This is a genomic window from Erysipelatoclostridium sp. An15, assembly GCF_002160675.1.
Lineage (GTDB): Bacteria > Bacillota_I > Bacilli_A > Erysipelotrichales > Coprobacillaceae > Thomasclavelia > Thomasclavelia merdavium.
On the sequence record NZ_NFLA01000025.1, the window covers coordinates 1 to 42,205 of the forward strand.

Sequence of the window (42,205 nt, forward strand, 5' to 3'; positions counted from 1 at the left end):
ATAATTTAAATATAATAGTTAAAATAATTTGACTATCATAATTAATTTATAAAAATCTTCTTCAAAAATAACTAATTTAATTTGAAAATAATTAGCTAATATAATTCGCTAATCAACATCGAACGTATCGCATGGAAGAAAATAAGACAGAGAGAACAATTACGTTAGGAGGAAAATCAGATGAAAGAAATGAAGTACCAACAAGTAGGAGATTATGAATTTCCAGTTCTAAAACAAGAAGAATCATTGCCTAATTTAACACGATTTGGCCGAATGTATTTGAAATATTTAAAAGAAAATTATAAAGCACATTATCTGACTTTACTTGCGGAAAATAAGTTAAATGATGAACTATTATCAATGGATCAGCAGATGAATAATCGATATGATGTGTTAGTAAAGCAACTTATGGAAGAAAGAAATGTCAATGAAGAACTAAAAGAAAAAGATCAAATGAGATGGGTTCAAGAAATGAATAACATAGAATTTTCTGTGATAGAATTCATAAAAGCAGACTCTCATTTATAATAAATAATTAAATCTTTATTTGCACAGTGAGCCTGTAAATAGTATAATAAATGCGCGATAAAAGCACTAGCAATTATGCTTAAGCGAGCAGCTGTGCAATTGTGATGTGGAAGTCCTCTGCACAACTGTTCGCTTAAGCAGAGAGGACTTCCACATATGACAACTCAATACAAGAATCATTCTAGAAAGAGAACTCCATGGGACTGCAATACTAGCTTATCTCCTATGGAGACTTTTATCAAATCCAAATATCTAAATTCCTATGATTATAAGCACCCTTTTATCAAAGAAACAATGGAGGCTGACTTGCTTAATTCCTATGAAGTGACATGTTGCAAAAGATGCGCCTCCACTGATTTTAAGAAAAAAGGCTTTACCAAAAATGGTATTCAAAGATATTATTGCAACACCTGCAAGAGATATTTTAATGTCCTTACGGGAACTATGTTTGATAATCACAAGATTGCAATATCCGAATGGATTGAATTCTGTTTGGGTATTTTCAGATACGAAAGTATCAATTTAACTTCCAAGAACAACAAAAATAGCTTTACAACATCAAAATATTGCTATATAAACTCTTTTATATTATTGAAGACATGCAAGATGATGTCGTACTTGAAGGAACTGTGTATATTGATGAAACATTCTATCCTGTTGTCGAATCTGATAAAACTGTTAAAGATGGCAAAAAACTAAGAGGATTATCAAAAGACCAAATATGCATCGGCATCGCATATGATGGCAATCATGTTTATGCTCATGTTGAGGGATTTGGAAAAACATGCCAAAAGAAAACAAAGAACACATTCATAAATCATATTAAGCCTGGATCGCATCTTATACATGACAAAGAAAAAAGTCATAAGATTCTGATAAAAGAATTGAAACTAAGTGATGAATCATATGATGCGAATAAGCTAAAAAAATGCAAAGATAAAAACAATCCATTAAACCCCATAAACAGGCAGTGTTACTTACTAAAACGATTTCTAAGATCTCATCCTGGATTTTCTAGAGATGATATACAGCATTATATTAATCTATATTGTTTTATATCCAATCCGCCATTTGATAATCTAGAAAAGGTCGAAATGGTGCTTAATAGCGCCATACACCTTACCAAATCATTAAGATACAGAGATTTCTATGCTTCAAAATCCTGATAAAATAAGGATTTTGAGGTTTTTAGTAGGCTCATTGTGCAAATAATGATTTATAAATAATATAACAAAAAGGCTATGAGCAATAGATTATCTATTTCTTATAGCTTTTTTATGAAAATTTTAGAATATAAGCTATACTTTTTGATTATCTATTGTAGTTAACTTGGATACATGCGATAATAAAATTATATTATGAAATATTTATTTGAAATGGAGATGGAATCATGGATTTAGACATCAATAGAATACACTTTACATCTTATTGTTGGGCTTTAGGAACAACGAGTTTTCGTATGAAAAAATTTAATTATATGATTGAAAAGCAACTAGAATTAATAGACGATTTTTTTAAGTTGCCTGAAAATAAAGATAAAAAGTGGGAAGGTAATACTGAATTACAAATTCGTTATTATGATTATTTGAAGGACAAGAAATTTATAACAGGAGATGCTGCTAGAAAGGATAAAGATGCTAGACAAAAGACTTCTGGTCTTGTTGATTTGGGCTTGATTACATCTAACAGAAGATTGACTGATGTTGGGCAAAAACTGGTGGAAATTTCTAAAAGTGGTATATATAAAATAAAGAATGATAATTTTTTTGGCATTGATAGAGATAGCTATATATACATGCTTCAATTATTAAAATATACTACAGAGAATAATATAAAACCATTTGTTGTTTTGATAAAAATATTAAATGATCTTGATTATATTACTAATGAGGAATTTATATTTATTTTACCATTAGTTACAAGTAAAGAAGTGGCTTCTGATGTTGTAGATAACATAAAAAAACTTAGAGCTGGATTCTTTAATATCAATGATATTATTATCGATTTAATTTGGAAAATGGATAATTATCAAGCTGGATTTGAGTATTTTCTTCATCATGAACCAACAGAAGAAACATTTATGTTAATTAATATGAATAGAAAAAGCCCTGAAAAATATGAAGTACAGTATGCTGATTTATATAAAAGATTAGTTGAGGTCTATGTGGAAGAAAATAATGAATCAATTATTAAATTATATAGGGCTATTCAAAATTTAAGTGGAAAACCAAGAATATATTGGAAAAATTTAATTTTTGGGCGTGCAACAGAAAGGCAAATCACTAACAAGCCTTTATGTTACTTAAAAGAAAATAAATTATCTACACTAAAAGATGAGTATGGAATTAAAAAATATATTTATGAAATGATCCATCTGTATAAGTGGAAATCTACTTTAAAGGATTACTTTGATTTAAATAGAAGATATTTTAAATTATCGGATATTATCATTTTTCAAGATGGAAAAGTAACATTGAGTTTGTTAGCAAAAGAATATTTTAAGTATTGTATAGATGATTACTTTAAACAATCCTTTAATCAAAGTGAAAATTTTGATAAGATGGTTTCAATTGAAAAGATTTTAGGATCTTCTACGCCAGATATGGATTATGTTTATACTGATGTTGCTGCATATTTTGATGAAGAGTATATTGAACCGAATGAAATTCAAAATTATGTTGAAAATGAGAGACTAAAAAAATTCAATCATATAATTGATGAAAAATTCGATAATGAACATTTATTAAAAATTCTGCAATGGTTTGAAAATAGGACAGATTCTTCATTAAATTCTTATATAACAGATAATGCTGATGTTCCAACTATGTTTGAATATATTTTAGGTATAATTTGGTATAAGCTAAGTGGTAGAAGAGGAAATATATTGGATTTTATGAATCTTTCATTAGACGCAGATTTATTGCCAAAAACTCATGCAGGAGGTGGAGAAGCTGATATTGTCTATAAATATGAAGAAACAAGTGCCTATCCAGCTCATGAATTGCTATTGGAAGCCACATTAGCTGATGATAGTAATCAAAGAAGAATGGAATTCGAACCAGTAAGTAGGCATTTAATGCGAAATTTAATGCAGACTAATAATTTAAACAATTATGCGGTATTAGTTTCAACTAATATACATCCATCAGTAATTTCGGATTTTAGAAGTAGGGCCAATTCGGAACAAACTTTAGATAACGTTTCTTACTTTGATGGAATAAAAATTTTGCCAATAGATACAAGGGTTTTGAAAAATTTTATTACAAGTTCAAAAAAATATAAAGATATTTATAAATTATTTAATGAGGCATATTTATCGAATATCACATTAAGAAATGGTTGGTATGAAAAAGAAATTATAGAAAAATCAAGAAAATAGCAAGTATTCATTTACTTGCTATTTTTATAATGTTATAATATGCAAGAGATGCGTACGATGCATAAAATGGAAATGAAGGATGGCTATGATGGATAAATTTGAGTTGAGCAACAGAAGATATTTAGGAAGTAAAACAAAGTTAATCAGTTTTATTCATGAAGTAGTGAATAAAAATTGTTCAAATATTAACTCAGTATTAGATTTGTTTGGTGGAACTGGTGTTGTAGGTTATAGTTTCAATGATGAATGCTCTGTATTGATAAACGATATTTTAAAAACTAATATTGTTGCTTATGATACCTTCTTTTCTAATGAAACAATTGATAAAAACAAAATTGAAGGAATGTTAGTAAAATATAATAAGGTTAATGTGACAGAGGATAACTATTATTCAAAGAATTTTGCTGATACATATTTAAGCAAAGATAATATGAGAAAAGTAGGCTTTATACGTGATGATATTGATAAACAGTTTAAGAATAAAAAAATCAACAAAAGAGAAAAATCTATTTTGATATGTAGTTTGATATATGGTATTGATAAAATTGCTAATACAGTTGGACATTATGACGCATATAGAAAAAATGGTAACTTAGATCAAAAGTTAATCATGCTTATGCCTAATATTAACGATAATAACAATAACAATAATCGAATTTATTGTGAAAATTCTAATCAATTAGTAAAAAACATTTCAGCTGATTTAGTTTATATTGATCCTCCATATAATTCTAGACAGTATTGTGACGCATATCATTTTTTAGAAAATGTTGCATTAAATAAAAAACCAGAAGTTTTTGGAACGGCGCGTAAAATGGATCGTTCAAATCTTAAAAGTAAATATTGTACTGCAAAAGCAGCGATTGAATTTGCTGATTTAATAGAAAATATTAAAGCAAAATATATTCTTGTTTCATATAACAATACAGGAGAAAAAGGGAATGCTCGTTCAAATGCTAAAATTTCTGATTCTCAGATAATGGAAATTTTAGGAAAAAAGGGGGAAGTAAAAGTATTTGAACAAGAATATGCTCTATTCAATACGGGAAAAACAAAATTAGATGATCATAAAGAAAGATTATTTTTATGTATTGTTGGACAGAAGAAAAATGAATATATCGTAAATAGTATTAGTGGGTTAGTGAAATCACCATTGAATTACACTGGAGGGAAATATAAAATTTTAACTCAATTAATAGATAAATTTCCAAAAGATATAGATATGTTCTTCGATATTTTTTCAGGTGGTGGAAATGTTGGAGTAAACATAGAGGCTAATAAAATAATTTGTGTTGATATTAACGATAGATTAATTTCTTTGTTTAAATATCTACAAAATGAAGAATACTATCATTTAGTTAATCATTTAGATTCATTAATAGATAAATTTTCATTAAGCAATACATATAAAAATGGGTATGAATTTTATGGTTGTAATAGTGGTAATGGTGTAGGAAAATATAATAAAGATAAATTTTTAAATTTGAGAAGTAAATATAATAAATCAAATGGAAAAAGAGATGATTTATTTTTATTATTGATTATATATAGCTTTAATAATCAAATTAGATTTAATAACAAGGGAGATTTTAATCTACCCGTTGGTAAAAGAGATTTTAATGGTAGCTTAAGAAAAAAGCTACAATTATTTATGGATAAATTGCATAGTAAAGAAATTAGTTTTGAAAATATAGATTTTAGAAGGCTAGATGTGGATAGAATAAGTAAGGTTAATTCATTTTTGTATTTAGACCCACCTTATTATTTAGGAGATGCTTCATATAATGAAAATGGTGGTTGGACAGCAAAAGATGAAGATGACTTATTAAATTTTCTAAAATTATGTGATGGAAAACAAATTCGATTTGCATTATCTAATGTTATTGAACATAAAGGAAAAATTCATGATAAATTACTAAATTGGTGTCTATCTAATGGGTTTAATATAAATTATATTAATTGTTCTTATAGTAACTCTAATTATCATATCAAAGATAAGTCATTGGTAACAAGAGAAGTGTTGATTACAAATTACTAGAAAGGGGTAGAACAATGAGAATAGATTTACATTGCCATACAAAAAAATGTAAGAAAGGTGATGGTAATAAAAGAAATGTGACAAAAGACAAATTTATAAAAAAAATTTGTGAAGCAGATGTAGGCGTTGTAGCAATTACTAATCACAACTGTTTTGATAAAGATCAGTATTTGGATTTTCAAAATGAAAAATTCTTAATTTGGCCTGGTATTGAATTGGATATTTATGGAGATGAATCAAAAGGTCATTGTATTTTAATTGGAAATCCAAAAGATGTAGAAGATTTTGATAAAAAAATGAAACAAATTATTAATGGAACACATCCTGATGACTTTAATATAGAAATTTGTGATTTGGCTACAAAAATTAAAGATTTAGATGTAATAGTAATATGCCATTATGGAAGAAAAAATCCTTCATTGAGTCAAAGTGATATTGATAAATTTAAAAATGAACTAAGTGAAGAAATTCCATTCTATTGTGAGCCTAGAAATTTAATTAGTGCTGGTATTTATTATGCTAAAAATATTAATACAATGATTGGTTCTGATGTGAAGGATTGGGATAATTATTCTTCAGATAGAGTTCCAGAATTAAAATTGCCTATAGATTCATTCGAAAATTTTAAATTATTAATAAAAAAGGATCGCCAAGTAATTGAAACTTTTGTAAACAAAAAGGATTCACGTATTTTGAATATTACACCTTTTGAAAACAAGAAAGAAAGTATGCAACTAAAAATATTCAATGATATTAATATCTTATTTGGTGGAAAAGGGACAGGAAAAACAAAAATTTTAGAAGCATTAGAAAAAGAATTATTAAATACATATCCTAATGAAATTTCAAGTTATTATGCAAGTGGAAAAACTCAGTCATATAATGATTTAATTGACAAGCAGATATATGATTCTGATTTTGATAAATTAGGTATAGATGACTGTTCAGAAGAAATAAAATTTTTCTCCGATTGGAAAGAGATAAACATATGTACTTTAAAAGATTATAAAGATTGGAAGGTTTCTCAAAAGAATAAAAAAATAAAATTCGGTTTTATTAATGCTACTTTTATAGATGAAATTTCATATGATACTTTACATCAAAAAGGAAATAACTATAAGAAGGTTAAAAATGCTATTAAAACTATTAAAGAAAATGATAATACTAAATATTTAAATGAGGTGGAACTAAGATCATTGAATATCCTTCTTGATAAATTAGATTATTCAATGTATATAGATGAGAAAACAGAATATTGTAAAGTGAAATCACTTGAATTAGAAAAATTTACAATAAATAAAATGAAAATGTTATATACAAATAAAAAGGGAACTTTTACTAAACCATCTTCTACGGGATTATTGGATATCTATAATCATAGCAGCAACGCAAAAAAGAAAGCAAAAAAGATAATATCTAACCTGAATGTTGATTCCTACTTTGAAAATAAATTTTTAGGTGAAATATCAGATAAAGATTTTATTTATGTAAGAAAAGAGATATTCATAGATAGTAAACACTATACTAAAGATTGCTTGAAAATTTTACATGCTAATAAATGCAAAGAATTTGAAAAGAATGTTAAACTAATCTTAGATAACTGTTTTGGTCTAAATCTAAATAGTTACATCACTCAATTTGTTGGATTTAATAAAGAAAATGAAATTACTTCATTAAGAAAATTATATTTTGAAAAAGTGACAACAATTAAAACTAATAGCAGAATAGAAATGAATAATAGTGAAGCACAAATAGAATATACACCTTCTAGTGGTGAACAAGCAATGTTGATAATAAGCCATGCAATTGAAGTAAAGAAAAAGGTATATATTTTGGATGAACCAGAAATGAGTGTTGGACATGACTATATTAACAATAAAATTTTACCTAGATTAAAGGAGCTGAGTAGAAATAATTCCATTGTAATTATTGCAACTCATGACGCTAATATAGCAGTTAGAAGTTTACCATTTCAATCAATTTATAGAGAAAAGACTGGTGCAAGGGGTATAACATATGTTGGTAATCCTTTCATTGAAGAGATGAGAGATATTGAAAACGAAAAAAACGTGTTGTCTTGGACAGAACTGAGTCTTAATACTTTGGAAGGTGGAAAAATTGCTTTTAATGAAAGAGGAGAAACATATGGAGAAAAATTATAAGGTAGATGTAATTTATAAAGATGAGAAAATTTATTTAAAATTTGATTTTGAAACTGATGAAGAATATATGATTGATTTTGCTTCCGAAGATCAAACAACAATTCGAAACATCTTTTATAAATTGGTAGAATTATGCTATAAACATAAACCAATTTTAGTGTTAAGTGAGAAAACTGATGATTTTCCTGGATGTGATTTACATAGAGAAATTGCAGAGGATTATATTGTTGACTTGAATAAAGAAATTGAATTGATTTACTTTGATATAAAAGAAAATGACTAATAAAATGGAATAAGTATTGATACAAAACTATTGAAAATATGATACGTATTTGATACACTTATTTTGTCAAAAGTGTAAAAATTAAAGAAAACTGAACTGTTTTTGTGTTAATTATAAATACTATTGACCGATATATAGGTCAATAAAGAATTCGTGGTATAGAATTCGAATAACACAAATTTTGAAAAAACGTTGGATTTACCAACGTTTTTTTGTTTTTGTGGAACGAAAATGGAACGAAAGCAAAAAATGGAACGAATCTCTTCTCAAAGAAGTTTTCAAGTTTCTTACACGAATCCTATAGATATAGATAACAATTCATACAATCATATTTGACAATTTCATCATATTGCTGAATTGACAATGTATTTGCCACAGCACGAAAGGAGAAGAGAAGTATGGACAATGTCATTAAGTTAAGGACTGAATGACATTGGTTTATAGACTCCTTAAATTTTAATTCTATTAATCATGATTACTGTTTAATAGGTGATATTTGGAATAATTATGATGATTTTATTCAACTAAAAGAAATATTCAGAAATTATTTAGAACTCAACAAAAGTTCTGAATTAAAAGTTCTTCTATCAAGAATTGCACGCAAAATAAAAGAAAGTGAAATAATTTTCGATTCATCTAATCCAAATCAAAATGTGAAATGTGTGATTAATTATATGCTTCAATTAATATTTTTTGATGCATATATTGCAGTAAATTGTTATAAGGTAATGTATGAATTGCTATCTTATTATCAAAATAAATCTATAGATACAACAGATATTATTAATTGTATTGATAATAAGACAAAACAATTAAATGAAAGATATTCCAATACATTAATTCAAATTTGGCATTATTATTTATTGAATAAATTTGAAAAGAGAAAAAATATTGCAACATATTATTTTGATTTGTTAAAACAAACACAAGATCAAAATGAATCAATTAATCCATTGGTGTTACTATCATTTATTGAAAAAGGAGATAACAAAAATAAAGATATTTTTAAATATATTGTTGAGGAGCATAAAAAAAGTTGTAAAAATGACAAAAATTGGAAACAAACCATAATGTTATCTAAATGGTGGTTACCTTTATTGCATATTAGATCTGTTGATAATCATAATTATCAGGACTTTTATAATAGTCCTAATTTTCTTTCGATTTGGAAAGATTTAAGCAATGTTACTAAAAATTAATGTGATATATAATGAACAAGTAATTAAAACTTTTAGTATAATTTGATTGTGCATAAGAATTGTATATTAAAGAATAACGATTATTGGTAGTCTGTAGCCTTGGCTTGAGAGATTTTTTCTAGATGCATGGAATGAAGTTTTGTGTCGTGGATGATACCATGTTGATACCAGAATGTTTTATTCAATAATTAGAAAGATAATAAAAAATGAAAATAGAGTCAATTTTTCCAATATACGTTAACAAATATGTTCACTATAATCGTTTCATTTCGGAGTTCGAATTATTAAAGTGTTTTCTGATGGATTATAAGTAAAAGAATATTTATAATAATCAAAAAAACTCTCTTTACTGTAATTCAGTTAAAGAGAGTTTTAATCTCTATCTGATGTGAAAAAGTATTATCGATTTTATAAAAACAATTGCCTAAACTTTCAGCAATCCATATTGCTTATCTAATTTCGATCAATATTCCAGGGAAATTGAACTTCTTACCAAAATCAGGATAGATGATATTGATTGATTAAATAATCATCAATAACAAAAACAAGATGAACTCAATGACTTATTAAAGTAAATGTAATTGTTATTGCACAATAAATAACTAACATTATCAACACTTTAGAAATGTTATTCTAATTATTGGGCAAATGTATGTGAATTTAGAAAAACGGAAGAACTCGCAAATGATTAAGTATGTGGTTATACTGAACAATATCATTTGTGTTTGATTTTTATAATTTATTTTCATTGGTTCTATTTGGGAGTGTATCCAAGGTTTCCAGTAATGCATATGCATATTTTTCGCATAAAACAGAATGTATTTTTCCATTAACTCCAAATTTCCAAAATAATATCATTCCTATATCAACAAAAATTAAAATTATGTTTGTTTTCGATTGAATGAAAGAGAGAGGTGTTGTAGGAACAGAAGTGATAATCAGAATGAAAAATGCTACAATTGTAAATGCGATTCCCACGGATTTAAGACTAATTAAATTTTTATAAAATCCACACATTATATTTTCTTCTTGTACAAGCTTACTATTACGTGTATTACTTCGTAGCCATTGTACGGCACTGTAACAAGTTTGTTTGAATTCTTCAGAATCCATGGGGTGGTTCATAACTTCAAAACTTTTATCAATTTTACTTAATTTTCTGTAATAACGTTGCTTAGTTTTTTTGTCAATATGTGGATCATCTATATATAAAAATTCTGCGGCAGTGTTTTTGTGGTTTTTCTCTCTTTGTTTATATCTTTGCAAAGCGAAAAGGTAATTCGAAAATGAGGTTATAATAGCTATTAATACAACTGAAAAAGTGAAACTTCGGATAGGTTCATAAAGAACATATAGCGTTAAAATGATAGGAGCTATTATAATGATATAAACAGATAGCCTTGCACGAATGTTATAGGAATCAAAAATTTTTATATTCATTTGAATCTCCTCACAATACTTTAAAATTCTCTTTAATCCGTTTGAAAATGTCCGTTTCTCTTGAATTATAGAAATTCAACTCAGATTCTGTTATGGCAAAACCAAAACCGTACTTATCTCCTGCATAACAATATGATATTTCGTCTTTAGAAAAAGATGTAAACCATGTTGTTTTATTTTTCTTGTATGTTTTTAAGTGATTGGCGTAACATGTAATGAAAACGATTGTTTTCTCATTTATCTGGTCATTGTTTTGATCCAAATATTTTGCAATTTGATCATAATGCCCCACCACAAATAAAATGGAAGGTTCCGCTACGCCTAATGGCGTAAGCGGAATGAATCCATTTATTGAATTTTGAGGAATAAAGTAAAGATGGAATATATCATAAAGATATTCCAGTCGTCCAGGAATTTCATATGCTTGAGTTTCTGCGACCAAGTATTTCAAATCAGAACCCCCTAAAATATGAACGAACTGGGATATTTGCTAAGGCTGAATCCCATCCTGTGCAAATCTGATCTCCATCCATTGTATTTTTGATAACATAACCTCGTTTTGGTAAATCTTTAGACCCTCCATTAGTGTTACCTGTATTGTCGGATACATAATATGTAATTCCGAGAGCACCTTTTTGTTCGAAAATACTATCTGCTTGTTCTTTTTTTCCATGATGAGGCAACTGTATCAATGAGTATTCATCTAATTTCTCTTTGATGGCTTCATAACTGCTGTCACCACATAACAATAGATTATTAGTGCCTACCTTGATTTTAACTTGAGTGCTGACGGCATTTACAATTGTTTCTTTATCAATGGTATCGCCTAGTCTATTGTCGATACGTTTTGCAACAGCATCTAATGCATATTCCTGGTCTGGCCCTACGATTGTAACTCCTGGGCATACTTGTGTATCAGTAAAAATGTCTCTTAATTTAAGCAAACCGGAGAGCGAATAGATGTTTTCAAAAATTTCAGAAATTCTTCTCGTTAGAGAATCTCTGGTTATTCTTTTGTCATTTATTTTATCCAACAATTCATCTTTATATTTGAACAATAGAAGCGTATGTATATCTGAAATTTTATCTTGCTCTATTAAATAAGGGATTCCATTAAAATGATCACTATCATTGTGCGAAAGCACCAATTTAGCTTTAGAGTAACCTCTTTTCTTCATATAATCAATTACTCGGTTGGCGTGTTCTTCACAACCACAATCAAAAATGACAAGTTCACTTCCAGTGTCAATAAGTATACAATCTCCATTATTTACTTCTGGATCTGTATATTCTTTTGATGATAAAAATATTACTTTCAATTAATAATCTCCTTTCAAAATATACTTGTTAACTGTTTGTTATAGGTAGTAAAACCTTTTTTGTTTTAAAGTAGCACTCAATGCGCATGTTTGCTAAAAATAAAATATCATCATTTTTTTCAAAAGTCAAATATAAATTCAAAGATTAAACGATTTTATCGTTTTTGTGTCTAATAATTTATAAAAAAAATATAAAATTATAAACTTTGTATTGATAAATTCGTTTTTTACTTGTTATAATGAAATGGCAACGTGAGGTGTTAAATATGCTAATTAAGTTTTCAGTGACAAATTTTCTTTCGTTTAATAACGAACAATGCTTTTCTATGGAAGCTGGAAAGGCACGTAAAAACTCCAAAAGGGTTTATCGGGACAAAAACATAAAGTTGACTAAATGTGAAGTTATTTTCGGAGCTAATGCTTCTGGAAAATCCAACTTGATAGAAGCATTTCAATTTGTTCAAAACATGGTCATTGATGGACTTCCACGAGGTTTCACAAATAAATATTTTCGGCAAATTCCTGCTAATCAATCTATTCCTTCTTCCTTCAAAATAGAACTTTTATTGGATAATAACCATATCATTTATGAGTTTTCTATTTTGTTAAAGACAGGTTCAATTGAGGAAGAACAACTGTATGAGTTAACTGCTTCAAGTCAGAAAAAAAGTATTTTTTACCGTAATTTAAAAAGCAGTATTTTTGAAGCTGGAGATTATTTTAAAAATAAAAATACTGTTGAAAAGTTAAATATGTATGGTGAAGATAGTGTTGAAGATAGAGAATTACTTTTCCTTTCCATGATTAATCATGGAAAGGAAAAAATGTACGAAGACAATCCAGAGTTAAAGATTCTTCGTAAATTATATATTTGGTTTAATAGCTTGCTGACTGTCAGCAATCCTGACAGTATATTAACAGGATACCCTTATTTTTCGAGTTCTAACTTGAATGAAATTGCCAATCTCTTGAATGCATTAGGTACAGGGATAAGTGATTTAAAAATTGTTGAAGTTCCTATAGATATTATAAAGAACAAAATTCCTGAAGAACTTTTTAATAAAGTGGTATCTGATCTTGAAAAAAAATCGGTCAATAGAGGAAAACGCCATTGTCCTTCCGTCATGCTTCGTTCGTATAAAGAATTCTATACTTTTGAATTAAATGAAAATGATGATTTAATTATAAAGACTATAGAATTTAGTCATGAGAGTAAATCTGTTTACTTTAATTTGAAGGAGGAATCGGATGGTACTGCTCGCCTTCTGGATTTAATAGAAATTCTTTTAAAAGTTTCTGATAATCGAGTGTTTGTTATTGATGAAATAGATCGTTGCTTACATCCTGTAATGACTACAAGAATGATGGAACTATTTCTTAAAATGGCAGAGCAACGAAATACTCAACTTATTATTACTAGCCATGAATCACGCTTATTAGCGGCAGAAATTCTCCGAAACGATGAGATTTGTTTTGTGATAAAAAATGGAAAAGGTGAATCTATACTCAATCCTTTAGAAAAATATCAACTTCGTGCAGATAAAAAAGTTTATTCCGCAATGTTCGATGGTACTTTAAGTGACGTACTTCCTAATTATAATGAAGAAAAAATGAATTTTATTCTAAAAAAAGATAGAAGTTAAATTATTCTATTTTGGATAAGATGAAAGATAAGATATGTAATAATTCGATTACTATTTTTTATATCATTTGGCATGATATTACAAAGCAGGAAGTTATTGACTATAGTCATTCACTAACCGATAAGGTAGCAAGAAATACAGTTCAAGAAACAGTAGAGGAAATAGCAGATGAGATAGCAGAAATGATTCTGCAATAATTTAGCTATAGAGTTGAGTGGCAATATTTTAGTAATAGAAAATAATGCTAGTATGAAATGAAACCAATGGCAGTTAAACAGGATATTGACTCTGAAGATATTGCAAATGAAATGGTAGCATATATGCTTCGATTTGTTGGTTTTAGAGGCTTTAATTGATCATTTAGATGGCAAAGAAATTATATGATAGGAAAAAGATTAGATAATTAATAATAGAGGTGAAGTACATATGGGTATAGTTCATTTTTTAAATGTAAAAGAAGGCGATTGTATTTGGATAGAGCATCCATCTAGGCATAATACTATAATTGATATATCTAATGGGCATGAAGTGACAAATATATTTGAAAGTGCATCGTTGTCTGGAAACCATAATCAAAAAAACTATCCTGTAAATCCAATTGAGTATTTGAAGGATAGAAATATAAATACAATTTTTAGATTTATTCTGACACATCCCGATATGGACCATATGGATGGGATTAAAGAACTGTTTGATGCATTTGAAGTTTTAAATTTTTGGGATACCGAAAATACTAAAGTGATGGATGAAAATTCTGATTGGGGAAGATATGATAAAGCAGATTGGGATTTTTATCAAGAAGTTAGAACCTTCTCCTCATCTCCTAAGGTTTTGCATTTATATGCAGGGCAAAAAGGAAAATATTATAATCAAACAGAAGATGGTAAATCAGGTGCGGATGGTTTATATTTACTTGCGCCTACAATGGATTTAATAGAAGAAGCAAATAAATCAAAAGATTATAATGATTGTTCGTATGTCATTTTATATAGGACGGGGAATAATAAAAAGATTGTATTTGCTGGAGATTCATCGAAAAAGACATGGGATTTTATTTTAGAGAATTATGAAGAAGAAGTAAAAGATGTTGATGTTTTGGTAGCTCCCCATCATGGTCGAAAAACTGGTGGGAATGACGAGTATTTAGATGTATTAAATCCTAGATTAACATTATTTGGAAATGCCAAAAGTGAATATTTAGATTATTCATCTTGGAATAATAGAGGGTTAGATCATATTACAAACAATCAGGCAAACTGTATTGTTATTAATACTAATGGAAAAAACGGGATGGATGTATATGTAACATATGAAGTATTTGCTAAAAAACGTAATCCTGACACTTTTTATGATGAAACATATGCAGGTTGGTACATCATGACTATATAGAGGAGATAATATTATGGAAGAGATATTAAAACAGATAGTTGAAAAAATTTCGTCATATAATATTTTTAATAATTTATATCCGGGAATATTGTTTATTTACCTGTTAAAGTTTCTGTTTGAAATAAATTTATTATCGGATAATTTGCTCGAAAATTTAATATTATTCTATTTTGCTGGTATGGTATTGAGTAGGATAGGTTCAATCATAATTAAGCCTATGATGAAAGAAATTAAATTAATAATAGATGCGCCTTATTCGGACTATGTAAAAGCAAGTAGTATTGAACCTTTAGTTGATACTTTGTCAGAAGTAAACAATACTTACAGAACATTGTTATCGACTTTTATTTGTGCATTTTTATGTAAATTAGGTATTATCATTAATGAAATATGCCTCAAAAATAAGATTACTTTTTTACAAGATAATAAGGATTGGATTTTATTAATTTTGTTGATTCTATTGTTTGCGTTATCGTATGTTAAACAAACAAATTATGTGCGAAAAAGAGTAGAATATATATTGAAAAGAGAAAACGCTGAAAATTAGTGAAAAAATGTATTATTCACAGTTATAGAGATTCTTTTATTAAGGAAAATAAAGGAAAAACTTACAATTTATAATTAAGATGATAAAAGAGAATAAACTGTTCATGGTATCACTTATCAATCGATTGTTCTCAATCTAGCAAAAGTATGGCGATTTATTAATTACAATAAGTATCAAATATGATTAAAAAGGTTCAGATATTAACCTCAACATTATTCGTTGTAATTCACTTGTGCATAGACTGTTAATTTATATGGAAGGTACATATTTATTGGATTTATGCCAAGAAACAAAAGACTTTAAAGAAAATGAAATTTGAATATAAAGACAACAGCAATCAATGAATTGTATTAATGAACTGTATTATATATTTAATAATTGATGATATCATTCTACTACTAACAGATAATAAATTTTCTATATTAGAAGTAGTTAATACACAAAACAACAACATTTGCTACTAAATGTTAGCGAATATGTTCGTGATAATCGTTTTATTTAGAAGTTAGAATAGGATTAGATGAGCTATGATAGCTAATCTAGTTGTTGCATAAATCGAAACAACTGATTTTTACATTAATATAATTATTAGGATATTGTATATGAATTGTGTAGTCCATTTGAGTTCATTTTTAGTATGTGATAATAGATAAAAGGTTAAGAGTTAAAATAATCTGATAATCTTGGGAAAGATAATTAGTTAAATGCAATATGATATAAATGTAGATAATACGTAGGAGTCGAATTTTGAATAGTGAAAAGACTTTTAACGTAAAAACCAACTCTTGCAAATTATGCAACAGTTGGTTTTATCTTAGAAAAAAATGATTTAATTCGAGTCCATTTTGAGTACATTATAAAATTTATTGTATTTAAAACTAAAATAATCTGTAAATATTAGATAAAAGAATCGATAAAACACAATGTGCTATAAATGAAAATGAGAAGTAGGAGTCGAGTTCGAATAACCTAAAAAAAGTTCGATTTTATCGAACATTTTTTAAGTTTGAATGATATGTTTTTATAGCGTTAAATTATTTTTCTTTTCCTTATGCTTTACTCATAATATAACTAGTATGGTTATAGTTAAAAGAATTTTTTACTCTTTTGTTTTTTGTTATATTGAAAGGAATAGAAAATAATGTTACTATTTTCATATTCCCCTAAGGGGGATATGAAAGGAACGAATAAAATGCAACATAAACATGATGAACAATCTAAAAAAGCAGTTGTGAATCGACTTTCAAGGGCAATTGGACATTTGGAATCAGTCAAACAAATGGTTATTGATGATGAAGATTGTTCAAAGGTCCTTGTACAACTTTCTGCTGTACAATCTGCCTTGAAAAATACAAGTAAAGTTATTTTAAAAGATCATATTGACCATTGTATTATAGAAGCTGTAAAAGAGAATGATGATGAAACAATTGAAGAACTAAAAAAAGCGATAGATAAAATGATTTGATCGGAGATTTATTAATGAAACGTATAAGAAAAACAGAAATCATTACTATTTTATCTCTAGCATTTCCGATCATCATAGAAAATATTTTACAAACGTTTTTAGGAACAACGGACACATATTTTGCTGGAAAACTGACAGACAATGCGATTGCCGGTATCAGTGTGACAAATATTATAATGAATATATTCATCTCATTTTTTACAGCGATTAGCATTGGTACGACTGCTGTTGTCTCAAGAAACTATGGAAAAAAGGACTATTCAAAAACAAATCATGCAATCGTCCAGTCTATTATTGTTGGAACAGCACTCGGGTTAATTGTAGGTGTAATCTGTCTGATTTTTCATAATCAAATTTTACATCTTTCGGGTGCTGATGAAACTGTAATGGAGTACGCAATTCCATATTACTTGGTAGTTGCTGTTCCATCTGTATTTCTTTGTCTGCAACAGGTTTTATCGAGTTGTTTAAGAGCCATAAAAGATACAAAGACACCTATGTATGCAACAGGCTTCGCAAATATATTGAATATCATCTTAGATATGCTTTTTATTCAGATTGGACTAGGTGTTGTAGGTCTTGCATTGGCAACAACAATTTCAAGAGTTGTTGGTATGTTTATATTACTTTATAAACTACAACATCATGATAGTGAAATTAAATTTAGTAAATCTGATTTCAAGGCAGATAAAGAAATTATACACTCATTGTTAACTGTTGGAATTCCTGCTGGAACAGAAAAGGTAATTATGCGTATCGGGCAATTAGTATATAATGGTATGATCATATCTATAGGAGTCAATGCCTATGTTGCCCATAATATTGCAGGAACGATTGAAAGTTATTCTTATATCCCTGCTATGGGATTTGGATTGGCAATTTCAACTTTAGTGGGAATATCTTTAGGTAAAAATGATTATAAACAAGCTGTTCATGATACATGGATAGGATATGGCCTTTCCTGTGTTTGTATGATGATCATAGGCATGATATTTTATGTTTTTGCTATGCCACTGGCTTCTTTGTTTACTTCTACAAAAGAAGTACAGGTGCTTGTTGCTGATGTTTTAAGAATCATTGCATTTTTTCAGCCTTTTTCTGCTTTAGTTCAAGTGATCACTAATGCACTACAGGGAGCTGGTGATACTAGATTTCCAATGTATTCTACTTTTTTAGGTATTTGGGGAATACGTCTAGGAATAGGTTATATTCTTGCTATTCCTTTCGAACTAGGACTTAAAGGTGTATGGTATGCCTATGCACTGGATTTAACAATCAGAGGTATTCTTTTATTGATAAGATTTTGTAGAGGAAAATGGAAAACTATAGCATTATAAGTAGAAGTATCGCCATATTCTTTCATAGTAAGATAATTTAATAAGCTCATATTAGTTTAATTAAATTGTTATTGATACGAAACTATTGAAAATATGATACGTTTTTGATACACTTATTTTGTCAAAAGTGTAAGAAATGAAGAAGATTGAACTATTTTTGTGTTAATTAAATATATTATTGACTGATATATCGGTTAATAAAGAATTTGAGATGTAGAGTTCGAATAGTATCGAGATTTAAAAAAAACGCCCTATCTAAGGGCGTTTTTTCTATGGTTTTTTCTTCCGGGAAAACGTTTTGAAAACAATAATTTCTGTAAAATGTTTTTCAGGGGCTAAATCCATTGGTTTTATAATGATTTTAGCCCATTTTTGCCTTTTTTATGGATTTTTGTGTGAAAACTCAAGAATAGTTCCCGGTGGTTTGGACGTTGCCTTTTTTGCCATGCGGCTTGGAGGTGTTGGGTACTATTCATATAATTTTAACCTGTTTTGTGTGGTTTAAAATCAAAATTGCACTCATTTTTAAGAATTCTGCTAGATAATCGTGCAAAAAGATGACTGATTTTTACGTTTTGGAACATACATAAAGAATAGTATCAAAAAACTCCACAAGACTCTGTTTATCAGCTTTTTTGGAGTTTTTCTGTAAAAAATGAAAACAATTTATAGATTAATTTTTACTTTTTCCTTTGATTTCACCGCTAAAATCGTTTGAAGTATCTAAATCATCATTTCTTCATCGTCTTCAGATGCTCTTGTTCCATAGATTTGTTCATAGTATTGAGAATGGAATAATCGAAGTACAGTTTGGGTATCAAATAAAGAAGTTCAGATTTCCAAGTGCTTTCATACAAAGATTTTTAAGTGTAGATTAAAAAAAGTTTATAAATTATGTAAAGCTATGTAAAATGTAAAGTTGTTTACATTTTACATAGCTCATGCTATAATGAAGTTGGAATGATGGAGGATTTAGTAATGGATGTAAGAAAAACACTTCAAAAAAATGGACTAACATTATTTGGCTTTGCTGAAATGTTAAATATATCAAGACCAACATTAAATTCTTATATAAGAATTTTTGAGGCTGGTTCAAATATACCGAATGCGAAATATCAAATAATTTTTGAAGAATTATTTAATTATAGTTTACCGAAAAAAGAATTTGAAAAAAAATTAAATAAATATCGCAATTTAGTACAAAGAGATAAGTCTATGGGAGTTTTAGAACTTGAAGCAGATGCAACAGATTTATTTACATCTGTTATACGAAATATTAAAAAAGATTTCTCTTCTGGAAATTATGATGAAAATATTTATATATTTATTAATATGTTGATTTCTAGTTATAAAAGTGAAGAAAGGTTCTCGCATTTGGTGAAATATTTCTTGGTTCTTAATGATATTATATCGTATCAAAAGATTGATTTTCAAAATGAAGCATACTTATTGCATTATTTTGCTATGTTTGAAAATGATAAGAAAAATAACTTGCAATACGATATAAGATTAGAAAAAAAATTTATCAACCGAATAGAAGAAATTAGAAGTACCAAAAGAGAGTCAGAAAATCATTCAAAGCAAAATTTGATTAATTTATTAAATGAAGAAATTAATAAATATAGGGATATGGGAATTGAATTATCTGAAGAAGAAATTCTGAAAATTCTATTAACCAAGATAAAAAAAGATTAAGACAAAGAGGTATAAAAAAGATGTATGATTTATCTTCAAAATTTAATACATTCTATAATTCTTATGTTGTTTTGCCTCAGGTAGAACAAACTAATTTGCATAATAAAAAAAATTTGAACATTCAGCGACTTAAAGATGGTTTAAAAGAGTATAACGAAGAAAACAAGACTTCTTATTCAATAAAAGAAACCTGTGTGCAGGGTAGCATGGCAATGTCGACTGTTGTACAGAATGAAGATGAAGATTATGATATTGATGTTGCAGTTGTATTTGATAAGTCTGATCTTGGGGATAAAGGAGCTAAAGCTACTAGAAATATGGTTGCAAATGCACTTAAAAGAAAAACAAAACAGTTTAATGCAAAGCCCGAAGTCAAAACAAGCTGTGTGCGAGTAAATTATGCAGAAGGTTATCATATCGATTTTGCAATCTATAGACGGACATATGATGAGTGGAATGATTGTTATGTTTATGAACACGCCGGATCTGATTGGACAGCACGAGAGCTAAAAGGGTTATCTGAATGGTTTACAATGCAAAATGAAAATTCAGACGGAAAACTGAGAAAAGTAGTACGCTTATCGAAAATGTTTTGTAAATCAAGAAAATCTTGGAAGAATATGCCTAGTGGACTTTTACAAACAGTTTTGTGTGATGAAAAGCTACAACAAGATTATGAACGCATTGATGAACTATTTTATTATACTATAAAAGCAATTGTGGATCGTTTGGAAACAAACACTTCTGTAACGGCACCAGTAGATGATGGGAGAGATTTAACTCCAAGAAATAGTGACATTCAGCGAATGACCAACTGGAAAAATCGTCTCAGAAGTAAACTGGAAGATCTTGAAATTTTGTTCGAAGATGATTGCTCTAAAGCAGATGCACTTCAAGCATGGTATGGTTTCTTCAATCACGATTATTGGAATGAACAAATAACCGAAACGGTAAGTTATTCATCCCATCCAATATTCAAATCTGTTAATACTTTTGTTGATACAGAGCAATATATCGAAGAGTTGTATCCAGTAAAAATATCATATTATTGTAAGGTATCTTGCAATGTTAGTGGAAATGGTTGGAGATCTAAGCCGATAGCTGAATTTCTATCCATATTACAGCATTATTTGCCTCATGATTTTGAAATTTGTTGTACAATGGACTTTACAAATTGTCCAAAACCATACAAAATATTTTGGAAAGTTAAAAATGTAGGACCAGAAGCGGAAAGAAGAAATCAGATACGAGGGCAAATCGTCGAGAAAGGGAATACTATAGTTGAACATAGCAATTTTTACGGCAATCATTACATTGAATGTTATATCGTTAAAGATGGTGTATGTGTTGCAAAAAAAAGAATAAATGTTCCTATCGGTAGAGGATAATACTATGAAAATTTTTAAAAGCATTATTTTATTTATTCTATCACTATCTTTTATTGGAATAATTGTTGTTTTTGAGATTAAATTATTGCCAGTAGGAAGTAGTATTGCAGGTTTATTGCTTTGTTATTCTCTACCTGCGTTTTGTAAATCAGTTCAAGATATTTCCGATACTACAAATTGGAAAATGTCTCAAAGGAAGCTTAAACGAGGCGGCTTTATTACAGATAATACTATTGTTCGAGTTTCTTTTGCTTATCTTTACAGAATTAAAATGGGAGATAAGTATCTACTAGTTAAAAATGAGAGAGGAACAGGAAAATACCAACCTGTTGGAGGAGTTTATAAATTTGATGAAAATGAAAAATTAGAACTTAAGAATCGATTTCAAGTGAAAGATGACGATAAGATTTCTATAGATGAATCTTCTCGTAATGATTATCGTCTCAGAATGGAAAATAAATATTTAAGGAAGTTTATTGCTCGTTTTGATAGAAAAGCAAAAAGAGAAAAAATTGATGACTTGAGTCGAGAATTTAAAGAAGAGCTAATAGAGAAAGGTATTGTTGATTGGCGTCAAATCAAATATCGTTTTTGTGGCAGACATATGACAAGTCTTCAATTTGGAGAGCATTTTCAAATTTACGAAATTCTTTTGGCAGATGTTGTAGAACTATTACCTACTTTGGAACAAGAGAATGATTTGAAGTTATTGGTAATGCAACAATCCGACAAATATCGTTGGGTTACTGCTGAAGAAATTATTTCATTGGGAGTAAATACTGCAACAGGACAACTTAGAGAAGATATTGCTGATCACACAAAAAAGATACTCCAAGAAAATGAAGGAGAGTTAATGAAGATTTCAGACGTCGGTAAAACATTTACTGTGAACATCTAATTTTTATACAATTATTTAACTTAGATCATATTTTGAATATTATTACTAGTGACTATAAATCTATATTATCAATGCTTATAACTAAATGATAATATTAGCTCATTTAGGTAGAATAATATAGATACATCAAATTATCAAAAGAACAGTAAACACGAGGAAAAACAATCACTTAACAAAATTGATTAGAATATGGTGAGTTTGAATAAGAAATATAAAGAAAATATAGATATAGAACAATAGTTTCTTAAAAATTATCTGTTTATTATGTTACAAACAGCTTGATAAACTTCAGTTTATTGAGATGAACAAAATGAAAATTCAACAAGACTAGCTTAAATCAAGATCCGAATTATTAATTTCATAAATCTAAAGTATGTACTCATTTTGTACTCATAGCGAGTACAAAATGAGTACAAATAATTAGGATTTGTGGAATAATAGAGATATATGATATAAATTCGAGAAAAAAATACATGAAAAGCTATAAAAAAGACAGGGAATCAATTCAGAGGAAGCGAGTTCGAATAACATGTGCCCTTAAAAAGACCTCTATTTAAGGGTTTTTTGATGTTTGAATACTAAATGATGCTAATGTAAATTACTCGGTACTATTCTCTTTATATATTATTTTTATAATTATTCTTTGCTTTTGAGTAGCGTTTGCTAAAAAATGCTAGGTGATTATTTTCAAGTTATTGTTACTACCCATCTAAATACTGATAATATTCATAATCATTTTTTATTAAATTCTACTTCATTTGTTGATGGAAAACGATATTGTAATACATATAACGATATCCAAAGAATGCGTAATATTTTAGATGAAATTTGTAAAGAAAATATTTTTTCTGTTATTAACAATAAACAAAATACAGGTGTTTCTAAAGCAAGTTATTTTTAGAAAAGTATATAAAAAAGATATAGACAAAGCAATTTCAATAAGTTTTATAATGCAACAGTTTTATAATAAATTAATTTTATTAGGTTACGAAATAAAAAAGAAACTCAAAATAATATTGCTGTAAAACATCCTTTTGCAAAGAAATTTATTCGTTTAAAATCACTAGGAAATCGATACATAAATAAAAAAGTTAATAGTTTAGGTTTTAGAATTAAACAAGTAGCAATAGTATCTTGATTAAACGTAGAGAATATTATCAAGGAAATAAAAGAACAAAATCAAATTAAACAGATTGAAGTGGGAAGAGTCGAGTTTTTGATTTAATTATTATTAATTAAGTCTTTTATTAAAAATGACTTAATTAAGATTAAAATTATTGAAAAAGAAAAAATTGTAAAAGTTCAAGAAAACTATACAAATGACTAGAAATAATATATATAATTATAGATAGTATGCTAGGAATAATCTATAAAAGTATGTTACAACATTTTTTTAAATTATTAATTGATAGAGGAATTAGAAAAATGAAATACGCTAAGATGACGCTATTAGTCAAAATATGATAAGATTCTCTCGTAATCAATTTTTTATTAAATGCATTGAGAAAAATATGTTGAACTTTAGATTGTAAAATAGATGATACTCTAGAATTTACATTAAGAGATAAGGAGAAATGGTAATGGTAAAAGACAACACAAAAATTGGGTTTGAAAAACAAATATGGGATGCAGCTTGTGTTCTCTGGGGTCATATTCCAGCTGCTGATTATCGTAAAGTGATAGTTGGCTTGATATTTTTAAGATACATTTCTAGTGCTTTTGAAAAACGATACAATGAACTAGTAGAAGAAGGTTATGGTTTTGAAAATGATAAAGATGCATATATAGAAGAAAATATATTTTATGTACCAGAAAAAGCGCGTTGGAATGTAATTGCTTCTGCAGCACATACACCTGAAATCGGAACTGTATTAGATGATGCAATGAGAGCAATCGAAGATGAAAATAAAAGTCTTAAAAATGTATTACCAAAGATATATGGCAGCCCTGATTTAGATAAAAGAGTGCTAGGAGAAGTCGTTGATTTATTTACAAACGAAGTGAAGATGGAAGATATTAATGGAGATCGTGATATATTAGGACGTACATATGAATATTGTATTGCACAGTTTGCTGCATACGAAGGAACAAAAGGTGGCGAATTCTATACACCTTCTAGTATTGTTAAAACGATTGTAGAAATATTGAAACCTTTTGAAGATTGTCGAGTGTATGATCCATGTTGTGGATCAGGAGGAATGTTTGTACAAAGTGTAAAATTCTTGCAGGCACATTCAGGTAATAGAAATAGAATTTCTGTTTACGGTCAAGAATCAAATGCCGATACGTGGAAAATGGCGAAAATGAATATGGCAATTCGAGGTATTGATGCAGACTTTGGACCGTATCAAGCAGATACATTCTTTAATGATTTACATAAAACGTTAAAAGCAGACTTTATCATGGCAAATCCACCATTCAATTTGAAAAACTGGGGACAAGATAAACTAAAAGATGATGTTCGTTGGAAATATGGGTTGCCACCTGAAGGAAATGCAAACTTTGCGTGGATTCAACATATGATTCATCATTTAGCGCCAAATGGAAAAATCGGTTTAGTATTAGCTAATGGAGCCTTATCATCTCAAACATCAGGAGAAGGGAAAATTCGAAAAAATATTATAGAGGCCGATTTAATTGAAGGGATCGTGGCTTTGCCAACACAATTATTTTATAGCGTTACAATTCCTGTAACATTATGGTTTATTAGTAAAAATAAAAAACAAAAAGGAAAGACTCTTTTCATTGATGCACGTAAGATGGGGTATATGGTAGATCGTAAACATAGAGACTTTACTGCTGAAGATATTAAAAAGTTAGCTGATACGTTTGATTCATTCCAAAATGGTACTTTAGAAGAAGTGAAGGGATTTTGTGCAATTACTACTACAGAGGATATAGCAAAACAGGATTATATTTTAACTCCAGGAAGATATGTAGGTATTGAGGAACAAGAAGATGATGGTGAACCATTTGATGATAAGATGAAACGTCTTGCTTCTGAATTGTCTGATATGTTTAAAAAGTCTCAAGAATTAGAGAATGATATACGTAAGAAGTTGGAGGCAATTGGATATGAAGTATAAAAGATATACTCTTGCCGAACTAGCTATTATAAAATATGGAAAAAATCAAAAAAAAGTTCAATCTGATACAGGAAAGATACCTGTTTTGGGAACAGGAGGATTAATGGGATACGCTACAACATTTCTTTATGATAAACCATCTGTTTTGATAGGAAGAAAAGGAACAATAGGAAAAGTTAAATATGTTGAACAACCTTTTTGGACTGTGGATACTCTTTTTTATACTATTGTAAACACTAAGCTTGTCATACCTAAGTATTTGTATTATGTTATGTCGCTTATTGATTTAAATAATTACAACGAGGGAACAACAATTCCAAGTTTAAGAACAGAAACGCTTAATAGATTAGAATTTGATATCCCATCTTTAGAAGATCAAGAAAAAATATTGTCTTTTCTTATTCCAATTGATGAAAAAATAGATATAAATAATAAAATAAACAATAATTTAGAGCAGCAAGCTCAGGCTATCTTTTCAAATGAGTTTTTAACTCTTGAAACGCTACCTGATGGTTGGAAGCAAGCCAGTTTGATAGATATTGCAGACTATCTAAACGGTCTTGCTATGCAAAAATATCGTCCAACTGTTGACGAAACAGGCATTCCGGTTCTTAAAATCAAAGAACTTCGTCAAGGCTGTTGTGATGATAACAGCGAACTGTGTTCTCCAAACATTAAAAGTGAGTACATCATTCACGATGGCGATGTTATCTTCTCTTGGTCAGGCAGTCTGTTAGTTGATTTTTGGTGTGGTGGTATCTGCGGCTTAAATCAGCATTTGTTCAAAGTTACATCAAACAAGTTTGATAAGTGGTTCTACTATGTTTGGACAAAACACCATCTTGACCGCTTTATTGCCGTTGCTGCCGATAAAGCTACAACAATGGGACACATCAAGCGTGATGAACTTTCAAAAGCAGCGGTTCTCATACCCACCGAAGCAGACTACAAGCGAATTGAAGCTTTGCTTCAGCCAATTTACGATTTGATTATCGCAAACCGAATAGAGAACAAAAAGCTTGCTGAAACAAGAGACACGCTTCTTCCAAAACTTATGAGCGGAGAAATTGATATATCGGAGGTAGATTATGAATAGGAAAGACCTCTCAATACCTTTTAATGCACCGCTACATTCACAAGACACAGAACTGCAAACATACGGTTGCATAGCTAATAATCCGGATATATGCGCAAATAACGGATTACCGAATATCTGCGCCTTTTTCTCGGAAGATTGTATTTGTAAAAAAACGTCACGAGCTTGGAAAAAGCAATATGCCAAACTTAAAGGCTAAGCCGCTAAATTATTGTTTATATATGTAAAACTCTTGTGAGTGGCAAGAGTTAATAGAAGAACAGCCACTCTCTATGTGTTCTCAAAAAAGGAGAATATATATGAATGAAATTATAAAAAATATGATATTACATGATATGGTTACATGTTTAGATGATAACCAATATGAAAGATTAAATTGTATACTTATAAAAGTATTGTCTAATTACCAAATTGAAGAGATTCAAAGTGCAACAAATGACAAAACGAATCAACACTATATAGATTCATTTTTATCAGCCAAAAGATTAGAAGGATGCTCTGAAAAATCACTTAAATATTATAAATCAACTATTGAAATAGTACTTAATGCAATAAATAAATCTATTAAAAATGTTACAACTAATGATTTAAGAAATTATTTAACACAATATCAGGAAGAACGTGGATCAAGTAGAGTGACAATAGATAACATACGACGAATATTATCTAGTTTCTTTTCTTGGTTAGAGGATGAAGATTTTATTATAAAAAGTCCTGTTAGAAGAATACATAAGGTTAAATCAGCTTCTGTTATTAAAGAAACGTATAGTGATGAATCATTAGAATTAATGAGAGATAATTGTGATAATTTGCGTGATTTAGCTTTAATTGATATCTTGGCCTCAACTGGGATGCGTGTTGGAGAATTAGTATTGTTAAATAAGGATGATATTAACTTTAGTGAAAGAGAATGTGTAGTGTTTGGTAAAGGTGATAAAGAACGTATCGTTTATTTTGATGCTAGAACAAAAATACATTTACAAAATTATTTAAATAGTCGAAATGATGATAATAAAGCATTATTTGTTACTTTAAGAAAGCCATTTAATCGTATTACCATTAGTGGAATAGAAACAAGAATTAGAGAGATGGGGAGAAAATTAGATATTCATAAAGCTCATCCTCACAAATTTAGAAGGACGTTAGCAACAAAGGCAATTGATAAAGGAATGCCCATTGAACAATTACAAAAATTGTTAGGACATCAAAAGATTGATACAACATTGCAATATGCAATGGTTAAACAAAGTAATGTAAAAATTGCACATAAAAAATATATAGGATAGGAGTTTACATAATGAATTACGAAATAAAAACATTAAATGAGCTATCTTTAGACGGAAGAGGATCATACGGTATTGCAGCTTCGGCAGTTCCTTATTCTGATGAGTTATATACTTATTTAAGAATTACCGATATTAAAGATGACGGGAATTTGGATAAATCAAATTTAATGTCAGTGGCTGATAAAAAAGCGTATAACTATACTTTAAAAAAGAATGATATTGTATTTGCAAGAACAGGAGCAAGCACAGGAAGGAATTATTTTTATGATGAAACGGATGGAGAATTGGTTTATGCTGGTTTTTTGATTAAATTTAGTTTAGACGTTAAAAAAATCAATCCAAAATTTGTTAAGTATTATTGTCAATCTAAAGCCTATAAAGACTGGATTCATTCTTTTAATACTGGTAGCACACGTGGCAATATTAATGCAAAAACATACGGTACTTTGCCTATCCCGGTATTTCCGAGAAATTATCAAAATAAAGTTGTTAGTATATTAGATTCTATTGATTTGAAAATAAAAAATAATATAGACATAAACAATAATTTAGCGGCTTAGAGGTCAATATTTGAGACATCAAGCTCGCCAGACATAAGTTTATATAAAAGGGTATCTCTAAGCATTGCAAGATGTTCGTTCTGCCTGCTATTGGCAAAAATTTGATTGAAAATTGATTTGCAATAATCATCAAATGCTCTAACTTTATCTACTGGCGGAATTAAAATAGTTTTTGTTTCAATAAAACCTGTAAAGTCAAGATTTTTAATTCCTGTTGTACCGTTTTCGTAAGAGAAAAAGACACCTTTATCATACAGATATTGCCAATAATAGTAGATAAACAGACTGTATCCTTCTTTGGGCTTCATTGCCTTGCAGAAATTTGTACAAACCATACCGCTATCATAACGGTCGAGTAATGATTGAGTTATAGCAGTACACCTTCCAGTTGATTGAGAAGGACTTCCTCCTGATATTTCAATAACAATATCACCAGCCGTAAGTTGTTTTGTAGCAAAGTTTTTCGGAAGAATATATCTTGTAGGCATTTTACCTTTATTGCCAGCTTTAACATCAGGAATATCAGCACCTCTAATACAGTAAACTTTTTCAGTATTATTACCTGTCGATGCTTCTTTTCCCCAGTCACCATTTAAGGTTGACTTAATAAGTTCAGAGAATGTTCCTACTGACCATTTGTTGTTTTCAGGATTGTCTATAAACCATTCTTTGAATATTGCCTGAGCTTGTTGCTCTAAATTATTGTTTATATTATTAGAAATTGAGGTAGGTAATTAATATGGCTAAAATTACAGTTGATATTGAGAAAATAAAAGAAAATTTACAAAATATTGGATATGAAATAACGGATTGTATAGAACGCAATAATAATGGAAAAAATTGGCAATTTAAATTTAGTAATAGCGGAGCTATTGTTACAATATATGATTCAAACGTTGTAAAAAATAGTGTTGTTAATGGTAAATGCGACTCAGAGGAAAGAGAAAAATTAAAAATGATCGTAGATGGGTTTAAAAGTAATGAAATTCTGCTAAAAGATATTAATAAAACTATAGTTAATATTATTAGATCTAAAAAAGAAGATTATTTCTACGATTTTAAAGAAATACTTCATAAAGATAATGAACAATTACTTCATGATATATTGTGCCTTAGTAATAACTTAGAAAATAAAGATGCTTATTTAATTATAGGGGTAAGAGATGATTATGAGGTAATAGGTATTAATGATGAGTGGAAATCAAATAATATATATGATTTTATAAAATCATTAAAATTTGCAGGTGATAGAAGACCAAACATTCAAATAGATGAAATATATTTTAAGTATAAAAAGATTATGGTTATTAAATGTGTAGCATCATCTGATGTACCATTTTATCTAGAAAAACGGTATAAGGGGATTAATGACCATCAAATTTATACTCGTGTTGGAGATACGAACACGCCTCGAAATCAGCATGCCAGCTATAATGATATAGAGAGATTGTGGAGCTTTCATTTCAATAAAAAATAAAGGAGTGAGAAACATGTATCAAGGATATAATGAAGAAAGTTATGAAAATTCAATAGTAGATTTATTTGAAAATGGCTTACAATATCAGCATGTTTATGGTCCTAATATTGGAAGAGATTTTTATAGTCCTTTATATGAAGATGTCTTAGTAGAATCAATTGAAAGAATTAACAGTGGATTACCTCATAGTGCAATAGATGATGCATTGTATAAGTTAAAAAACTTTGAAAATGGGGAATTAGTTCAAAAGAACATGGTATTTATGGATTATCTTCAAAATGGTGTGCCAGTTCGTTATTTTGATGGTAGTGAAGAAAAATCATCAATAGTTTATCTAATTGACTACAGTAATGTAGATAGTAATTCATTTATTGTTGCTAATCAATGGACATATATTGAAAATAGTAATAAAAGACCAGACATTATATTATTTATAAATGGATTGCCTTTGGTGATTATGGAATTAAAATCTCCTTCTAGAGAAGAAACTGATGCTTCAGAGGCTTATCGTCAATTACGCAATTATATGCATGAGATTCCTTCAATGTTTATTTATAATGCTATTTGTGTTATGAGTGATCACCTTGTCTCAAAAGCAGGAACGATTACTTCGGGTGAAGATCGATTTATGGAGTGGAAGAGTAAAGATGGAAATCGAGTAAATGATAAGTTTGCTCAATTTGATACTTTTTTTGAAGGCGTTTTTGAAAAAGAAAGATTGTTAGATATTATTAAAAATTTTATTTGTTTTTCAAATGAAGGAATTAAAACTTTTAAAATATTAGCTGGATATCATCAATATTTCGCAGTAAAAAAAGCCATCGTTTCGACACAAAATGCAACACAAACCGATGGAAAAGCAGGAGTATTTTGGCATACACAAGGAAGTGGAAAATCATTATCCATGGTGTTCTATGCTCACTTATTACAAAAAGCATTAAATAGTCCAACTATTGTCGTTATTACTGATAGAAATGATTTGGATGATCAGTTATATGGGCAATTTAGTAAATGTAAAGATTTTTTAAGACAGACACCTATTCAAGCAGAAAGCAGAGATCATTTAAAGAAATTATTAGAAGGTAGACAAGCTAATGGAATCATCTTTACAACAATGCAAAAGTTTGAAGAATATGGTGTTGCACTTTCTGATAGAAGAAATATTGTTGTAATGGCAGATGAAGCACATCGTGGACAATACGGATTAACTGAAAAAATAAAAATGACTAAAAATGAACAAGGTGAAGAAATAGCAAAACGTACAGTGGGAATTGCCAGAATTATTCGTGACAGTTTGCCTAATGCGACTTTTATTGGATTTACTGGAACACCTATTTCTTCAGCAGACCGTAATACTACGGAGGTTTTTGGTAAATATATAGATATATATGACATGACACAAGCGGTAGAAGACGGTGCAACAAGACCAGTGTATTATGAAAGTCGTGTTGTAAAATTAAATTTGGATGAAGATACTTTAAAAATCATAGATGATGAATATGATTTAATGGCTAGTAATGCTGATGAAGTGGTTATTGAAAAGAGTAAGAAGAAGTTAGGGCAAATGGAGGCTATTCTTGGTAATGATAGTACGATAGATTCTTTGGTAAATGATATAATCTATCATTATGAAGAAAATCGTGAACACTTATTAACAGGTAAAGCCATGATTGTCGCTTACTCTAGATCGATTGCGCTGAAGATTTATGAAAAAATACTTGAATTAAGACCTCAGTGGAAACAAGAAGAAAAGGTTGCTGTAGTAATGACTTCAGGAAATAAAGATCCTGAAGAATGGCATGCAATTATTGGAAATAAAGCACATAAAGAAGAACTAGCTAAGAAGTTTAAAGATAATAGTAGCTCTTTAAAAATTGCAATTGTTGTGGATATGTGGTTAACAGGATTTGATGTACCATCATTAGCAACAATGTATGTTTATAAACCAATGCGTGGACATAATTTGATGCAGGCCATTGCTCGAGTTAATCGTGTCTTTAGAGATAAAGAAGGTGGGCTTGTTGTTGATTATATTGGTATTGCAGGAGCTTTAAAACAAGCAATGAATGATTATACAACAAGAGATAAAAAGAATTATGGAGATATGAATATCGTAGATATGGCTTATCCTAAATTCTTGGAGAAATTATCAGTTTGCCAGGATTTGTTCTATGGTTATGATTATAGTTTATTTAAAACTGGAACAGAATTACAAAGAGCAAAAGTGATTTCTGGTGCAGTAAACTTCATCATTGATCCAGTAAGAGAGGAAGATAAAGATATTTTTGTTAAGGAAGCATTATTAATGCATCAAGCATTATCGTTATGTTCATCTATTGTCGATGAAGAAAAGCGATTTGAGGCAGCCTTTTTTGAAACAATTCGTGTCATGGTAAATAGATTAATGAATAATGGTAATGGTCAGAAGCTATCCTTGCCAGATATTAATGAAAGAATAAATGAATTGTTAAAGCAAAGCATTAAAAGTGATGGAGTAATCAATCTTTTTTCATCAATTAAGGAAGAATTTTCATTGTTTGATCCTAAATTTCTTGAAGATGTTGCAAAAATGAAAGAAAAAAACTTAGCCATTGAATTGTTAAAACGATTAATAGCAGATCAAGTAGCTGTATATAAGAGAACTAACGTTGTAAAATCTGCAAAATTTAGCGAGATTATAAAAGCAACACTTAATCGCTATATTAATGGAATGATCACAAATGAGGAAGTAATACAAGAACTTTTAATATTAGCAAAACAAATTACTGATGCACAAAATGAAGGTAATAAGTTAGGTCTTACAGCTGATGAATTAGCTTTTTACGACGCATTAACAAAGCCACAAGCAATTAAAGATTTTTATGAGAATGAAGAGTTAATTGCAATAACTAAGGAACTAGCAGATACACTTCGTAAAAACAGTACTATTGATTGGCAGAAGAGAGAATCAGCAAGAGCAAATATGAGGATGAAGATTAAGAGATTATTAAAGATACATAGATATCCACCTGATGGAATGGATGATGCAGTTCAAACTGTCATGATGCAATGTGAGATGTGGGCTGATAACCAATGATTGATAGGAGTGTAATATTATGGTTTATGGAAAAGCAATAGAGTTATTTCTAGTAAATGGGACCGCAGAGAGTTTAGTAACTGCTGAATTATCAAATTGGAATGGTAAAGCAATTAAAATCCCTAGAACAGAAGTTCAACAATGTAATCGGGATGATATAAGAAATGCAGGAGTATATTTCTTATTTTGTAAGGAAGATTCTGATGTGGATTCTGTTTACATAGGAGAAGCAGAAAATGTGTTGGATAGACTTAATCAACATTTAAGAGATTATAATTCTGATAAAGAAAAATACTATTGGAATTCAGCTGTTATTTTTACTGGATGGGATTTAAATAAAGCTTTGATACGTTATTTAGAAAATAGGTTTGTCGAGATAGCAAGGGAATGTGGCCGTTATCAAATATTAACTAAAAATACATATAAAAACACGGTAATGAAAGAATCACAAATTGCTTCTATGGAAGAATTTATAGATAATGTTAAGATAATTATTAATACATTAGGATATAAAGTTCTAGAACCAGTTCCACATGCAGATGAAAAAACAGTGTATTTGTACTGCAAAGGAAGTGGAGCAAATGCTAAAGGGTTTGTTAGTTCTGGTGGATTTACAGTTTTAAAAGGCTCAAAAGTTTCAGATCATATGGTTTCTTCTTTTGAGTTAAGGGGTAGATCTTATTTTAATTTAAGAAATAAATTAGTAAATGATGGAATTATTGTAAATGATATTTTTGAAAAAGATTATGAATTCAATGCACCATCAGCAGCGTCTGCAGTAATTCTTGGGCGAACAAGTAATGGAAATGTCGATTGGAAAAATTGCGATGGGAAATCTTTGAAAGATATAATTTTTTGATAAATTAATAGCAAAGAGAATACTAAAATTTTATTTCTTATTAATGATAATTTAAAAAACAAATTTGAACTTAGGGGGGGAAATGTATGCGATTGTCAAAAATTATAATTCGAAATTATAGACTTCTTATTGATGCAGAATTAGAGGTTGATTCTCAGACGACATTAATTGTAGGACGTAATAATACTGCAAAAACATCATGCTTTGAATGTATAGGAAAAATTTTGACTGGAGATGCCTTTTCTTTTAATGATTATCCATTGAAAAAAAGAGATAATTTATATAAAAATATCGATTTATTTATGGAGAAAAAAATTAAGTTTGAAGATCTTTGTAATCGTGTAGAGCCAATAAGTGTAGATTTTCTAGTAGATTATTCCTTGGATAATTCAGATGATAATTTAGGTGCGTTATCGCCATTTATTATTGATTTGGACATGGACATTACTACAGCATTAATTCGAGTTGAATATAAACTAAGAGTCGACGAAAATAAATTTTGGAAAATACTAGAGAAAAGCTACTATAGTGAAGAAGTTTTTAAGGTTTCTAATGATGCTCATGATGCAATTGCAAGTAATTTTCATAAATTGTTTGAAATTGTAGTTTATGCAGTAAATCCCAAAAATGAAGAAATAATACAAAGAAAAAGACAATCTGAATTAGCCGAATTATTTCCTTTTCAGATTATTAGGGCAGAACGAAGGCTTGGGGAAGATGGAACAAGTGATGATACTCTCTCTTCACTCATTTCCAGTTATTTTGATATGAATGAAGATGAACTTGATCCAAGTGTTTCAAAGAAAATAATGGAACTTCGTAGTGTCGTCGAAAATGCAAATAAAAAGGTTCAGAATCAAAGCGATAGTATTTTAAGTGAACTTGTGGATAAAGCGATAGGTTTTGGATATCCAAATAGAGAAGAACTTCAATTAGGGGTTACAACTCATTTGAGTATTGATGATCAAATAAAAAATCAAACTATGCTTTCCTATACTTTCGGCAATAGTAATGAAAGTCTTCCAAGTAGTTATAATGGTTTAGGATATAAAAATTTAATTAAAATGGAATTTCTTCTTTCGGCGTATGCTAAAAGGGTTGAGAAATGTGGCAATGCAGTTATACCTTTACTTTTTATTGAGGAGCCAGAGTCTCATATGCATCCACAAATGCAACATGCTTTTGCTCAATACTTGGAAGAATTCATTACTAAAATAACTGCGGCTAAAGTACAAGTTCTTTTGACTTCTCACTCAGCTCATATAGCTAACACTATGATTTTTCAAAAGATTAGATATACACAGAAAACAAAAAACGGTGTGATTTATAAAAATCTGAATACATTTGCTAAGGAAAATTCTGATAATGTTGAGTTCATCAGAAAATATCTTACATTAACTAAATGTGATTTATTTTTTGCTGATAAAGCAATATTTATTGAAGGAGCATCAGAGCGCTTACTTTTACCAGATATGATTGATAAATGTAAAAGATTAGGCGATTTTGATTCTCAAAAGTATCAACTTCCTGATCAGTATTATACCCTAATAGAGATTGGTGGTGCGTACGCATATAAATTTATACCTTTTATTAAATTTTTAGGAATACCTTGTCTCATTCTTACTGATTTAGATTCTGTGGCTGGTAAATCTGGCAAAAACGAAAGAATTTATTACCGATCTGTTCCAGTTTCACAAGGAGAAACAACATCTAATGAAACCATAAAATGGTGGATTCGAAAAAATAAAGAATTATCTGAAGAAGACAAAACCAAAATCCCTTTATCTGAAATTATGACGATGTCACCTGACGATAAAACAATAGATAAATGCCACATTGAATTTCAAACAGAAGAGAATGGATTCTGCTGTCATTCGCTAGAAGAAGCAATCCGAAATGTTAATCGAGAGTATTTTGGCCTAGATGAATCTTCAACAGAAGATGATCTAGAGTTTACTGGGAAAAGTAAGACTGACTTTGCGCTCAAACTCATTGATGAATGCTCCGATTATATAATACCTAGATATATTAGATTAGGACTGAAATGGCTTAATGAGCAACAGGTGCTTGAATAAGGAGGTGTTAAAACTTGAGAGAAGTAAATAAAAATTCTAACTATGTCTTTGCAAAAGCTGAAGCTGATAAAGTAGATGATCAGATTATAGAGGTACTTCGAAGCGGAAGCAGTTTTCGCGTAGAGGCTGGCGCAGGCTCAGGAAAGACATATTCATTGAACAAAGTAATTGATTGGATTCAAAAAAATAAATGGCTAGATTATCAACGAAAAAAGCAGAATGTTATTTGTATTACATATACCAATGCTGCTGTAGATGTGATCGCTGGACGTTTATCAAAAGATACATTTATTCTTCCGTCTACCATCCATTCTTTTGCATGGAATGCAATAAAACAGTATCAAAACTATCTTATTGATATTGTTACAAGTGATTCTGATTTTTTAGTAAGTGAAGATGATTTTTTTAAAGTTACAGAGGTTACGTACACACTTGGACATCGCTACAAAGAAAATGGAATTCAATATTTGTATCACGATGATGTTCTAAAATTATTTTGTCATCTCTTAGATAATGCAAAATTTCGACGTATTTTTGCTGATAATTATCCATTGATTTTGATAGATGAGTATCAAGATTCTTACAAGCCTATTATTGATCGTTTTGTTGATTTTTTTATTGCAAAGAAAGAGGGACCTCAGTTTGGATTTTTTGGTGATTCCTGGCAAACTATTTATCAATCTAATAATGCTTGTGGTCTAATTGAGAATGAGAATCTTGAGGTTGTAAGGAAAGGTTCAAACTTCAGATCTGCACCAAAAATTGTCCAACTCCTAAATGATTTACGTCCAGATTTACCTCAAACATCGGCGATTGATGATTTTGAAGGTGAAATAGTTGTAATTACCTGTGATGATTACAGTGGTCCTCGTCGGATAGAACGTAATTTTAGAGATGATTTACCAGCCGAAGAATTAAAAAAACGTCTAAGCAATGTTTGTCAGAGAATCAAACAAACGACATCTAAAGATGATACGTTAAAAGTATTGATGATAACTCACAAAGTTCTTGCTATACAACAAGGATATGATCAACTTTTAGATGTTTTAGCTGATGGGTTGAGAGACAAAGAAGATCCGTTCCTTTTGTTTTTTATGGATATCATCGAACCGGTTTATAGAGCACTTGATGACTCAAATATGCAATTGCTTTTTGATACTTTGAGCATAAGACGTTTTCCTATTTTAAACAAATCCGAAAAAATTAAATGGAATGAATTTAAAAAGAAACTAGCTTTAGCTAGAACTAGGAGAGCAATTGATGTATTTGAGTTAGTTAGACAAAGTCAATTAATACCTATTCCACCAAAATTGATAGAATGGTATTATTTATATCAAAATGCGCCTGAAACAATGTATGTTTCTAATGTTTCCATACAATCGTTTTTAGAGTTGGGGTATATGCAATTTAAGTCAGCAATCGATTTTTTGTTTCCTAATGCAATCTTTTCGACAGATCATGGTGTCAAGGGAGAAGAGTATGATAATGTTGTTTTTGTTATTAGCAAAGGGTGGAATTTATATCAATTTGATACATATGCTCCCATGATAACTGGGCATTCTGAAGTACCAAAAAATAAACTATCTTCATATGAGAGAAACAGGAATCTGTTTTATGTTTGCTGTTCTAGAGCAAAAAAAAGGCTAGTTTTTTTTGTTTCCATTCCGATAGATTCAACATTTAAATCTTTTCTTAATGAAGTAGTTGGATCAGAAAACATTTATACGTATAATCAATACCTTGATTTAGAGATATCATAATAAAAATAAATTTTTCATTTTAGTTTAATATAATAATTGAAGAACTTTTTAATATTTATGTAATTGTTTATTTACTTATAAACAGATATTTAGAGAATTATGTATGCAACTTGGATATATTTTGAATACTTAATATAATTTAAGATGTTTAGAATTGATATTATCTGTGCAATCTTATTCGACGGAAATAAAAGAAATATCCTTGAATTGGGAATCGTAGGAATTTAATCAGCAATCAATAGAAATCTCAGTTATGCTAAAATCAGTTATTGTGATTGAAAGTCAAGAAGAAAAAAATTTATGTTATAATATTTGTACATTGTATTTTTGATAGATAAATTTTGCAATAAGAATTTTAGAGTTAATGTCGTCGTAAAAAACAGTAAATATCTATATAAATTGTAGTGAATTAGAATTTGATAATAAAAAATCTTTTACAGAACTTAAAGCAAAATTTAAGCTTTTAGATGGTTTTTCTTTGTATAAATCATCAATTAAAATAGGCAGTTTCATCAGATTTTTTGCGGTAGAAGAATCGATTGAACAATTAATAGACTCGATTTTACATATGGAATATACACATGATCATGAGGAAGATAAGTATAATATACATGTATTTTTAAAAGTAAAAGACTCTGAGTGATTAAATCAATTAAATCTAATTGTTATTAGTCAGTACAATGGATTTCCTTTAGAAAACGGTGAGTAAACGATTTAATTGATTTCACTAATGATCAGGAGCGTTGCTTGCTATCTAAAGGACGGTGTATCGATATAATATGGAATATTTATTTTACTTGTATAATTCAATAGCTGAGATTGCTGTAGAATATCATCCGGAATTTGATTTTTTCAGTATGATTCATGATCAATTTATTGATAATAAATATCAGAAATAGAAGGATAATCTTAAATATATAGGTAATAGTGCTAAAGAAAAAATACTATGCAGAAAGAGCTCTTAATCTTTTGAGAGAGGAATTAAATAGATTTGTAAACTACAATCGTGATGAAGTTAAGGTTGGTGGTTCCAAAGTTGAAGTGATGAATTTATACAGAGAAAGTATGGTGTGTGCTGTAAAAATTAGGAATGTATTCTCAAGGCTTTGCTATGCGGTTGCTTAGTTTCTAACAGCCTTAAAACTCTATAAAAAACATTAACTTTCTCAAATGCCAGAAAATACAACGATTATACTTTGACTTGTTTTGGAAAGATTATATAGAGAATTGAAATAGATGCCTTCAATTAGAATAATTAGAAATACTAATGCTAAAAATAGATTAATAAAAAAAGTAATTCGTTTGCAAAGCTTAAAACCGTTAATATATACTAATTATCGTAAAAATTAAGAGTGATTAATTTAGTAACTAATAGCTGAAAAGAACTCATATAGAATGCTGATATTGTGTATATGGTAAGTTATGGGAGATTTATATTATCTAACGAAGATTTAGAGTTAGGATTGATTAGATGATTTAAAGGAATGTAATCAACAAGAGTTTATTTTAGGTATTTTTATTAGAAAAATAGAACTTGATTTAGAAGAGATAAATACGATTTTTAAAGCATAGAAGAACAGAATACTAGAATAATATGTTTATTTTAGATGATGTCATGGTGTTATTATATAGAAATATACAATAAAAATAATAGGAAAATTTATAAAATATTGATATTTTTAGATTTATATTTTGAAAAATTGGAATGTTATAAATATTTTTAGTGTAAGCATTCTATTACAGATAAGTATGAAAGGAGTGCATAGAAATAATGATTGATTTCAAAAAAAATTAAATTCTACTAAAGTGGCAAGAAAGACAGAACCTTGTGAGTTGTATTCAACTTTGGACAGAAAAAGTGTGGCTGGTCCGTTGCGTCCTGCACAGGAATACATTTTAAAGAAATGGTACGAAAGACATCATGATGATAAAGACTTGATTATAAAGTTACATACGGGAGAAGGGAAAACATTAATTGGATTGTTATTGTTACAATCGATGATTAACTCAAAAAATGGTCCATGTTTGTATATTTGTCCTAATCTATATTTGACTACACAGGTATGTTCTGAAGCAGAAAAATTTGGTATACCATATTGTGTAATAGAGAGTGATAATCAAATACCAGATGAATTTGTTGGTGGTAAAAAAATTCTTATAACAAATGCACATAAAGTATTCAATGGAAAATCTATTTTTGGAATAGATAATAACCATATCAATGTTGGTACCGTAATACTAGATGATTCACATGCATGTATAGATGTAATAAAAGAAGCTCAGACGATTACTATAAAAAGATCAGAAAACGAAGATGTATATTTAAAAATAGTATCACTGTTTTCAGACGAATTGATAGGACAAGGAGAAGGAAGTTTCTTGGATATAAATAATGGTGATTTTGATACTTTTATGCCAGTTCCTTATTGGAGTTGGTACGATAAAAAAACGGAGATGTTAAAGATACTAGCAGATGCAGGTGGGGTAATATCAGTTCAGTTTGTATGGCCATTAATGAGAGATAGAATTAAAGACTACAGCTGCTATATTTCGGGAAGTGAAATAGAGATTGTTCCCTACAATGCTAATGTAGATGTATTTGGCTCGTTTTCTAAGGCAAAACATAGAATATTAATGTCAGCAACCACACAAGATGATGCTTTTTTTGTTAAAGGGTTATCGTTTAGTACCAATGCTGTAAAAAAACCATTAGTATTTAAAGAACAAAAATGGTCTGGAGAGAAGATGGTTATTATACCGTCATTGATAAATGAATCATGCGATAGAGATTTAGTAGTTACTGAATTTTCAAAAATGACAAATAAAAAATTTGGAATGGTTGCATTAGTCCCGAATACTCGAAGAGCAAATCACTATAGTAAATTAGGAGCAATTTGTGCTGATAGAGGTAATATTTTTAACGTAATTGAATTGCTTAAAAAGAAAGAGTTTGAAAAAATTGTTGTGATTAACAACAGATATGATGGCATAGATTTACCGGATGAAAGTTGTAGAATACTTATAATGGATTCAATGCCATTTTTCAATAGTTTATCTGACAAGTATGAAAAGAAATGTAGACCTAATAGTGAAATAATTAATAAAAAAATTGCGCAGAAAATTGAGCAAGGCTTTGGAAGAGGTGTTAGAGGGGAAAAAGATTATTGTGCAATATTAATAATTGGTTCAGATCTTGTGAAATTTATGAGAAGTGTTACTACCAAAAAGCATTTTTCTGTACAGACACAAAAACAAATAGATATTGGGCTGGAAATTGCTGAGATGGCAAGTGAAGAACAGAATCAAGATGAACGAGCAATAAAACCAGTTATTTCTTTGATAAAGCAGATGCTTACTAGAGATGATGGTTGGAAAGAATACTATAATAGTGAAATGGAATTAATTGAGCAGATAGAAAATGAATCTAGCATATATGATCAATTATTAGAAGAGTCAGAAATTGAAAAATTGTATACACTAGAAGAATATGAGATGGCTGCAACTGCAATGCAAAAATTTATCGACAAATATGCAAGGGATATATTGGAGAAGGGATGGTATTTGCAACAACTTGCAAGATACTATTATCCAATTAGAAAGGAAGAGGCTGTTAAGCTTCAAAAAGTTGCATTCAAATCAAATTCGCAATTAATGAAACCGAAAGTTGGGATTGAATACACAAAGGTATCATTTATTCATGAGAATAGAATGAATAAAATTCGTGAATATTTGAATCAATATAGTAATTATAATGAATTCTTATTAGCAGTTGATGAAATATTGGATAATTTGTCATTCGGAATCGAAGCAGATAAATTTGAAGCGGCTTTTAAGGAAATTGGAGAGTTACTTGGTTTTATGAGTCAAAGACCCGATACTGAAATAAGAAAGGGACCTGATAATTTGTGGTGTGGGACAAATAACGAGTACACATTTTTTGAATGCAAAAGCGAAGTAGACGAATCAAGACAAGAAATAAGTAAACACGAAGCAGGACAAATGAATAGTCATTGTGCATGGTTTGAGTCAGAGTATGGAAAAAATGTAACAGTTAATAGATACTTAGTGATTCCAACTAAAGAACTTTCCTTTTATGGTGATTGTTGATTAGCGAATTATATTAGCTAATTATTTTCAAATTAAATTAGTTATTTTTGAAGAAGATTTTTATAAATTAATTATGATAGTCAAATTATTTTAACTATTATATTTAAATTATT

General features: G+C 29.1%; 31 protein-coding genes. 27 read left to right on the plus strand and 4 right to left on the minus strand.

All coding sequences use genetic code 11. From position 1 onward, the window contains the following. Nucleotides 1-180 precede the first annotated feature (180 nt). The 7 genes from B5E92_RS08905 to B5E92_RS08935 all read left to right on the plus strand — a co-directional run bounded on the left by B5E92_RS08905 (nucleotide 181) and on the right by B5E92_RS08935 (nucleotide 9,589). Entirely contained in the window at nucleotides 181-528 is a 348-nt protein-coding gene (locus B5E92_RS08905; protein ID WP_087301406.1) for a TnpV protein, read from the plus strand. A 599-nt stretch (nucleotides 529-1,127) separates the two neighbouring features. Beyond that, complete coding sequence (locus B5E92_RS08910; protein WP_087301408.1) at nucleotides 1,128-1,694, plus strand: hypothetical protein; 567 nt, start codon at nucleotides 1,128-1,130, stop codon at nucleotides 1,692-1,694. A gap of 224 nt (nucleotides 1,695-1,918) precedes the next feature. Then, nucleotides 1,919-3,907, plus strand: a complete 1,989-nt coding sequence (locus B5E92_RS08915; RefSeq protein WP_087301410.1) for an AlwI family type II restriction endonuclease — start codon at nucleotides 1,919-1,921, stop codon at nucleotides 3,905-3,907. A gap of 88 nt (nucleotides 3,908-3,995) precedes the next feature. Beyond that, on the plus strand, nucleotides 3,996-5,945 hold the full coding sequence (locus B5E92_RS08920; RefSeq protein ID WP_158095211.1) for a Dam family site-specific DNA-(adenine-N6)-methyltransferase: 1,950 nt from the start codon (nucleotides 3,996-3,998) through the stop codon (nucleotides 5,943-5,945). Nucleotides 5,946-5,959: 14 nt separating this feature from the next. After that, nucleotides 5,960-8,107, plus strand: a complete 2,148-nt coding sequence (locus tag B5E92_RS08925; protein ID WP_087301414.1) for a hypothetical protein — start codon at nucleotides 5,960-5,962, stop codon at nucleotides 8,105-8,107. Continuing rightward, a complete protein-coding gene (locus B5E92_RS08930) occupies nucleotides 8,091-8,390 on the plus strand; it encodes a hypothetical protein (protein ID WP_087301416.1) in 300 nt (99 codons plus the stop codon). Before B5E92_RS08925 ends, B5E92_RS08930 begins: the two co-directional genes overlap by 17 nt. 674 nt (nucleotides 8,391-9,064) lie before the next feature. Continuing rightward, a complete protein-coding gene (locus B5E92_RS08935) occupies nucleotides 9,065-9,589 on the plus strand; it encodes a hypothetical protein (RefSeq protein ID WP_143357576.1) in 525 nt (174 codons plus the stop codon). Between the two features lie 732 nt (nucleotides 9,590-10,321). Here the strand turns inward: B5E92_RS08935 and B5E92_RS08940 are convergent. Genes B5E92_RS08940 through B5E92_RS08950 form a run of 3 tightly spaced genes read right to left on the minus strand, consistent with a single transcriptional unit; the run spans nucleotide 10,322 to nucleotide 12,348 of the window. After that, nucleotides 10,322-11,029, minus strand: coding sequence for a hypothetical protein (locus B5E92_RS08940; protein ID WP_087301420.1), 708 nt, complete (start codon nucleotides 11,027-11,029; stop codon nucleotides 10,322-10,324). A 10-nt stretch (nucleotides 11,030-11,039) separates the two neighbouring features. After that, entirely contained in the window at nucleotides 11,040-11,480 is a 441-nt protein-coding gene (locus tag B5E92_RS08945; protein ID WP_087301422.1) for a hypothetical protein, read from the minus strand. Between the two features lies 1 nt (nucleotide 11,481). Next, nucleotides 11,482-12,348 (minus strand): MBL fold metallo-hydrolase, encoded by an 867-nt coding sequence (locus B5E92_RS08950; protein WP_087301424.1) that lies wholly within the window; start codon nucleotides 12,346-12,348, stop codon nucleotides 11,482-11,484. Between the two features lie 266 nt (nucleotides 12,349-12,614). On the opposite strand from B5E92_RS08950, the gene B5E92_RS08955 reads away from it, so the two are divergent. The 14 genes from B5E92_RS08955 (at nucleotide 12,615) to B5E92_RS09020 (ending at nucleotide 28,738) form a co-directional block, all read left to right on the plus strand. Continuing rightward, nucleotides 12,615-13,991: an ATP/GTP-binding protein gene (locus tag B5E92_RS08955; RefSeq protein ID WP_087301426.1), complete on the plus strand. Its 1,377-nt coding sequence runs from the start codon at nucleotides 12,615-12,617 to the stop codon at nucleotides 13,989-13,991. A gap of 20 nt (nucleotides 13,992-14,011) precedes the next feature. Continuing rightward, on the plus strand, nucleotides 14,012-14,188 hold the full coding sequence (locus B5E92_RS15375; protein WP_204245254.1) for a hypothetical protein: 177 nt from the start codon (nucleotides 14,012-14,014) through the stop codon (nucleotides 14,186-14,188). A 229-nt stretch (nucleotides 14,189-14,417) separates the two neighbouring features. Next, entirely contained in the window at nucleotides 14,418-15,380 is a 963-nt protein-coding gene (locus tag B5E92_RS08960) for a ComEC/Rec2 family competence protein (RefSeq protein ID WP_087301428.1), read from the plus strand. 13 nt (nucleotides 15,381-15,393) lie between these two features. Beyond that, complete coding sequence (locus B5E92_RS08965) at nucleotides 15,394-15,927, plus strand: hypothetical protein (RefSeq protein WP_087301430.1); 534 nt, start codon at nucleotides 15,394-15,396, stop codon at nucleotides 15,925-15,927. A gap of 1,174 nt (nucleotides 15,928-17,101) precedes the next feature. Beyond that, nucleotides 17,102-17,392 carry a metal-sensing transcriptional repressor gene (locus B5E92_RS08970; protein WP_239406438.1) on the plus strand — a complete coding sequence of 97 codons (291 nt, stop codon included), beginning with the start codon at nucleotides 17,102-17,104 and terminating at the stop codon, nucleotides 17,390-17,392. Between the two features lie 14 nt (nucleotides 17,393-17,406). Continuing rightward, complete coding sequence (locus B5E92_RS08975) at nucleotides 17,407-18,729, plus strand: MATE family efflux transporter (RefSeq protein WP_087301435.1); 1,323 nt, start codon at nucleotides 17,407-17,409, stop codon at nucleotides 18,727-18,729. Nucleotides 18,730-19,707: 978 nt separating this feature from the next. Next, nucleotides 19,708-20,424 (plus strand): hypothetical protein, encoded by a 717-nt coding sequence (locus tag B5E92_RS08980; protein ID WP_087301437.1) that lies wholly within the window; start codon nucleotides 19,708-19,710, stop codon nucleotides 20,422-20,424. A 20-nt stretch (nucleotides 20,425-20,444) separates the two neighbouring features. Continuing rightward, nucleotides 20,445-21,812, plus strand: coding sequence for a cyclic GMP-AMP synthase DncV-like nucleotidyltransferase (locus B5E92_RS15845; RefSeq protein WP_087301439.1), 1,368 nt, complete (start codon nucleotides 20,445-20,447; stop codon nucleotides 21,810-21,812). Between the two features lie 4 nt (nucleotides 21,813-21,816). Further along, nucleotides 21,817-22,710, plus strand: coding sequence for an HU-CCDC81 and SPOR domain-containing protein (locus B5E92_RS08990; protein WP_087301441.1), 894 nt, complete (start codon nucleotides 21,817-21,819; stop codon nucleotides 22,708-22,710). A 670-nt stretch (nucleotides 22,711-23,380) separates the two neighbouring features. Then, nucleotides 23,381-23,611, plus strand: coding sequence for a relaxase/mobilization nuclease domain-containing protein (locus B5E92_RS15850; RefSeq protein ID WP_239406439.1), 231 nt, complete (start codon nucleotides 23,381-23,383; stop codon nucleotides 23,609-23,611). A 679-nt stretch (nucleotides 23,612-24,290) separates the two neighbouring features. After that, complete coding sequence (locus B5E92_RS09000) at nucleotides 24,291-25,796, plus strand: class I SAM-dependent DNA methyltransferase (protein WP_204245255.1); 1,506 nt, start codon at nucleotides 24,291-24,293, stop codon at nucleotides 25,794-25,796. Beyond that, a complete protein-coding gene (locus tag B5E92_RS09005; protein WP_087301445.1) occupies nucleotides 25,786-26,892 on the plus strand; it encodes a restriction endonuclease subunit S in 1,107 nt (368 codons plus the stop codon). Before B5E92_RS09000 ends, B5E92_RS09005 begins: the two co-directional genes overlap by 11 nt. Nucleotides 26,893-27,191: 299 nt before the next feature. After that, nucleotides 27,192-28,178 (plus strand): site-specific tyrosine recombinase/integron integrase, encoded by a 987-nt coding sequence (gene xerA / locus B5E92_RS09015; protein ID WP_087301449.1) that lies wholly within the window; start codon nucleotides 27,192-27,194, stop codon nucleotides 28,176-28,178. An 11-nt stretch (nucleotides 28,179-28,189) separates the two neighbouring features. After that, nucleotides 28,190-28,738 carry a restriction endonuclease subunit S gene (locus tag B5E92_RS09020; protein ID WP_087301451.1) on the plus strand — a complete coding sequence of 183 codons (549 nt, stop codon included), beginning with the start codon at nucleotides 28,190-28,192 and terminating at the stop codon, nucleotides 28,736-28,738. On the opposite strand, the gene B5E92_RS09025 is transcribed toward B5E92_RS09020, so the two are convergent. Beyond that, entirely contained in the window at nucleotides 28,735-29,226 is a 492-nt protein-coding gene (locus B5E92_RS09025) for a restriction endonuclease subunit S (RefSeq protein WP_087301453.1), read from the minus strand. The two genes, B5E92_RS09020 and B5E92_RS09025, sit on opposite strands and share 4 nt — an antisense overlap. A gap of 251 nt (nucleotides 29,227-29,477) precedes the next feature. On the opposite strand from B5E92_RS09025, the gene B5E92_RS09030 reads away from it, so the two are divergent. The 6 genes from B5E92_RS09030 to B5E92_RS09060 all read left to right on the plus strand — a co-directional run bounded on the left by B5E92_RS09030 (nucleotide 29,478) and on the right by B5E92_RS09060 (nucleotide 42,092). Further along, nucleotides 29,478-30,215 carry an ATP-binding protein gene (locus tag B5E92_RS09030; RefSeq protein ID WP_087301455.1) on the plus strand — a complete coding sequence of 246 codons (738 nt, stop codon included), beginning with the start codon at nucleotides 29,478-29,480 and terminating at the stop codon, nucleotides 30,213-30,215. Between the two features lie 13 nt (nucleotides 30,216-30,228). Next, a complete protein-coding gene (locus tag B5E92_RS09035) occupies nucleotides 30,229-33,291 on the plus strand; it encodes a type I restriction endonuclease subunit R (protein WP_087301458.1) in 3,063 nt (1,020 codons plus the stop codon). 19 nt (nucleotides 33,292-33,310) lie between these two features. Further along, entirely contained in the window at nucleotides 33,311-34,150 is an 840-nt protein-coding gene (locus B5E92_RS09040; RefSeq protein ID WP_087301460.1) for a GIY-YIG nuclease family protein, read from the plus strand. Nucleotides 34,151-34,236: 86 nt separating this feature from the next. Then, nucleotides 34,237-36,225, plus strand: coding sequence for an ATP-dependent endonuclease (locus B5E92_RS09045; RefSeq protein WP_087301462.1), 1,989 nt, complete (start codon nucleotides 34,237-34,239; stop codon nucleotides 36,223-36,225). 14 nt (nucleotides 36,226-36,239) lie between these two features. After that, nucleotides 36,240-37,985 carry a UvrD-helicase domain-containing protein gene (locus tag B5E92_RS09050; protein WP_087301464.1) on the plus strand — a complete coding sequence of 582 codons (1,746 nt, stop codon included), beginning with the start codon at nucleotides 36,240-36,242 and terminating at the stop codon, nucleotides 37,983-37,985. Nucleotides 37,986-39,845: 1,860 nt separating this feature from the next. Beyond that, complete coding sequence (locus tag B5E92_RS09060) at nucleotides 39,846-42,092, plus strand: DEAD/DEAH box helicase (protein WP_204245256.1); 2,247 nt, start codon at nucleotides 39,846-39,848, stop codon at nucleotides 42,090-42,092. Nucleotides 42,093-42,205 lie beyond the last annotated feature (113 nt).

What these genes read in the sequence shown, in the direction of transcription:
- B5E92_RS15850 (WP_239406439.1), top strand. Translation starts at nt 23,381, where the DNA reads ATGCTAGGTGATTATTTTCAAGTTATTGTTACTACCCATCTAAATACT.
- B5E92_RS08905 (WP_087301406.1), top strand. Translation starts at nt 181, where the DNA reads ATGAAAGAAATGAAGTACCAACAAGTAGGAGATTATGAATTTCCAGTT.
- B5E92_RS08990 (WP_087301441.1), top strand. Translation starts at nt 21,817, where the DNA reads ATGAAAATTTTTAAAAGCATTATTTTATTTATTCTATCACTATCTTTT.
- B5E92_RS08970 (WP_239406438.1), top strand. Translation starts at nt 17,102, where the DNA reads ATGAAAGGAACGAATAAAATGCAACATAAACATGATGAACAATCTAAA.
- B5E92_RS08910 (WP_087301408.1), top strand. Translation starts at nt 1,128, where the DNA reads ATGCAAGATGATGTCGTACTTGAAGGAACTGTGTATATTGATGAAACA.
- B5E92_RS08940 (WP_087301420.1), bottom strand. Translation starts at nt 11,029, where the DNA reads ATGAATATAAAAATTTTTGATTCCTATAACATTCGTGCAAGGCTATCT.
- B5E92_RS08920 (WP_158095211.1), top strand. Translation starts at nt 3,996, where the DNA reads ATGGATAAATTTGAGTTGAGCAACAGAAGATATTTAGGAAGTAAAACA.
- B5E92_RS08935 (WP_143357576.1), top strand. Translation starts at nt 9,065, where the DNA reads ATGCTTCAATTAATATTTTTTGATGCATATATTGCAGTAAATTGTTAT.
- B5E92_RS09005 (WP_087301445.1), top strand. Translation starts at nt 25,786, where the DNA reads ATGAAGTATAAAAGATATACTCTTGCCGAACTAGCTATTATAAAATAT.
- B5E92_RS15845 (WP_087301439.1), top strand. Translation starts at nt 20,445, where the DNA reads ATGTATGATTTATCTTCAAAATTTAATACATTCTATAATTCTTATGTT.
- B5E92_RS08925 (WP_087301414.1), top strand. Translation starts at nt 5,960, where the DNA reads ATGAGAATAGATTTACATTGCCATACAAAAAAATGTAAGAAAGGTGAT.
- B5E92_RS09020 (WP_087301451.1), top strand. Translation starts at nt 28,190, where the DNA reads ATGAATTACGAAATAAAAACATTAAATGAGCTATCTTTAGACGGAAGA.
- B5E92_RS08955 (WP_087301426.1), top strand. Translation starts at nt 12,615, where the DNA reads ATGCTAATTAAGTTTTCAGTGACAAATTTTCTTTCGTTTAATAACGAA.
- B5E92_RS09000 (WP_204245255.1), top strand. Translation starts at nt 24,291, where the DNA reads ATGGTAAAAGACAACACAAAAATTGGGTTTGAAAAACAAATATGGGAT.
- B5E92_RS15375 (WP_204245254.1), top strand. Translation starts at nt 14,012, where the DNA reads ATGAAAGATAAGATATGTAATAATTCGATTACTATTTTTTATATCATT.
- B5E92_RS08915 (WP_087301410.1), top strand. Translation starts at nt 1,919, where the DNA reads ATGGATTTAGACATCAATAGAATACACTTTACATCTTATTGTTGGGCT.
- B5E92_RS08965 (WP_087301430.1), top strand. Translation starts at nt 15,394, where the DNA reads ATGGAAGAGATATTAAAACAGATAGTTGAAAAAATTTCGTCATATAAT.
- xerA (WP_087301449.1), top strand. Translation starts at nt 27,192, where the DNA reads ATGAATGAAATTATAAAAAATATGATATTACATGATATGGTTACATGT.
- B5E92_RS09045 (WP_087301462.1), top strand. Translation starts at nt 34,237, where the DNA reads ATGCGATTGTCAAAAATTATAATTCGAAATTATAGACTTCTTATTGAT.
- B5E92_RS09040 (WP_087301460.1), top strand. Translation starts at nt 33,311, where the DNA reads ATGGTTTATGGAAAAGCAATAGAGTTATTTCTAGTAAATGGGACCGCA.
- B5E92_RS09030 (WP_087301455.1), top strand. Translation starts at nt 29,478, where the DNA reads ATGGCTAAAATTACAGTTGATATTGAGAAAATAAAAGAAAATTTACAA.
- B5E92_RS08975 (WP_087301435.1), top strand. Translation starts at nt 17,407, where the DNA reads ATGAAACGTATAAGAAAAACAGAAATCATTACTATTTTATCTCTAGCA.
- B5E92_RS08980 (WP_087301437.1), top strand. Translation starts at nt 19,708, where the DNA reads ATGGATGTAAGAAAAACACTTCAAAAAAATGGACTAACATTATTTGGC.
- B5E92_RS08930 (WP_087301416.1), top strand. Translation starts at nt 8,091, where the DNA reads ATGGAGAAAAATTATAAGGTAGATGTAATTTATAAAGATGAGAAAATT.
- B5E92_RS09025 (WP_087301453.1), bottom strand. Translation starts at nt 29,226, where the DNA reads ATGCCTACAAGATATATTCTTCCGAAAAACTTTGCTACAAAACAACTT.
- B5E92_RS08960 (WP_087301428.1), top strand. Translation starts at nt 14,418, where the DNA reads ATGGGTATAGTTCATTTTTTAAATGTAAAAGAAGGCGATTGTATTTGG.
- B5E92_RS09035 (WP_087301458.1), top strand. Translation starts at nt 30,229, where the DNA reads ATGTATCAAGGATATAATGAAGAAAGTTATGAAAATTCAATAGTAGAT.